Genomic DNA, 56,514 nt, shown 5'->3' on the forward strand with positions numbered 1-56,514 from the left:
GCGTCTGCGTCAGACCACCCGCAAGGTGGGCGATCTGGCGTTCCTCGACGTCACCGGCCGGGTCGCGCGCACGCTGCTGGACCTGTGCAAGGAACCGGATGCCATGACCCATCCGGACGGCATGCAGATCAAGATCACCCGCCAGGAAATCGGCCGCATCGTCGGCTGCTCGCGGGAAATGGTCGGCCGGGTCCTCAAGACCCTGGAAGACCAGGGCCTGGTGCAGGTCAAAGGCAAGACCATGGTGGTGTACGGCACGCGGTAACGCCGCGCCGGCCCATGGTTTCGGAAAAACGGGCTGCGGCCCGTTTTTTTATGGGCGATTGCCGGGGATCTGCGCTTTCTGGTGTCGTCCCGTAGGTTGGGCTGACGCCGGAAGCCCAACATCGGAGGTTAAAGGGACCGCCAATACCGTCGCCTGTCCCGGGACAGGCATGGATCAGCGATATTGGTCGGAAACGTGGGGCCAGTCAGGCATTGTTGGGCTTCCTGCGTCAGCCTAACCTACGTTACTGCGTCTGAACCGCCTCATCGCTGATCCGGTAATACCCGTCCAGCCACTGGATAATTTCCCGCGCGCCAGGATGGTCGCTCTGGCCAAAATGGCGCCTGAGTCGCGCCTCCCGCTCGCCCAGCCGGTCCAGTCCCACATCCTGCAGAGCCATGATGTCCTGCTCCAGGTAAGAGCCCAGTTCCTCGCCCATGACTTCCCGGGCGGCTTTGCGGAAGGCGGCCATGTAGCGGTAGTTCTCCCGCTGGCGGTAGCTGGCGGCCAGGGTGATGGCAGGGATGCAGCTGAGCGTCGGCTGCAAAGCCGGGTTGATGGCGTGACCGGCCAGATGCTCGCCGATGCTGGCCTGACGACCGGTAAACCCGCGCAGATGCAGGAACTGGGACATGCGCGGGCCGTCGTTGACCGGGTAGTTATCCCACAACAATGGCTTGCGGCGCAGCAGGCCGGTCACTTGGACCAGGTTGCCCGGGGAAATTTCCCGGGCGCAGACTTCCTCGCCAGTCCAGAAAATGTCCACCGACGGTGGCAGGTTCTCGCCCAGGGTTTCGAGATAACGGGCCGGGCGTTCGCCGAACACGCGATCCAACACCGGATCGTCGGAATAATAGGTGGGGCAGATGATCAGACGCTCGGCACCGGAACGGTGGTGGATCCAATCGATGATTTCCAGCTGCCGACGGGCCAGTTCCGGGGTGCTGCCGTCCATGTCGTCGAACAGGATCGCGAGATCATCGATGTCCAGGCTGTCGAGGAAAGCGAGCTTTTCGGTCAGCGCCTGACGGGCCCGGTCGTCGAACTGGCGGTACACTTCGAACGGGCTCAGGCCCACGCCAAAGCGCATGCCATGAACCTTGCAGTGGCGGGCGAACCGGCGCAGCGCATCGGCTTCCTCCACCGGATGCAGCTCGTCCCAGCGCCGCCGAAGGAAAGCATCGGCCTTGGGTGCGTAGAGATAAAAACTGTACCCGTGCGGGGCCAGTCGGGCGACCAGATCGGCGCGGGCCTTCCAACTCCAGGGCCGGCCGAAGAAACCTTCAATGATCCCCAGTGGCGTTTTCATTCGATTCCTTTGCGTGGGCGTATCCAGCTAGGTTAACAGCCTGACGGATGCAGGGCACCCGTGCGCTAGCGGGTGCCCGCGGGATAGTGGATCAGGTTGTGGAACAGGGCGGGGGTCGCGTGCGGGTTGCGATAGCCATGCGGCCGATCCGCCGCAAAGCGGCTGGCCTCACCGCTGGCCAGCGGATGCCAGCGACCCTCGATCAGCACCTCCATGGCTCCGTCGATCACGGTCACATGCTCGATCACGCCGGGCTCGTGGGATTCGGACCGGTGCTCAAGACCCGGCGGTAAAGTCAGCTCCATCAACTCGAAGCCAAAGCGGGCCTCAAAGGGAAACAGTGCCCGGACCCTGAGGTCATCGCCGGCCAGGTTCGCGTCACCCTGGTCGTTGGAGACGAACACCAGCGTATCGAGGGGCGCAGGCAGAGGGGTGATCAGCCCGGAGAATGCCGTGTTGAAGCCGGTGGCGATTTTCCAGAGGGTGGCCACCGTCGGGCTGGATTCGCCCCGTTCGATCTGGCCGAGCATGGCTTTGCTGACGCCGGTCGCCTCGGCGGCCCGATCCAGGCTCCACTGTCGCTGCCGGCGCAGCTCGCGCAGGGTGGTGGCCAAATGGGTGGCGATCTCCATGAATTCGCGTCCTTCCTTTTGAGCTTCGGATGGTTCCGGTTGTGCGTTATAGCGCACAAGTGCTACTGTCGCTGCAATCGTGCGCTATAACGCACGTGTTGTCCATCCAGCAGAGGAACAGAGCGTGTCCCGGCCGTCCCTATTTTCGGATCTCTCGCTGTCTCACCTGACCGCCGGCTTTGTCGCGGTGCTGGTAGGGTTCAGCAGCTCGGTGGTGATTATCCTGCAGGCCGCCGAAGCGGCAGGCGCGAGCCAGGCCGAGGTCAGTTCCTGGATCTGGGCGTTGGGGATCGGCATGGGCATTACCAGCGGCGGGCTCTCGCTTTATTTCCGCGAGCCGGTGCTCACCGCCTGGTCGACCCCGGGGGCAGCGCTGTTGGCAACCGGACTCACCGGCTATTCGCTGGCGGAAGCCACGGGCGCCTTTGTCTTTGCGGCCATACTGACGGTCATTGCCGGCTGGACAGGCTGGTTCGAGCGGATTCTCAAACACCTGCCCCAATCCCTGGCGGCGGCCATGCTGGCGGGCATCCTGTTCCAGTTCGGGCTGGATGCCTTCGCGGCCCTGCAAGGGGATTTCCTGCTGGTAGCCCTGATGCTGGCGACCTATGTGATCAGCCGTCAACGGTTGCCTCGATATGCCATCCTGCTGGTCTTGGCTGTCGGTATGTTGGTCGCCGGTTGGCAGGGACAACTCCACTGGGACGGCTTGTCCCTGGCTCTCGCCACGCCGCAATGGACCACGCCGGACTTTTCGTTGTCCGTGCTGATCAGCGTCGGGATTCCGTTATTTATCGTCACCATGACGTCCCAGAATGTGCCGGGGCTGGCGGTGCTGCGGGCCAACGGCTACCAGACGCCGTTGTCACCGGTACTGACGGCCACCGGTCTGGTGACGCTGGTGCTGGCGCCGTTCGGTGGCTTTGCCTACAACCTCGCCGCCATCACTGCGGCGATCTGCATGGGTGAAGAGGCGGGCGAAAAGCGGTCGGCACGCTATCTGGCGGCGGTCTCCGCCGGCGTCGTCTACGCCATCGTGGGGCTGTTCGGCGCGACGGTCGTGGCCCTGTTTGCCGCGTTTCCCCAGGCTTTCGTCGTGGCGCTGGCGGGGCTGGCCCTGCTGGGGACGATTGGTAACAGCCTCCATGCCGCTCTGGACGATCCCGGCGATCGCGAGGCCGCCTTGATCACGTTCCTGGTGACCGCGTCCGGGTTGACGTTGTGGGGCATTGGCGCCGCTTTCTGGGGACTGGTCGTCGGCGTGCTGGTGCGCCTGTCACTGCAACTGAGCAAAAAATAGAATGCGGGCGGCTCAGCGTGTAAAATCGGCGCTCTTTTGAACGGCAATTCCGACAACAGGCCCCACGCACTGCGCCGTTAGCATCGAACATCACGGGGCCGCCAGACACATCGGGGCAGGGTATGGGCAGAGCCTACCAAAACCGCAAAGATTCCATGGCCAAAACGGCCAATGCCAAAACCAAGGTCTACAGCAAGTACGGCCGCGAGATTTACGTTTGCGCCAAGCAGGGCGGTCCGGACCCGGACGGCAACCTGTCGCTGCGCAGCCTGATCGATCGGGCCAAAAAGGACCAGGTGCCGACCCACGTGATTGATCGGGCCCTCGACAAGGCCAAGGGCGGCGGTGGCGAGGACTACTCGGCAGCCCGTTACGAAGGGTTCGGCCCGGGCCAGGCGATGGTGATCGTCGATTGCCTGACCGACAACCCCAACCGCACCTTCGGCGACGTACGTGCGTGCTTCACCAAGACCAAGTGCAAGATCGGCACCCAGGGCAGCGTCAGCCACATGTTCGATCACTGCGCCATCTTTGCCTTTGCCGGTGAGGATGAAGAAGCCGTGCTGGAAGCGTTGATGGAAGCGGATGTCGACGTCACCGATATCGAATCCGAAGACGGCAAAATCACCGTGTTTGCGCCCAACACCGAATACGCCAAGGCCCGCCAGGCCCTGATCGAGGCCTTCGGTGAGATCGACTTCGACGCGGACGAAATCCAGTTCCTGCCACAGACCACCACACCGGTGACCGGCGAGGACGCCGAGATGTTCGAGAAATTCCTCGACATGCTCAACGACCTGGACGACGTTCAGAACGTGTACCACAACGCCGAACTGTAAGGCGCTTCGGCCGGATGGTGTCCCCATCCGGCCGGCCACTCCGTGCCCCATATTTGTAACGCCATTTCTTTGCACCGATAACGCGCTCGACTAAGCTCCTTTCGTAACCTGATGGAGTGTGAGCATGGGCGTACTGATGGTCGGGCTCGTCGTTTTCCTCGGCGTGCATTCCGTATCGATTTTTGCCGAACCCTGGCGCAACCGAACGCTGAAAAAACTCGGCGAAGGCCCGTACAAGGGGCTCTATTCGCTGGTGTCGCTGCTGGGGCTGATTCTGGTGATCTGGGGCTACGGTCTGGCGCGCCAGGAACCGGTCGTGCTCTACACGCCGCCGACCTGGACGCGTCACCTGGCGATGGTGCTCCTGCTGCCGGTCTTTCCGCTGCTTTTTGCCACGTACCTGCCGGGCCGTATCCAGCACACCGTCAAGCACCCGATGCTGGTGGCCATCAAGCTCTGGGCCGTCGCCCACCTGCTGGCCAACGGTATGCTGGCCGACGTCCTTCTTTTCGGCGCCTTCCTGGCCTGGGCGGTGGTCGACCGTATCTCCCTGAAACGCCGGGTGCCGCGGCCCACGCCCGAATTGCCCTACCGTCCCAGGAACGACTGGATCGCCGTTGGCGGCGGGCTGGTGGTCTATCTGCTGTTTGTGCTGTGGTTACACCGGGCGTTAATCGGGGTCTCTCCCATGGGAGGATAGCCCCGGACGATGCCCCGAGGACCGCGCTTCGATTTTGAGCCCGGGCGTGACCGGCTTCAGACCCGGAACTGACTGACCAGTGTGCGCAGGTGCTCGCTGAGCTGGGCCAACTCGTGGCTGGCTTCGTTCGTCTGTGTGACACCCTCATCACTCTGCTGTGCGGCTTCGACAATGCGGACCACATTCTGGTTGATCTCTTCGGCTACCTGGCTCTGCTGTTCGGCCGCCGTGGCAATCTGTGTCACCTGATTGTGGATATCGTCCACCGAACGCTCAATGGTGTTCAGGGTGCTGGTGGCGTGATCGATGCGCTCGACGGTGCTGTTGGAAAGCTCCCTGGACGAACGCATGATCTCGACGGCGGCCCGGGACTCTGTAATAAACCCATCGATCATCGTTCGGATCTGTGCGGCCGATTCGCCGCTGCGTCTGGCGAGTTGGCGAACCTCGTCGGCGACGACGGCAAACCCACGCCCATGCTCGCCAGCTCTGGCGGCCTCGATGGCGGCATTCAGGGCGAGCAGGTTGGTCTGGTCGGTCACCTCGTGGATGACGTCGAGCACGGACTGGATCTCGTCGCTACGGGCGGCGAGTGCATCGATGGATTCAGCGCTCCTGAGGATATTCTCGGAAAGCTCACGCACTGAGCGTTGAGAGGACTCGATGGTCCTTCCACCTTCTTTCGCCAACTGGTCCGCGTCCGCTCCGGCAGACTGCACATCATTGGCGCTACGCGAAACCTGATGGATCGTGGCCGCCATCTCATTGATGGCCGAGGCAATCTGGTCGGTTTCCGCCCCCTGGGTCTGAACGGAGCGACGGGTTTCTTCGGCAACCCGGCTCAGTTCCTCTGCGGCTGAAGCGACCTGGTGGGTGGTGTCGCCAACGTCACGGATGGTCTTCTGGATTTTGGTGACGAACGCGTTGAAGCGATGGCCGAGTTCAGCCAACTCATCCTGTCCCTGGTCAGGCAGGCGCTGGGTCAGATCCCCTTCGCCCTCTGCAATTTCCTGCATGGTGCGGCTGACGTTGGCGAGCGGTTGGGTGACCGTCCGACCCACCAGCATGCCGAAGGCAATGGCGATCAGAACAACGACGCCCGTGACCGCTAGTATCGATACCTGTGCCGCCCGAATGTTCTTCGAAATCTGGGCCCGGGCCGCCGCGATGGTCTTGTCGACGCTGGTCACGTAAACACCGGTGCCAATGACCCAGTTCCACTTGTCGAGTACCACTGAATAGGAAATCTTTGGCTCCACATCACCCGTCGCCGGGTTCTTGCGCTTGTAGGCGTAGAAGCCGCCGCCGTTGCGGCCCGCATCGAACAGGGCTTTGAGCAGCGCCTTCGTTTGTGCCGTGCTGTTCTTCACATACCCTTCGGCACTGGGGTTGGGGCGGAATGCCAGGTTAAAGGAGTCATCCGTGTAAGCAAAAATGTAGTTCTTGTCGCCGAAACCCATGGACCGAATGGTATCGCGAACACGGGACTTGGCCTCGTCTTCGCTGAGTGTCGTGCTGCTGTAATCCGCATCGATCGCGGTTCGAACGGCTTCAACGATGTGTTTCAGACCGGTCTTATGCGCCTCGATAAGGTTGTCCCGCAGGCGCTGTATCTCGGCCTCACCGTTGGATTGCAGTTGGGCCGTGGTTATCCACGCAACAACAGCAGCCGTGATCAGTACGGGAACCAGGATCGCAATAAGCAGGCGCGAACGAATGCGCAGTCGCTGGAAGAACGCCATGGTCGGGACTCCGGCAGAAATTGGACTTTATTGAGATTCGCCAGTATCCGGATCTGAGTGCACATTTCTACTGAAAAATGTAACGATGGTTTGCTGGAGGGAACTGCATTTCACTATGCAAAACTTAATCGGTTGGAGAAGCCAGGCTGGAAAAGGTCGATCCAGCGCTAGTGCCGGATTCGGATATCGTATCGATACGGATTGTGGACTTGGTGAACGGGCCCTATGATGACTCTGCCCATTAAAAAGGAGAGTATTCATGGCTAAAAAGAAACGCACACCCACCCAGCACAGCCAGGTCCAGCGCGACCTGCGTTCACCGCTGTATCGCATGCAGGTGGTCAAGGACAAAAGCCGCTACAACCGCAAGCGCGACAAAGCCGTCCGGTCCGAGGATTTTCGAAAGGCAGCGTGAATCGCTGTTTTCCGCAAATCCTCGGCCCTGTGCCGTTTGCCTGAGCTCCGCTCCCGTCTCAGTGGGCGGGATGACCCACGCAGACCAGCGCCGTCGGCGCAAAGCCTTCCTCCAAACCCAGTGCCTGACCAACGCCCCAATCGTTGAATGCGCCGACAATCACCGACCCCAACTCCAGGGCGGTTGCCTGTAATTGCAGGTTTTCGGCGACCGCGCCCGTCTCGATGTACGCGTAGCGGATGCCCCGCTCGCCCTGTGGCGGCTGCTCGCCAAACAGGTGGGCCATCATTGACAGGTTGGCGCTGATTGCCAGCAGTAGCGGCGCCTGGGCGAGCCAGGGCTGATCCTCGATCGCGAGGCTTTGCAGGGTGGCTCGGACATCGCCGATCCCCGTGGCGTGCAATTGATGGTGAAGCGAGTCATAGCGATAGACGTCCGGCACCAGTTCACCCACCTCGCCGGTAATGACCTGCAGTTGCAGCGGATAGGCCTGTTTGGCGGAAGGCGCGGTACGCCGATGGGTTTCCGGGTCGTACCCCTGCCCGGCCCAGAGCAGTTGCGACAGGCTGTCGATGGACAAAAAGCGCCGCGCATATTGGCGACAACTGCTGCGGGAGGCCAGCGCGGTTTCCAGGGGTACTTGGCTGTTATGGAGTGGATGGGGCAGGTCGATGGCGGATTGGGCAAGGTTGGCTGTTTCCATCGGTCGTCAGTTCCTTTTGCGAGTCGAGGGAAGTCTTAATGGGTTTCAGGTCAGGGGCTTGAGGTAAACGTGCTGGGTCTTGGTCCGGTTGAAACCTTGATTCTCGTAGAAGGGGTGTGATGCCAGACGCGCTTCGTTGGAGCGCACCACGATCTTGCCGAGACCCCGCGCCCGGGCCCAGTCCTCGGCGGCGGTTACCAGGGCCGAACCCACGCCTTTGCGGTGGCTGTCAGTGCCCACGATCAGGCCGACGATTTCCGCCTTCTCGCCGGACTCCAGTAGCAGGCGCCGTTCGGCCGCAATCCAACCCAGAAGCCCTTCACCCTTACCATCAGCGACCGCAACAAACCGATCCGGTTGTCCCAGCAGGCCGTCGAGCCGGCTGACGATGTCTTCCGTGGACGACGCATACCCCAGGGCCGTGGCGAGACGGGCAATGTCCGGGGCATCCTGGATCGTAGCCGGGCGAATCAGCATGGTGGTCTACCTGTCGGTGGATCGGTACGATTCATCCTGCCCCATTGCCAGGATGACGGCAAGATGACAGCTCAGCGACGAGGCCCGGTTGGCGCTAGCTGATACGGGTCAGCTGGCCGCCTTCGGCGATGTAGAATTGATTACGCCCGTTGTCCTTGGCCTGGTAGAGGGCGTCGTCTGCGCGCTGCAGAAGATTCTCGATCGTGTCATTGGGAACCGCCAGGGCGCCGCCGATACTGACGGTGATGGCCGGTGTGTCCGCAGCGCTTTCTACCGTGCGCCGGATGCGTTCGCCGATGCCCTGCAGATGGTCGCCATCACAGGGGGCGAGCAGCACCAGGAATTCATCACCGCCCCAGCGAGCGGCGTGATCGTAAGGCCGAATACACGTGCGCAGGCTGGAGGCAATCTGCCGCAGGACGCCATCACCGACGGCATGCCCCAGAGTGTCGTTGATGTTCTTGAAGTTGTCGATGTCCAGCCAGACGATGCCGAATGTCCGCTGCTCGCGTCGAAAACGCTGGAACTCCTCGGCGAGCAATTCGTTCATGCCGCGCCGGTTGAGCAGCTCCGTCAGGTGATCTTTGCGGGCCAGGCGGTGCAGGGCGTCGGTGCGCTCGCGGACGGTCTCCTCGAGCTGGCGGGTGTGCTCGCGAATGCTGGAGGCCAGGACGTCGAAATGCTGCTTCAGCCGACCCATTTCATCCGAGCGAGGCGATGGCTTGCGAGGTGACAGGTCACCCTGGCGAACCCGTTCCATGGCGGCTTCAAGCGAGATGATCGGATTGATGATCTGACGGCGAATGGCCAGGTTGAAGGCCACCAGCGTCAACAGGAGAGCCACCACAAAGACGCCAATCAGGGGCGCAAAGGTGGTCAGCGGCAGCAGCAGGTTCAAGTCCAGCAGGGTGATTTCATACCAACCGATGGACGGCAGGTAGGTGATGCCTGCCAGGTGCCGCTTGCCATCAACGTTCACAAAACCGGTGGCCACCCGGTAGCCCTGATCCGACTCTTCCCGCAGCGCCGTCATGGTGCGGTGGAACCAGTCCCGATCAACAGGGCGGTCCAGCAGGAGGTCGACGGTCTTCTTCTGGCCTTCGGGTTTGACGAAACTGGCGTAGTCGATGTACTCGCGGTCGCGATAAAGCTGAATGGCGCCATTGGCGTCCACGAACAGCGTGTTGATGCCGGGCTGCTCCAGATCCACAATCTGCTGCAGGAAAGGTTCCAGGTCCATGCCGGTCCCGGCCACGCCGACAATTCGGCCATCAACTTTCAACAGGACATCGATCCAGAGCTTGGTGACGCCAAGCGCCTCGTCCGGGTTGACGTTGAGGTGGAAATCCCGGCGCTGCTCGATCAATTGGTAAAACCAGATGTCCGCGGGCTTATTCGGGTCCAGGTGATAGCGCAGTTGCTTACCGGCGAATTCATTGGCGGCGTTGTTGTAGTAATACGCGCCGTTATCCTTCAACGCCAGAAAGTAGTTGCGACCGGCGAAGTTATGGCGGAAACGTTCCATTTCGGCAATGGCGGCGGCCTTGAGTCCGTCGTCCTGGGGGTGCCTGGCCCATTTCTGGATGATGTCGGAATCCGTCATCTGGTGCGCCAGGCCGACTTCGCGCTCGATGTTCTGCAGCAGGCGGGCGCTGTCGTAGCGCACCTGGATGTCGGCGATGTTGGCGCCCCAGCGCTCGATAATGCCTTCCGCAATACGCTGGAAGACGACCCAGGAGGCCAGCGAAGAGGCGACGACCAGCAAGGAGGCCAGCAGTAGAAAACGGGTTTTAAGCTTCAAAGTCCTTCGGTTCCCGGTGAGAGCGGTCAGTTGGCGTGTGCCGTTGCCCGGAAGGCGTCCTGGTCAATCCCTGAACGGTCATGATAGGCGAAGTTAGTAAACGATGACTACAGTTGCGAGTCGCTTTTGGGGCGTTGTCATCGGCCTGTAGCATTTCCGGTCGATAATCGGGCCGTCGTTTACTGACCGGGAGTCCGCCATGACGGAGCTGCGGGACCTCACGCCCCACGTCGCCATTCCCCTGGAACAATCCACCCGCGATCGTCGCCAGCGTCGGCTGCTTCGGGATTACCTGCCCGAGCTGGTCGGGCTAGAGCGTATGCTGGCGGAAGCGCCGGTGGAGGTGGAAGCGAGCGTTGTCGAACGGATTACGCTCAAGTCCCTCACGTTGCCGATCTACCGTATTGATATCGGCGCCAAATCGACAGAGGCCCCGGCGTTGTTGCTGGTGGGTGGTGTTCATGGTCTGGAGCGGATCGGCGCTCAGGTCACCATTGCCTGGCTGCAGAGCCTGCTCAACCGGCTGCGCTGGGATCAGGAACTGCAGGATCTGCTATCCCGCATCCGCATTACCCTCTTGCCCATCCTCAACCCCGGCGGCATGTTCCTGAACCAGCGCAGCAACCCCAACGGCGTGGACCTGATGCGCAACGCGCCGATCGAAGCGCAGGGCGCCAGCACGTTTCTGCTCGGCGGTCAGCGACTCTCGCGCCGACTGCCCTGGTACACCGGCACGCCGGAAAAGGGCATGGAAGCGGAGAACCTGGCGCTCGAGCGTGTTATTCAGGATCTGCTGCCCGGTCGGCCGTTCAGCCTGGCGCTGGACTGCCACTCCGGCTTTGGCTGGCAGGACCAGATCTGGTTCCCCTATGCCTATCGGCGTCGCCCCATGCGCAAGATCGCGTCGGTGATGGCGTTGAAACTGCTGTGGGAGCAGGCTTATCCCAATCACACCTACGTCTTCGAGCCGCAGTCGAGGCACTACCTGACCCATGGCGATCTCTGGGACTACTTCTATAAGCAGATGAACCGGAAGGAGTCCGGCGGGTTTATCCCCCTGACGCTGGAAATGGGCTCCTGGCGCTGGATTCGCAAGCGCCCGCGTCAACTGTTGCGCCTGGAGGGGCTGTTCAACCCCATGGTGCCGCACCGCCATCAACGGGTGTTGCGCTCTCACCTCAACTTCCTCGATTTCCTGATGCGGGCGACCGCGAACCACAAAAACTGGTTGCCAGGGTCCGAGCAGGAGCCCATGCTCAGGGAAGCGGCCATCATGCATTGGTACCGTGAATCGGGCTGAGGCGTTTGTATGCATTGGATTCTGTTGCGTGGCCTGACACGAGAGCAGGCGCACTGGGGTGTCTTGCCCCAGCGTCTGCGCGATACCTTCCCCGGGCACGATTTCCATCCTGTCGATTTGCCGGGAACCGGCACCCATTTCCGAGAGCCGAGCCCTGCGGATATTCCCGCCATCCGAGAGGTCGTCCAGAGGCAGTGTCAGCACATCCCGTACCCGTTGGGGCTGATTGCCCTGTCCATGGGCGGGATGGTGGCGCTCGACTGGGCACAGCATGCCCATCCCGGAGACATCCAGCACCTCGTGCTGATCAACACCAGCAGCGGCTTCAACCGACCCTGGCACCGGTTGCGACCCAAGACCTGGCCGACGCTGTTGCGACTGCTGACCGTGCGGGATCTGCGTGAGCGCGAAGCCCAGATCCTGGCCCTGAGCTCCAATCGTCAGCTCAATCCCGCCACGGTCCAGCGCTGGTACAGTATCCAGACCCAGCGTCCCGTCAGTCCCCGCAACGCCGTTCGCCAGCTCTGGGCTGCGGCCCGCTTCCGGCCAGCTGACGCGAGGCCGCTGCCGGATGCCCTGGTGCTGGCCAGCAAAGGGGACCGGATCGTGGACTGGTGTTGCAGCGAACGGCTGGCCGAGCGCTGGCAGTGGACCCTGCGCCTGCACCCGGATGCCGGCCACGACCTGCCTCTGGACGATCCGGACTGGGTGATCCAGGCGATACGCGACTATCTGGACACACGGGGCGTTCCGCTTGACGCCCCTGTGCCACCGAGGCAATCTCTGGGTTGATGAGCTATCCCGCAGAAACCTGTTTTGCAAGGCAAAACAGAATCATCTGATACCAACAACAAAAAGACGTTCAGTCGACAGACAGGAGTCTCCATGAAGATCTTCGAAACCAAGACGGCGCCCAACCCGCGCCGGGTCCGCATGTTCCTGGCCGAAAAAGGCCTGCTTGATGAGGTTGAGTTCGTCCAGGTCGATATCCAGAAAGGCGAGAACCTGACGCCGGAATACGCGGCCATGAATCCGATGAAAAAAGTGCCAGTGCTGCAGTTGGACGACGGTACCAGCGTGGCCGAAACCATGGCCATCTGCCGCTACTTTGAGGAACTGCACCCGGAAACCACGCCATTAATGGGTGAGGGAGCGTTGGGGAAAGCGCATGTGGAGCAGTGGCTGCGCTGGATTGAGTTTTTCTTCTTCCTACCCACCGGCATGTGCTTCCAGCACACCACCGGTTACTTCAAAGACCGCATGAACCCGATCAAGGAATGGGGCGAAGAGTGCGGCAAGAACGTCGAGAAATTCTTCCACTTCCTCAACAAGCACCTGGAAGGCCGCGAATACATCTGCGGCGACACCTTCACCGCCGCCGACATCAACGCCTTCACCACCATCGATTTCAATAAAGTGAACGATATCCGGATCAAGCCGGAGCAGACGAATCTGCAGGCGTGGTACGACCGGATCAAGGCGCGGCCTTCGGCGAAGGCCTGAAGTAATCTATCTCTCCTGACCGCGGGGGCCGCGGTCGGGGGCATTTTTATCTGACTTCTCGGTTTGGTTGCTCCAGCGCCGTTTGGTTGGGCACCCAGCAGGCGTGTCGATCGACCGATCCGCTGGAATGATCGCTCCTAGATCGGTACAGCCGTCTCTGGACGCTGCTTGCGATAGACCTCCATTTCAACCTGCCCCAACTTTGGCGTTAATTTGCAGCGCCGCTGGTTCCAGGGGAACTGCGCCTGGGCTTTGGCCAATTCGGCGCCTTCATCCGCTTTCCAGGCTTCCAAATCCAGGTCGCGCCAGTAGCGGGGTGGACGGTTGGTTTTATCGTCGTGTTTGGCGGTAACGGGATCCAGGTGGCGGAACGGCTCGAAGCGGGGCATATCCGGGATTGGCTGTGAGACATCCATAAACCGTTGCAGCATGTCCCAGAGCGCAAGGACTTCATCCTTGCTGGCTTCAACGCCACTGAGCCAGGTTTTGTTGAAGATCTTGCCGGTGTAGCGATGGACGAACATCAGCCGGTAGAAAATACCACCCCGCTGGACCACCCGTTCGACGTAAGCGTCGAACTCGATAAACGGTGCTTCGAAATAGCGGCCTTTGCCCAAGGCGAATTTGGCTTGGCCAGTAACGCGGTTGAATTCACTCATGCCGTCGGCGAGGGAGTTGTCGACTTTTTTCTGGAGGGAGTTCTCAAACGGTTTAAGGAGTAGGCCTATGCCGTTGCTCATAATCCAGTTTGTGGTATTAGCGATTAAGTATATCGAAAGAAATATCCAAGAGGCGGAGAAAAACAGTAGCAAAACGACGAATAGCAAAGCAGGAAGCTCCCAAGATTGAGATGCTTCAATAATCCCCCATATACCTAGGGCTGCTCCTCCGAAGAAAATCGTCGATGCCCAAGCAACAGGAATCAATAGTAAAAAGACTTTTAGCCCCTGTTTATTGTTGAGGAAGCGTAACTTTTGATGATTCCATCCCCACCACTCGTCTTTATAGAACTCCGGGTTACCCTTTTCGTTGGTCTGGACATCCTTTACATCATGGGTGATTTTTTCAAACGGATTGATGCTGGCGTAATCCCCCCATGGTTGCAGCTCTTCGCCAGCCCTTTCTCGTTTATTGCTCTCAGGCAATGGAGGCGTGGATTCTGTATTAAATGCAGTAGGGGCGTACTTTTCGGTTTTTTCGAGGGTCATACCTCAACCTCGGTAACGAACCAGTATGGGACTGTCGCGTTGGAGTGTGGATCCCAAAAACTACGTTCTTTCGGTGGCGCATGGCCATGGGTGATTGGATCGTAGGGTGCGAACGATTCAAGTGTGGGAGTAGGATACACGATTGTATCTGCTTCCGATGCAATGGCCGCTTGCACGGCAATGCGTACTGTTGTTTGGCTAGATAGCCTGTAGTAAGAGCTCTCGAACGAGTTTTCATCGAGATCGCGTTTGACTAGAAATCGAACTGCATTTTGTGCGGGCAGTGGTTGGCGGGCAGTTATTCGGGTCAGTTTCGTCACACGCGACTGGTTTTCCTGGCGAATGGTGCTAACGCCATCTGGACCTGTCACCTCACTTTCGGTGTAAGCAACTTCCTGCACCATAATGCTGAAAGTGCGCACGGGCTCTCCCGGGCGGCATTCTCCAATGTGCCGTAGTTGGCTTATCAGCGGTGTAGTCAAAGTGATGACATAGTCATTGGCTTGAGGTGCATAGTCTGGGTTGCTGTGTGTGAGGGCTGGATCCGGTTCAACATCTGCATAGCGCCGTGCAGTAGCTTGAACAGGGTTCAGCATGCTCAGCAGTTGACCATAGTAGTCCACATCTGATGGCATGGGATCATAGTCAATCGGGTAGGTGCCGAGGGGGCCATTCTTAAGTAGTCTTTCGAAATCATCGTCTTTGGCGCTGTCTGCGAATAGTGAGCCGCCGACGGCCATACTGATACCTAAGATCGCCCAACCCCAACCAGGAATAGCTAGTAATCCTGCCATTACTGGTGCTGCGAGGAAAATGCTACCTCCCACCATTGCGATGGCGTGGCCTTGTGCAGCATCAGTATCACCACGGGAAAGACTAAGGCGCATATCCCAAGCGCTTATTCCTACCGCGATAACTCCGCCTGCAAATGAAACGGCGCTAACAGTTCGTACCAATGTGGGTGCACCAACTTTTAACAGTCGAGGTCCAACGATGGGCGCACTTTTCATATTGAACAAAGGAAAGTTTGAAAACCTATAAAATTTTGATGTAGCCGAGAGATCGTGCCCTGACAGGTTCGCTGTAATGATTCTAAGCTTCATTGAAGCAGCAGTCAGATCTACGAAGCCGCCAAATATTTTGGTCGCCGTAAATCCTTGAATTTGTCCTTTCTCATATTGGTGATATGCGACCTCTGATTCGATAAAAATATTAAACATTGCCAACGCTACCAAGCTTGCTGAAACCGATGGCCCGTCCACTACGTTTCCAATACGTTTGGCGAGATCCACTTTAAACAAACTGAGTTTCTGCGCCTCAGGGTGGCCCGCAGGAACAGTAAACACCCAGGCGTCCATCGACACCTTCTTGATCCCGTCTTCAATCGTGTCGGCGGCTTGCCGGGTACTGGTGGAGCCGGTGACCTCGCCGCTCTCGTTAAGCAGGTTTGCGTAGAGATATTCCTTCCCACGTTTTAACAGGTTGGCGCGATCAAGGTCGGTCAGGCCGTATTTGATGCCTTCGCCGTGGACACCAATGATGGTCTGGCGACTGAGATCCACGTCGCCCCGGCGCATCACGTCGATCCCTTCCAAGTTGGGATCGCCGATCGCTGATATGGAGGCGACGCCCTGCATGATGCGCGGTATATGCACGGCGTTGATGTTGTCTTCCTGGATAAACCGGCGGACAACGGCCAACAGGGCGCTGCTCCATTCCCCCATGACATCGCTGACCAGTTTTGCAACCTGGCCTGCATGCTTCGCGTCTTGCTCCTCAGACTGGTTATCAGCCTTTGCCTGCTGGACCTGCTTTTCGAGTAAGGCCAGTGATTGCAAGTGAAGCTGGTCGAGGTGATCGTCATTAATGTCCGTCTGATCCGCTGCCAGTTGTTGGAGCCGGCTGAAGGGAGAGTTCTCACTTTCGTCTGTTTGCCGGGTTGGTGACCAGACGTCGAGCCAGTTGCTGCTGGCTATCCAGTGGTTAAGTGAGCTCAGAATTCGATGCTCTTCTTCAATACCATGTCCAGCCAGGATGTCTGGAATCTTCTGTAAAACGTTAAGGTGATCAGCGCATAGGCAGTAGGCCTCGCAGACTCCAATACCGTCCTGGGTGAGGTAGTCTGCAAGCACGGCGTCGAGCTCTCCATTCTCCATCAGCGCTTTCAGCTTGCCGACATGTTGGTTGATGATGTCGGCTGCATACTGGCGCTCGCCGGTCAGCAGCACCTCGTCGAGCTTGTTCCGGTCGACGGCATCGCCATACTCCGCCAACGGGCTGGGACCGTTCTTTCGCGGATCGAAAACCGCCTGGCGTATCAATGTCGCCGAGTGGGCCAATGGTTGGCCCTTGAGGCTGATTTCGATGACATCCAGGTACTGTAGGGCCTGATGAATCTGGGCCAGCGAATGCCTGAACTTGAACAGGACATCGGAGACAGCGGCGCAGGCGATGCCTTTCCTGTTCCTGAGATTGGCCAGGGCATCCTTGGCGGGCTTGCAACCAATGTCCAGGTTCGGTGCTTCTTCTCCGTCTTCTGTGATGGACTGGAGGCGGGTGGCCAGACGTTGGCAGAGTTCCTCGGGTTCCGGCTGCTCGAAAGCCGGCGTGAAGTGGACGGGCTGCTCAAGCATGAGCTCAACGCCGAGATCACGCGTTCTGAGCGGTGGCATGGATTGGATCGCCTGGGCCGGGAAGCCCCTTTCAAATGAGACGAATTCCTGGGAAGTACCCAGTTGGACCGCCACATAGGCGGGTGCAATGGACGTTGTCCGTTTGTTCAGCGCGGCGGAGTCGGTTTCCAGGGTGTGTATGCGTGACCAGCTCCACTGCACCTCACTGAACGCAACTCGATAGTCGTGCATCACCGCGCGGCCCTGCAGGAAAGCCGGTATCAGGACGTCGCTTGACCACTCGCCCTCACTGTCTCGCCTGGTCGAAGTGCTTTGTTCCAGGTTGTCGGGGCGATAACGGGCAAGGTCAATATCGCTCATGCGCCCATCTGGCCCCACTTCCAGCTCTCGCCAGAGGGTCTGGCCCTTGAAAACGTACAGGTAGCCGGGGCGTAGCAGGGCGACACCGAGCCCCGTGTTGACGGTGACGCCGCCACTGTTGACGGGCGCATGGTCCAGGATTTCCGCCAGAGGCATGACGCGCATCAGGGTGTTTTCCTGAACGTCCTCGCGCTCTTCGTTGGATCGGGCTTGCTGAAGCAGCGGCAGGGTAATGGTTCCGCCTTCGCGCTTGGGAATGTCCATCACGAGGTCGGCCGGGGAGGCGTCGTCGTAGTCGGCCTGTCTGAATACCGATTGTTCCCGGCTCTCCTCCTGAAACTCCACCTCTGACATCAGGTCGTCTCCCCGTTGTTTTTAATCGCCCGTACTGTCTCGATTTCGTCGCCTCCGCCGATAATGTCGACGATTAGCCTTCTCTTCCCGCCTTGTGCCGGGGCTGGCGCGCGCTGCTCTGCATCGGGCAATTGGGCTGGTTCTACCCGCTGCCCCTTAGTCGCTTCCAGCGAGCCCGGCAATCCAGGCGCCTGCGCCGACTGCCCCGAACCGCTACCCGGCGCCCCACCGGAATTGATCTTGAGCGTGGGGCCGGACAGGGTGACGCCGCTGGCGTCGACTTTTAGGAAGCTGCCGCCGGCGGCGATGGTGAGTTCGGCGCCGGCGTCGAGGACGACTTTGGCGCCGGCTTTGTAGTGCGCTTCGTTGCCAGCCTCGGTGAGGGTGGCGGTGCCGGATTTCTGGTGGAACGTGCCGCCGACGGTCAGGCTCATGTCCTTCCCGACCTTCTCCCGCTTCTCCCCATCAATGGTGCTGTGGTCATTGGCCTTGATGTGGGCGTAGCGGTCGTTGTCGACGGTGAGGTGGCTGTCGTGGTGGACCACCTCGGTGCGGTCGTTCTCGGTCAGCAGGTCCAGGTCCTTCTGGGCATGGACGTAGATTTGTTCCTTGTCGGCCTCGTCCTCGAAGCGCAGTTCGTTGGAGCCCTCGCCCTTGTGGGTCTGGGTCTTCAGGGTGGTCCGTGTCTTGTGCTCCGGCAGCGCGTAGGGCGGCGTGTTGGTGGCGTGGTAGGTCCGGCCGGTAATGATCGGCTGGTCCGGATCGCCGTCCAGGAAGGAGACGATAACCTCGTGGCCGATGCGAGGTAACGCCATAAAGCCGTAGCTGCCCCCGGCCCAGCCCTGGCTGACCCGCAGCCAGGCGCTGCTGTGCTCGTCGTTCTGACTGTAACGGTCCCACGGGAACCTTACCTTGACCCGGCCGTGTTCATCGCAGTGGATTTCTTCACCTTGGGGTCCGGTGACGATGGCGATCTGCGGGCCGTCCATGATCGGTCTGGCGGGCGGCTCGGGCCGCCAGGCGGTATCCCCGGGCACACTCTTGAAGGTGTTGCTGTAGGTGGTGGGCTCGGAGCCGCCTTCCTCTTCCAGCGCCTGGGGCTGCTTGCCGGTGTGTTTGACCGTCGTGATTAGCCAGTCCCGGTTGAGGCTGTCGGTGCTGTGGCCGGACAGGGTGACCTTAGCCCCGGCGCTGAAGTCCGGGCGGTTGCTCTCGCCACTTCCGAGGCTGGCGTCCTTGCGCAGGCTGTCCAGTCGGGCTTCGGTGTAGGGCTGGCCGGAGGCATCGCCCTTGAACCGGCCCGGGTAGTCGTAGTGTTCGTAGTCGCTGCGCTGGCTGTCCAGGTCCGCGGCGTTGGCCTCGTGCATCAGGGCGTAGGCGGGGTTCTTGAAGGTGTAGTCCTTCATCGCCACGCTGGCCACGGAGACGGTTTCGGTGTAGCTGAACTTGAAGACGCAGGGGGCCTTGTGGGAACCGCCGGACGTGGCGTTGTAACCCACTTCCGGCAGTTGCGGCGCATCCCGGTGGTGATCGGCGATCACGATCGGCTGACCGGCGGTCGCCTGATCGAAGCGGTAGTGCCAGCCTTCCTCGGCGGCGATCCGGGACAGGAACGCCAGATCCGTTTCCCGGTGCTGGACGCAGTACTCCCGTTCCTGGAGTGTGCGCTTGAGGTCAAAGGTCTTGTCCACCAGCCCCCGCTCGTCCAGCAGGGTGCCGAGAATCACATCCGGGGTCTGCTGCTGGAAGATGCGGCTGTTGTGCATCAGCCCCAGGCGCCACAGGGCGGGTCTCACCTCGACTTCGTAGCGGGTGCGGCGGTGGCCGCTGTCGCCCCGGCTGAAGGCGGTGACGATCCCCTGCATGTTGCGCAGGGCCTGGCCGTCCTGCCAGACCACCAGTTCCACACCTTTGTCCAGCACATCGCTGGCGGCAATATCCGCGAAGGCGCTGGCCAGCTTCAGGGTCAGGGTAAAGGGCCGGGACAGATGCTCTTCGAGTTCAAACTCGACCACCGCAAAGGTGTCGTCCGGCAGGGTGCCGAGGCGGGCCGTGAACTGCAGGCCGGTAGGTAGGGACATGCGCTTCATCCTTGAACTGAAAACCGCGATCTCGCTTCTGAGGACACGGAGGGCGGCGTTGCGCGGTACTCGCTCCCTCAGCGACCCCAAACGGTCAGCTTCAGTCGCTGCGTGCCGTGCGCCTTGCCCCTCGCGCCCTCAGAAACGAGCTCAACTTCCCGTCACAGTGTCCGCTGGACGGCCACTTGCCTCCTGCAAGTGAGAGGCCCGAGTCTAACCGATCCGGCCAAGCGGGTGTGTAAGCGATCGTTGCCGGGATCCGTCAGTGACATCGGACACTCCGGACCGCGATAGCGGCCCGGGTGTCGACGATCGGGGCTTACGCCTCGACCGGGGAGCGCCAGTCGTCAGAGCCGGAGGTGCCGGCAATGCCGTGTTCCCAGGTGACCTTGCGGTAGGCCAGGGAGACTTCGACCAGCTGGGTGAACTCGGTCTTGGCCGCGTCCTGGCAGTGGGGCATGGTGCAGTCGATGTTGATGATGGTGGCGTCTTCCAGGATGGTGGAGAAGAAATGCTCCTGTTTCCCTTCCACGGAGGTGCGGTACCACTTCAGCTCGACCTTGGGCAGCATCTCGCCGGAGGCCAGGGCGTTGTACATCAGCGGGGTGGCCTTGTTCAGGGCGGCGGTGAACTTGAACGGCTTGTGCACGCGCTGGCCGGAGGGCTGGCCGGACTGCGGGTCGGTCGGGACGGTGACGGTGTGGTCGAACTGCTGGACCAGCACTTCGTCTTCGTGGCCTTCGACGTAGATGTTACCGACGGAATCGGCGGTGAAGGCGCCAGCGGTGATGTTGCCCTGGGTCTGGCCTTCGATGCTGATATAACATGGGGTTGGCATGGTCTGCTCCTTGACGGAAAAACAATTGAAAACGGTGAGTCCATTCAGAAAAGGACAGTCCCGTACAACAAGTCCCGTGCCAGAACCGTAAACGTCAACGAAAACAGGCGACTAACGAAAAATCCGCACAACCCAGCCCCTAACACCAAGCAAACAATGGCTCCCATCGGGCCACATCTTGCTGGCTGGGCAATATCTTGCTCGGATTGAGAAGCAGGAAAGCGACGACCCGCCAAAGCTCGATCGAAGCGGGGCACCGGCAGGGCTGAAGCAGGAGACAGGGATGTCTCCGATCCAATTAGGCGGTCAGGGATGACCCTCTGAGCACCTCGGCAGAGTCCATTCTGTGGCGAATCGCGGCGTTGCGCGGTGCTCATCCGCTCACCTACCTATTGGTATGCCTCGCTTCTTGCGCGCCGCGCGCCTTGCGCTTCATCCCCAGCCTGGACTCTGCCGAGGCGCTCCCAGACGACGTAAGCCCTGCCGGTGCCTCGCTTCTGCCCCCGAGAATCCAGTCTTATGAACAACCCAGTTCAGAACGAGGTACCAAGGGAATCGGACTCCAGCCAGAAGCCCTGGACACCCTCCGCTTCCGCCGCCTCCGAGGGTCATCCCTGACCGCCGGATGCGGCGCGGGACGTCCTGTCCCGCTGCGGAAGCGGAGGGTGCCCAGGGCTTCGGTTCAGCCTCGCGATAGCGCGGACGAAAGTAATGAAGGGTAGAGAGGTTAGAAGAACAGTTCCTGCAGTTTTGCACCCGGATCCGGTGCGCGCATGAAGGATTCGCCGACCAGGAAGCCGTAGATGCCGTTGTCGGTCATCGCTGTGACGTCGTCCCGGGTCAGGATGCCGCTTTCGGTGATGGTCAGGCGCTCGTCCGGGATGCGCTTATGGAGTTCGAAAGTGGTGTCCAGTGACACCTCAAACGTGTGCAGGTCGCGGTTGTTGATGCCCACCAGCGGCGTGTCCAGCGTCAGCGCGTCATCCAGTTCTTCGCCGTTATGGACTTCCACCAGCACATCCAGGCCGATTTCGCCGGCGGTGCCCGCCAGCTCCTGCATCTGGTCCTTGGTCAGGCAGGCTGCGATCAGCAGGATGCAGTCGGCTTCGATCATCCGGCTTTCATAGATCTGGTAGGGTGCGACCATGAAATCCTTGCGGATGACGGGCAGGCTGCAGGCCTGACGTGCCTGGGCCAGGTAATCTTCGTGACCCTGGAAGAAATCGTGATCGGTCAGTACCGACAAGCAGGCCGCGCCGCCCGCCTCGTAGCTTTCGGCAATGGCGGCCGGCTCGAACGGGTCGCGAATCACGCCTTTGCTGGGTGATGCTTTTTTCACTTCCGCGATGACGGCTGGGGACGACTTCTCGATCCGTGCGCGAAGAGCGTTGGCAAAGCCCCGGGCTGCGGGCTTGTCAGCGGCCCGGGCACGCACGTCGGCCAGCGGCTGGCGGCGCTGACGGTGGTCGATTTCTTCCCACTTGCGATCGACGATGCGGCGCAGGATGGTCGGGGTGCGGTCGGTCTCAGTCATCGGTCAATCCTGTGCAAATTGGTCTCAGAAACAGTGGGAGAAGTCGGCCAGTTCGGTCATCTTGCCCTTGGCCAGGCCACTACCAATCGCATCCAGGGCCAGTTCGACGCCTTCCTGCATGGTTTTGGCGATGCCCGAGACGTAAATCGCCGCGCCGGCGTTCAGGGCAATCAGATCCCGCGCCTTGTCGGCATTTTCACTGTGACCGGTGCCAAACGCCGCATTGATCAGGTTCAGCGACTCTTCCGAGCTTTCCACGGACAGGCCCAAAAGGCTCTGGCTCTTGAGGCCGAAGTCTTCCGGCGAGATGTCGTACTCGGTGATCTGGCCGTCTTTCAGTTCGGCCACGTGGGTCTTGTTGGCGAGGCTGATCTCGTCCAGCCCATCTTTGGAGTGAACCACCATGATGTGCTCGCTGCCGAGGCGATTCAGTACCTCCGCCATCGGGCGGCACAGGCGTTCGGTAAAGACGCCGATCACCTGGCGTTTGACGCCCGCCGGGTTGGTCATGGGGCCGAGGATGTTGAACATTGTCCGCATGCCCAGCTCTTTACGCGGTCCAACGGCGTGCCGCATGGCGCTGTGGTGGGCCGGTGCGAACATGAAGCCGACGCCGATCTGTTCAATGCATCGACCAACCTGTTCCGGCGTCATTTCCAGGTTGATGCCCGCCTTTTCCAGCAGGTCGGCGCTCCCGCTGCGGGAGGAAACCGCCCGGCCGCCGTGCTTGGCGACGGTGCCGCCGGCCGCTGCGACAACAAACGCGGAGGCAGAGGATACGTTGAACAGGTTGGCGCCATCACCGCCGGTGCCGACGATATCCACCAGGTAGTCGGCGTTGATGGTGACTTTGGTGGCCAGCTCGCGCATGACTTCGGTGGCACCGGTGATTTCATCGATGGTCTCGCTCTTCATGCGCAGGCCCATCATCAGGGCGCCGATCTGGGCATCCGTCGCCTCGCCGTTCATCACGATGCGCATCACCGATTTCATTTCCTCGGTGGTCAGGTCCAGGTTCTCAACGATGCGGTTCAGTGCAGCTTTGATATCCATTGCAGTCTCTCTCTGGTCCTTATGCGCTCAGGCCGCTTTGGTCGGGGCCGTGGACGGGATTCGCAGGAAATTGCGCAGCAACTCGTGCCCCTGTTCGGTCATGATGGATTCCGGGTGGAACTGGACGCCTTCGATTGGCAGTGTCTTGTGGCGCACGCCCATGATCTCCTCCACCGAGCCGTCGCTGTTGCGGGTCCAGGCGGTGACCTCCAGGCAGTCCGGCAGGCTGTCCTTGTCGATCACCAGGCTGTGATAACGCGTGGCTTCCAGCGGGTTATTCAGGCCGCGGAACACGCCGGTATCCGCATGGAAAACCGGGGACGTCTTGCCGTGCATCACCTGACCGGCGCGAATCACGTTGCCGCCGTAGACCTGGCCGATGGACTGGTGGCCCAGGCAAATGCCCAGGATCGGCAGCTTGCCGGCAAAGTGACGAATGGCTTCCATCGAAATGCCCGCCTCGTTCGGCGTGCAGGGGCCCGGGGAAATGACGAGCCGCTCGGGATTCAGCGCTTCGATCTGTTCGACGGTGATGTCGTCGTTGCGGTACACGTGGACATCGGCACCCAGCTCGGCGAGGTACTGCACCACGTTGTAGGTAAAGGAATCGTAGTTGTCGATCATCAGTAACATGGTGCAGTCCTCAGCGGTCGAATTCGTTCAGTGCCATGCCCACCGCGCGGAAAATGGCGCGGCCCTTGTTCATCGTCTCCTTCCATTCGAGACGGGGCACTGAATCGGCGACGATGCCCGCGCCGGCCTGGATGTGCAGGGTGTCGTCCTTGATGACCGCGGTGCGGATGGCGATCGCTGTGTCCATATTACCGTTCCACGACAGGTAGCCGACAGCACCGCCGTAGACGCCACGCTTCACCGGCTCCAGTTCGTCGATGATTTCCATGGCGCGGATCTTAGGGGCGCCGCTGAGGGTGCCCGCCGGCAGGGTGGCGCGCAGGACGTCAATGCAGGAGGTGTCTGGCTTCAGACGACCGGTGACGTTGGACACGATGTGCATCACGTGGGAATAGCGTTCCACCGCCATCTTCTCGGTCAGACGCACGGTGCCGGTTTCTGAAACGCGACCGGCGTCGTTGCGGCCCAGGTCGATCAGCATCAGGTGTTCTGCGATCTCCTTGGGATCAGCCACCAGTTCCGCTTCCAGTGCGCGATCTTCTGCTTCGGTGGCGCCGCGCTTGCGGGTGCCGGCAATCGGGCGAACCGTCACCTGCTCGTCTTCGACCCGCGCCAGTATTTCCGGCGAGGATCCGACGATGTGGAAGTCGTCCAGATCGAGGAAATACATGTACGGCGACGGGTTCAGCACCCGCAGTGAGCGATAGAGGTTCAGCGGCGGCGCGGCGAACGGGATCGACATGCGCTGGGAGATGACGGTCTGCATCACGTCGCCGTCCAGCACGTAGTTCTTGATGGTGTCGACCGCGTCCTTGAAGCGGTCTTCGGTGAAACCGGAGACAAAGTCGGTCTCGTCCACCTGGGTACCGCGCAGCGCTTCCGGCGTGACCGGAGCATCCACGGTGCTGTGATGAAGCTGGTCTTCCAGCGCGTCCAGCCGGGCCTCGGCGTCGGCCAGGGCGTTGGCGTCGTTCGGGTTCACGTGGACGATCAGGTGCAGCTTGCCGCGCAGGTTATCGAAGACCACCACTTCGTCGGACACCATCAGCAGGATGTCCGGCGTGCCCAGCTGATCCGGCGGGCAGGTGGCCGCCAGACGCTTTTCGATGTAACGCACGGTGTCGTAGCCGAAATAGCCCACCAGGCCGCCGTTGAACAGCGGCAGTTCCGGCAGGTCCGGCGAATTGAAGCGCGCCTGGTACTGCTCGACGAAATCGAGCGGATCGTCGCTGGTGGTTTCCTCGATGAGCTCGCCGTCGCGGGTAATGGTGATCGTGTTGCCCTCAACCCGTAGGATCTCGCGGCAGGGCAGGCCGATGATGGAGTAACGGCCCCATTTTTCTCCGCCGGTGACGGATTCAAACAGGTAGGTATACGGGCCGGTGGCCAGTTTGATGTAGGTGCTGAGAGGCGTGTCCAGATCGGCGAGGACTTCGCGTTGGACAGGGATACGGTTATAGCCGGCCTGGGCCAGGTCGGCGAATTGTTCGGGCGTCATGCTCTGGTTTCCTGAAATCTGATCTGCTCAATTCCCCACCGGATGCCAACACACAAGGCCCCGTGGAGTCGTTCAGGCAAGCGCGGGTGCACGTGCGCTCACCGGGCTGACAATCAGCCGGTGCGCCATCGCCACCATCGAGTTGCGCGTGTGCTGAGCACGTTGCGCGCTTTTGCAGTCAGTTTCAGTCCCCGCACGGCAGGAAGCTCCATCAAAAACGTTCAATCTGCGATGAGGTTACAAAAGCTCCACCAGCGAATCAACCACAATATCGGCGCCCATCTCGTCGATGCGGCCTCCGTAGTTGTATCCATAGCGCACGGCGACCACCGGAACGCCGGCGCGCTGGGCGGCTTCGATGTCGTTGATGGAGTCGCCCACCATCAGGGTGCGGCCGGCATCGCCGTCCAATTGTTCGATGGCGTGATGAAGCTGGGCCGGATCGGGTTTCTTTACCGGCAGTGTGTCGCCACTGATGGACACGTCGAACCAGTGCGCCAGGTTCATCTTCTCCAGCAGCGGACCGGTGAAGGCCGTCGGCTTGTTGGTCACCACCGCCAGTCGGGCGCCGGCCGCCTTTGCGGCTTTCAGGAAGGGCTCGACGCCGTCATAGACGCGCGACAGTCCGCCGTTGAGATCGGCGTAGGCCTTGAAAAAGAGCGTCTGGGCATCGTGAAAGTCGGTGTCGCTCAGGGCCGGGCCGTTTTCGTGATCAAACCGGTCGGCCAGGGCGCGGCGAACCAGAATCCCCGCGCCATTACCCACCCACTGGCGGACCTTGTCCGCACCTGCGGGCGGGCGACCCAGGCCTTCCAGCATGGCATCGATCGCCGCCGCCAGATCCGGCGCGCTGTCGACCAGCGTGCCGTCCAGGTCGAACAGGATGGTCTCCGGCCACTGACCGTTGAAAAGCGGCTTCATACCGAGCGCGCCAGGTTGATCTGCTCGCGCATGGCGTCGATGGTGGTCTTGTAGTCTTCGGTGTTGAAGATCGCGGAGCCGGCCACGAACGTGTCGGCACCGGCTGCGGCGATTTCGCGGATGTTGTCCACCTTCACGCCACCATCGATCTCCAGGCGAACGGCCTTGCCGCTGGCATCGATCCGTTTGCGGGCCTCGCGCAGCTTGTCGAGGGTGCGCGGGATGAACTTCTGGCCGCCAAAGCCGGGGTTGACCGACATCAGCAGGATCATGTCGATGCGATCCATCACGTGATCGAGGTAGTGCAGGGGCGTGGCCGGATTGAACACCAGGCCCGCCTGGCAGCCGCCGTCCTTGATCAGTTGCAGGGAGCGATCGATGTGCTCGGACGCTTCCGGGTGGAACGTGATGTAGGTGGCGCCGGCGTCGATGAACATGCGGATCAGGTCGTCCACCGGCTTGACCATCAGATGGGCGTCGATCGGTGCGGTAACGCCGTGCTTGCGCAACGCCTCGCAGACCATGGGACCGATGGTCAGGTTGGGAACATAATGGTTGTCCATGACGTCGAAGTGGACAATGTCGGCGCCGGCGGCCAGGACGTTATCGACTTCCTCGCCCAGTCGGGCAAAATCGGCTGACAGGATCGAAGGGGCGATCAGATCGGGCAACATGAGTTGATCTCTCTCGGGATTCTTTAATGCGAGCGAAAAGGGACTGGTAGTCTATCAGCTTGAACCGAACTATTAGAGGGGTGATTGTGCTTAGGAGTATCAGCAGAGCGCGCTGGATCAGTCTGGTTCTGTTATGGGCGGCAGCCGGCCTGGCCCTGGCTCAGGACTCGGGCGGTTCCACCAAGGCAACAGACACGCCGGCGGATGGCACGGCCGCAAAAGCAGCCGAGCCCCAACCCTCCAAGGAGCGTCCCTTCATCTCCACCGGGCAGGACTATCAGGCCCTCGCCGATATGCGCCCTGAGAAAACCGTCTGGCTGGATGCCGGAGCCAATGGCCGGGTGGTCGGGCTTCTGGAGCAGGAACAGCAAACACCGGCGATGGGCGCCATCCTGATCCTGGCGGATGAAGGGCAGAGTGCCGATGCCGCTCTCGCCGGCGCCCTGCGGGATCCCCTGGCCCAGGACGGTTGGGCCACCATGACCCTGGGGCTGGTGGCGCCGCCTTACCCACTGGTGCAGGCACGCCATGAGAATGGCCTCGCGAGTCAGGCTGTGCCGTCTCCGGATAAGCCTGCAGACAGCGGCGCAGCCGATGCCCAGGACAAGGCCGAAGACAAGGCAAAACCCGGCGCCGGCGGCTCGGGCTCGATCATCGATGTGCTGTCGAGCACGGATCTCGATCAGATGCGCAAGGACTACCAGGAGAAAGTCAGCGCCCAGATCAATGCGGCGGTCAGCCACCTGCGGAGTATGGGGTATGAGCGGGTGGTGCTGTTGGGTGTGGGCCGAGGCGCACGGGAAATGGTCGGTCAGGCCCTTCGCGGCGCTGGCGCCGGTAGCGGCGAGCCGCAGATGCTGGCCTGGGTGACACCCATGCTGCAGTCGTCGGATCTGGACTCGGTGGCTAAGGCGGATGCGGGCCAGCTGCGTGTGCTGGACCTACGCTCGAGTCTCGTGAACACCGAGCCCATGCACGACCAGAAAGCGGTGATCCATCGGGGCGGCTTTCAGGGTTATCAGCAGCAACGGGTCTCGATCGATCGTCATCCGGGCCGGGACGATGCCGGTCTGGTGGCCGGACGTGTCAGCAGTTGGCTGAAACAGACGCTTGAGCCGGATGCGGAATAACGCGGTCAACCGCGAGCCCGCTCCCGCTTCTTGATGATTTCCCAAGCCTGCTGGTAGCGCAGCAGGCGCTCCTTGGCCTGGGCGTACTCGGCGTCGCTCAGGCCGGTGCCCAGTTTGTCGGGGTGGCATTCCGAAACCAGCCGGCGGTAGGCGCGCTTCATGTCTTTCAGGCTGGTTCGAGCCTGGACGCCCAACAGCTTGCAGGCCTCATCGTAGGAAGACGGCGCCGGCCGGAGTTCGGGGCGCGCCCGACGGTTATGGCGGGCGTAACTGTCCAGCACGATGTCCATGGCATCCACCGCCAGGCCGGTACGATCGACGGCGTCCTCGCAGCGATAGCGCCGCTGCTTGCTGGGCGCGCCCTGAAGCTGGGTCGCATGGCACAGGCAGAACAGGACCACCAGCGCCGGTTCCGGGTTGAGGCTGTTCTGCAGGCGCATGCGCAACCCTCGCGAGCGGGGCAGTTCGCTCACGTCCTTGCCCCGCTGGAATTCCCGGATCGCACGTCGACGCTGCCCGGGGGATAGCTTCAAGGCACGCATCAGGCTTTCGGCAAAGCGGATGTCCTGTTCGCTCACCCGGCCGTCGGCTTTGGCCACGTATCCCAGGAAGAAAAACAGGTGCTTCCGTGCCCAGCCGGGCAGGGAGGTGCGTTCCAACAGCGTGGTCGCCTCATGATTGCTTGCGCTGAGGACGCTGAACAGCGTGTTGAAGCTTCGTTCCAGGCGACCGGACAGGCCCGATGGGGCGGATGAGGCGCTCACGACGTGGAATCTCCGCTCTCTCGCAGTTGCCGGTCCAGGCTCGCCAGCCGTTCCGGTGTCCCGATGTCCTGCCAGTCGCCGCGGTGATGGACGCCCGCGACCCGGTCTTGCGCCATGGCCTCCCGTAACAGCGGGGCCAGCTTGCGATAGCCCGGTTCCAGCGTCTCGAACAAGCTGCGGTGGAGCAGGCTGATGCCGCTGAAGGTGAGGCGTGGATCATGATTGTCGGTGACCCGCCCGGATGCTGACAGGTGAAAGTCGCCATCGGGATGCTGGGGCGGGTTGTCGGTCAATACGAGCACGGCCTGGTCGCCGGTCGTCGGTTGCAGGGTGGTGAGATCGAAGTCGCACCAGATGTCGCCGTTGACCACTAAAAACCAGTCGCTGTCGCCGGTGAGGTGGGGCAAGGCCTGGCGGATGCCGCCGGCGGTTTCCAGGGGCTCCGGTTCCGGCGAGTAGTGAATGTGTACACCGTATTGCTGGCCGTCGCCGAGCGCCGCCTGCAGTTTGTCGCCCCGCCAGGACGGATTGATGACCACGTCGTGATAGCCCGCCTTCGCCAGTTTCTCGATCTGGTGCTCGATCAGGGCCTTGCCGCCGGCCTGTAGCAGGGGCTTGGGCGTCTCCAGCGTCAGCGGTCGCATCCGCTCGCCCTTGCCGGCGGCGAGTATCATGGCTTTCACAGTCAGGCCGCCTGCTTCTCGAGGAGCGGGATCACCCGGTTCGCCAACCACTCGTGGAAATGGCGCAGGGCCGGCTGCCGGTCGCTGGCTTCCAGCAGGTAATTGACGGTTCGCGGAATATCCTCAAGATAGCGTCGCTTGCCGTCGCGGATGGCCAGTCGGGCAAAAATGCCGGACGCCTTCAGATGACGCTGCATCCCCATCAGCTCCACCCACTGGCGGAAGGTCTCCCGATCGGCCTGGTGCAGTCCGGCATCGCGGGTCATCAACCGGAAATCCTCAATCCAGCGGGCGATGTTCTCTTCCGGCCAGTGGATGTAGCAGTCCTTGACCAGCGACACTAGGTCATAGGTCACCGGGCCGCGAACCGCGTCCTGAAAATCGATGATGCCCAGGTCCGCGTTGTCACCCAGCACCAGCAGGTTGCGGGAATGGTAGTCGCGGTGCACCGGCACTTCCGGCTGCGCCAGGGCGGCTTCTTTCAGGAGCGCGAAGGTGGTCTCCAGCAGACAGTGTTCCTGGTCGGTCAGCTCCAATCCCAGGTGTTGAACCAGTAGCCAGTCGCGGAAAAGCGCCATTTCCCGGTCGAGCAGGGCGGCGTCGTAGGGTGGCAGCGTGTAGTCCACCGGGTCGGCGGTGGCCTGGATGTGACTCAGGGCATTCAGGGCCAGTCCGTAGAGGTGATCCACATTGTCGTCGTTCAGGTGGTCCAGCAGCAGCTCGTCGCCGAAGTCCTCCAGCAGCAGGAAGCCCTGCTCCCGGTCCTCGGCATGAATGGCCGGCACATGGATGCCTTCGGCATGCCACTGGCGGGCGATGGCCACGAAGGGGGCCACGTCTTCCTTGCCCGGTGGCGCATCCATGACAATAAACGGTCGCGCTGCGTCGGCGTCGGGCTGGCCGGTCACCCGGAAATAACGACGGAAACTGGCGTCGCCGGAAACGGTCTCAGGGTGGGCCTGGCTGAAGCCGGGCTGTTGGCGCACCCAGTCGGTCAAAGCGGTGAGTCTGCTGTCCATGAAAGTCGTCTTGTCGATTGGGAAAGGCCCGTCACAGGGCGATGGACTCAATTCCCGGAAAATATCAGAAGGCCGGGTTGGCGGCAAAAGGGCCGTACCCCCGATTGCCGGCCCGTTGCCGCTTGCGTCGTTAACAAGGGTGGCCCGGGCGTGTAAACTACCGGCGGCCTTCAAGACAGTACGGGATCCGATTATCGTGCCATTGCACCGTTCTTCCAAATCGCACCTACGCAATAGCAGTGGCCCGCTGTGGATTGGCATCGCCGCCTTGCTGACATCCGCCCAGGCATCCGCCCAGAGCGCCGCCGAAATTGACTGGCGCCCCCGCAGCGAACTGCCCGAGTCCCGACAGGCCACCCTGCCGCCGTCCTGCAGCGGCGCCTACGTGCAGCCGGACTTTGGCGACGGCAGCTCGCCGTTATTCGGTGCCGGTACCAGCAACACCGACCTGCCCATCGAAGCCAGCGGCCTCAACGCCCGCTACGAAATGGACTCCCAGATGACCCTGGAGGGCGACGTCAAGCTGCGCCAGGGCACCTTCTCGGCCAGCGGCAGCCGCGCGCAATACAACCAGACCACCGGCGAGATGAGGCTGAACGGCCCGATGGTAAGCCGCGGGCAGGGCTTCCTGCTGACCGGTGATAATGCCCGCTACGATGCCAACAGCGGTGAACTGCAGGTCAACTCCGCGACCTTCCTGATTCACCAGGCGGAAATGCGCGGCAGCGCAGGCTTCCTGTCGCGGCCTTCGGAAAACATCGTCGACATCCAGGACGGCCGGCTGACCACCTGTTCGCCGGAGAGCAACGCCTGGGCGATCGTGGCCTCGGACATCGAGCTGGACCGAGCCGAAGGCTTCGGCACCGCGACCCACGTGCGACTGGAAGTGGAGGACATTCCCGTCTTCTACTGGCCCTACATCACCTTCCCGATCGACGATCGCCGCAAGACCGGTTTCCTGTACCCGACCTTCGGCACGTCCAACACCGGCAGCGGCATGTTCCTGTCGGTGCCGTATTACCTGAACCTGGCGCCCAACTACGACGCCACGCTGACGCCGCAATACATCAACGGCCGCGGGCTGTTTACCGAAGCCGAAGGACGTTATCTCAGCCAGTATGGCGAATCGGTCCTGCAGCTCGGCTATATCAACAACGACCAGTACTTCAAGGATGAAAACCCGGGAGAAAGCGGCGAGCGCTGGGGCCTGGATTTCACCAGCCGAGCCAACTTCGGCTCCGGCTGGAGAGGCTACGCGGACTACTCGGTGGTGTCCGACAACGACTACCTGAGCGACCTGAACCGCTCGCTGGACATCAACGAAGCCACGCACCTGACCCGGCGGGCCGGCGTTCGCTACAACAGCCCGCACCAGTATTTCGAAAGCTATGTCTACGGCTACCAGACCATCAAGGACAGCATCAGCGACGCCCAGAAGCCCTATGCCCAGTTGCCCGAAGTCATATACGGCGCGGACTACGAATGGGGCGTGGCCCAGGCCGCGGTGGAATCCCAGTACACCTATTTCTACCGGGACAACGACAACCTGACCGGCATCGACAAGACCAACGGGCATCGCCTGCGGGTAGCGCCGGAACTGGCTCTGGATTTCCGCGAAGTCTGGGGTTACTCGCGACCGTCCGTGACGCTGGATTTCACCGAGTATCAGTTGGAAGACTACGACCTGCGTGACGACAACCAGATCAGCCGATCCATCCCCATCTACGAGTGGGACAACGGACTTTATTTCGATCGCCGCGACACGTTGTTCGACATTCCCTACAACCAGACTCTCGAGCCGCGGCTGTACTACGTTTACTCCAAGTACGAAGACCAGAGCGACATTCCGGACTTCGATTCCGGCCTGAAGGATTTCAGTTTCGACTCGCTGTTCTCGCCCAACCGTTTCAGCGGCGGCGACCGGATCGCCGACAACAACCGCCTGACCGCGGCAGTGACAACCCGGTTCAATGACCTGAACACCGGTCTGGAGCGTGCCCGCTTCAGCATCGGCCAGGTCTATTACTACGACGACCGGCGGGTGAGCCTGGACGGGCAGGGCGCCGATACCCGCAGCGATTCGCCCCTGGCGGGTGAAGCCGTGGTGCGGCCGACCGAAAACCTCGACCTGCGCGTGTCCGGCCTGTGGGATCCCCGCGAGCGGCGCACCGAGGAGGGCCGCAGCCAACTGGTTTACCATTCGGCGGACTACCGTTATCTGGCGACCCTGGGGCATACCTATGATCGCGATGATTTCGAACAGATGGATATCGGCGCGGTTTTTCCTGTCACAGACAACATCAGTCTGATCGGCCGCTGGCTTTATGACGCCGAATCGGACCGCACTGCCGGCTCCCTGGCCGGCTTCGAGTACACCGCCTGTTGCTGGAGCTTCCAACTGGTCAGCCAGAGCTACCTGACGAGTGACCGCGAACTCGACCACCGCATCCTGTTCCAGATCCAGTTGAAAGGGCTGGGCGGCAGTGGCGGGTCCAGCGACCGTATCTCCGACGCGATCTACGGATTCAGCGAGCGCGAGAAGCGGATCTTCGGTCAGAACGGTTCAACCTATTGAGATCAGTCTGAGCCGGTCCGAATGGACCGGTTCGCCATTTGAAAACTGAGGTGAATATGAAGGCATCCCTGCGCCTGTGCGCACGTGTCATGGTCCTGCTGATGCTGGCGGTGACCGCCCAGAATGCACTGGCGGAACGCAAACCGCTGGACAGCGTTATTGCCATCGTCGATGACAGCGTGATCCTGCAGTCCGAGCTGGACAGCCGGGTGCGCACGGTCAAGGCCCGGCTCAACGCCCAGGGCACCAGCCTGCCGCCGCAGAGCGTGCTGGAGAAGCGAGTGCTGGATCAGCTGATCCAGGATTCCATCCAGCTGCAGATGGCGGACAAGATGGGGATGCGGATCAGCGACAACGAGCTGAACGACACCATGCAGAGCATCGCCAAACGCAACGGCTACACGCTCGAACAGTTCGAGGACGCCCTGGCCAGCGAAGGGCTCACCTACCGTGAGGCCCGCGAGCAGATCCGCCGCGAAATGCTGATCAGCCGGGTGCAGCAGCGCCGGGTCGACAGCCGGGTGCGGGTCACCAAGCGGGAAGTGGATAACTTTCTCCAGGCCCAGGCCGGCCGCGAAAAGAGCGGTGAGGAATACCTGCTGGGCAACATCCTGGTGGCCGTCGACGACTTCAACGATACCGAAGAAGTAGACGCCGCCCAGGCCAAGGCCGAGAAACTGCGTCAGGAAATCGCCAACGGTACCGACTTCAAACAGGTGGCCGTGGCCGAGTCCGATGGCTCCAACGCGCTGGACGGCGGTGTGCTGGGCTGGCGTACCGAAAACCAGTTGCCGTCCCTGGTGGTCGATGTGGTCCCCGACCTTGAGGTAGGCCAGCCGTCCCAGGTGCTGCGCAGCGGCAGCGGCTTTCACATCGTGACGGTGCTGGACAAGCGGGGCGGCGACAACGGCAAGCTGGTGGAGCAGTCCAAGGTCCGTCATATCCTGATCCGTCCGAGCGACGCGCGCACTGATGCCCAGGCCCAGAGCCTGATCAACGAGATCTACGACAAGCTCAAGAACGGCGCCGACTTTGCCGCCCTGGCCAAGGAATACTCCGACGACAGCGTCTCCGGCTCCGACGGCGGCAACCTGGGCTGGGTCAGCCCGGGCGAGATGGTGCCGGCGTTCGAGCAGGCCATGAAAGAGGCGAAAGTCGGTGAACTGAAAGGGCCTTTCCGGTCCCGCTTCGGCTGGCATATCCTGCAGGTTCAGGATCGTCGCCAGAAGGACATCGGCGACAAGCTGAAAGAAAACGAAGCCCGCCAGGTGCTTTACCGCCGCAAGTACGAAGTCGAATTGCAGAACTGGCTGCGTGAGATCCGCGAAGAAGCGTATGTGGATATCAAAGGCCAGGACGACGACAACGCACAGGCCAAGGGAAAAGGCGGTGACAAGCCCGGCAACCCGCAGGAGAGCGCCGACGCATCATGACCCAGCCGCTGACCCTGGCCCTGACCGCCGGTGAACCGGCGGGCATCGGTCCCGACCTCTGTCTGCAACTGGCGCAGGAAACGCGGGAGGCGGGGATCGTCGTGGTGGCCGATCGCGAGCTGCTCGAGTCCCGGGCAGCCACACTGGGTCTGGATGTGGTACTTCGGGACTGGCAGCCGGGCGATGTGGCGGAAACGGCCGCGGGCCGGTTGTCCGTCCTCACCGTCCCGGGCTTGCAGACCCGCGAAGCCGGCCAACTGGAAGCGGCCAACAGCCGCTACGTCCTGGCGACCCTGGAAACCGCGGCCCGCGGTTGTCTTGATGGTACTTTCGACGGCATGGTCACCGCGCCCGTCCACAAGGGCGTGATTAATGACGCCGGCATTGCGTTCAGCGGCCATACGGAATTCTTGCAGGACCTCTGCGGCGTTGAGCGAGTGGTGATGATGCTCGCGACCGACGGTCTGCGGGTCGCACTGGTAACCACCCACTTACCCCTGAAAGACGTCTCCGCGGCAATCACGCCGGAACGCCTGACCCAGGTGACGCGCATTCTCCATAACGACCTGAAAACCTTCTTTGGGGTGGTCGAGCCCCGCATCCTGGTGTCCGGATTGAATCCCCACGCGGGTGAGGGCGGCCATCTGGGCCGGGAGGAAATCGAGGTCATCGAGCCGACGCTGGATCAGTTGCGCGGTGAAGGCCTTCACCTGATCGGCCCGCTGCCGGCCGACACCCTGTTCACGCCGCACTGGCTGGATGACGCCGATGCCGTGCTGGCCATGTACCACGATCAGGGCCTGCCGGTGCTCAAGTTCAAGGGCTTCGGCAATGCCGTGAACGTGACCCTGGGGCTGCCTATCGTGCGCACGTCCGTCGATCACGGCACCGCCCTGGATCTCGCCGGCAAAGGTACGGCGGATGCCGGCAGTCTGCACACCGCTATAACCACTGCAATCAAGATGGCGCGTTGTCGCCGGGATGCCGCTCATGTCTAAATCCGCCGGCCATCAGGCCCGTAAACGCTTTGGCCAGAACTTCCTGCACGACCCGGGCGTGATCGAACGCATCGTGCGGGCAATCCACCCGCAACCGGACGACGTGCTGGTGGAAATCGGCCCGGGCCTGGGCGCTCTGACCGAAGAGTTGCTGGCCGTGAATCCGGCGCTGCAGGTGGTGGAACTGGATCGCGACCTGATCCCGGTGCTGCGGACCAAGTTCTTCAACTACCCCGACTTCCGCATCCACGAAGCGGACGCGCTGCGCTTCGATTTTGCCGAACTGGCGCAGGACAAGCCCCTGCGGATTGTCGGTAACCTGCCCTACAATATTTCCACGCCGCTGATCTTCCACTTGCTGGAGCAGGCCGGTGTGGTGCAGGACATGCACTTCATGCTGCAGAAGGAAGTGGTGCAGCGTCTGGCGGCCACGGCCGGCGACAAGCACTATGGCCGGCTGGGCATCATGGCCCAGTATTTCTGTCAGGTGCAGCCGCTTTTCGAAGTCGGTCCGGGCGCCTTCCGACCGGCGCCGAAGGTGGATTCGGCCATCGTTCGTCTGGTACCTCATAAGACGCTGCCGTTTCCGGCAAAGGACCTGAACCTGCTACAGTCTGTGGTGCGAACCGCTTTCAATGCGCGGCGCAAAACCCTGCGTAAGGCGCTGGGCAGCCTCGTCAGCGCGGATGACTTGCGCGCATTGGATATCGACGATGGTCTGCGTCCGGAGAACCTGACCCTGCAGGAATACGTCCGTATCGCCGATTTTCTCGCGGGTTAAAGGCGCCGCCGTTCCGCTCAGGCAACGCACCGTAATGAATGGATTTCGAGTCCCATGACCGATTACGCCGTAGGTGACATCCAGGGTTGTTACGACCGCCTGCAGGATGTCCTCGACATTGTCGATTTCTCGCCCTCACAGGATAGCCTGTGGGTGGCGGGAGACCTGATTAACCGCGGGCCGTCATCGCTGGCGACCCTGCGTTTCATCGAAAGCCTGGGCAGCTCGGCCCGGGTGGTGCTGGGCAATCACGATCTGCACCTTCTGGCGGTAGCCCTGGGCGGCCACGCCATCAAGCGCAAGGACACGCTGCAGGAAATCCTCGATGCCGAGGACGTCAATTACCTGATTGGCTGGCTACGCCGCCAGAACCTGGCGATTTATGATGCGGCCAGGGACCTGTTCATGAGCCATGCCGGCCTGCCGCACATCTGGTCGGTGAATGATGCCCTGGATTACAGCCGGGAGCTGGAAGCCGTATTGCAGAGCGGCGACGCCGAAGGCTATTTTCGCGAGATGTATGGCAACGAGCCGGCAGGTTGGCAACTGGGGCTGACCGGCATGGACCGCTGGCGGGTGATCACCAACTATTTCACCCGCATGCGTTTTATTGCCGAAGATGGCCAGCTGGACCTGATTACCAAGGATTCCGCCACCAATGCTCCCGAAGGTTTTGCGCCCTGGTTCCAGTTTCCCCGTCAGGATCAGACCCGGGTCATCTTTGGCCATTGGGCGTCGCTGGAAGGCCGCACCGGGATCGATCGTTACATCGCGCTGGACACCGGCTGCGTCTGGGGCGGCAAGCTGACCCTGATGGATCTGGACAGCGGGGAGCGCGTGCACTGTGACTGCTGAGCGCGGCGTGACCCGCTGGATCCTGCTGGTCGGGGCCCTGTTTGCGCTGACCGGCGTCATGGCCGGGGCCTTCGGGGCTCATGGTCTGCGCCAGATGGTTTCCCCGCGAGGCCTGGAAGTCTTCCAGACCGGCGTGACCTATCAGATGTATCATGCCCTGGCGCTTCTGGCGATTGCCGTCCTGAGTGGGCTGGGGCTGGCGCGCCGTTGGCTGAAGGCAGCCGCCGGCTTCTTCATCGCCGGCATCCTGCTGTTCAGCGGCAGTCTGTACGGCCTGGTGCTGCTGGAACTGAAGGCACTGGGGCCTGTCACGCCCATGGGAGGGCTGTGTTTCATGATCGGCTGGATCTGTCTTGTGATCGCAGCCGTCAAACGTCATCCGGAGAATGAAGATCGTGTTGATTCAACTGAACGGTGAATCCCGCGAACTGACGGACACCGCAACCGTCGCCACCCTGATCGAACAACTGGGGCTGGGTGGACGGCGCCTGGCGGTGGAAGTCAACGAAGACATCGTGCCGCGCAGTCGCCACAGCGAACATCGGCTGCAGGCCGGTGACCGGGTCGAGGTGGTTCACGCCATCGGCGGCGGCTGATTTCGTGACCGCCGTTCCGGACGGGGCCGCGGCGTATCGCGCACCGGGTTTCACGCGCTGTTTATCCAATCCTTTTATTGTTTGACCCATTCCAGCGGGGCGTCGTCCCGCTGCCGTCAGGACTACGTTATGACCGAGCCAAAACAGGACAAACCATTGATTGTCGCCGGGCGCACCTATCAGTCCCGCTTGCTGGTGGGGACCGGCAAATACCAGGATCTGGAAGAAACCGGCCGGGCCATCGAGGCCAGCGGTGCGGAGATCGTCACCGTGGCCGTACGCCGGACCAACATCGGCCAGAACCCGGACGAGCCCAACCTGTTGGATGTGATCTCGCCGGATCGCTACACCATCCTGCCCAATACCGCCGGCTGCTTCACCGCCAAGGATGCGGTGCGCACCTGCCGTCTGGCCCGTGAACTGCTGGACGGTCACAATCTGGTAAAACTGGAAGTGCTCGGGGAAGAGAAAACCCTGTACCCCAACATGCCGGCGACGCTGGAGGCGGCCGAAACCCTGATCAACGACGGGTTTGAGGTCATGGTGTACACCAGCGACGATCCGTTGCTGGCCAAACGCCTGGAAGAGATGGGCTGCGTTGCGGTCATGCCGCTGGGCGCGCCGATCGGCTCCGGGCTGGGCATCCAGAACCGATACAACATCCGCATGATCGTCGAGAACGCCGACGTGCCGATCCTGGTGGATGCCGGCGTGGGCACCGCGTCCGACGCGACCATTGCGATGGAGCTGGGCTGTGACGGCGTGTTGATGAACACCGCCATCGCCCAGGCCGGTGACCCGATTCGCATGGCCCGGGCCATGAAACTGGCGATCGAGTCCGGTCGCGAAGCCTGGCTGGCGGGTCGCATGCCTCGGCGTGCCTATGCCAGTGCCTCGTCGCCCATCGACGGAACGTTTTTCTAGGACACACCGACCGGAAAAGAGGAGCGATAAAGGCTCCCGGTCAAAGAAAACAGAACCGCGATAAGGCGGTCACGTGGGGGCAGCGCTGGTCCCCGGAAAGACCCGGGCAGGCTGGCATACGGTGAGCCGGTCCGGAGAAACCATCTTTCGGAGCTGGAATTACCGAATGACTGACAAAACACCGAGCCGCCGCGAGCGGATCCTGCAGACTCTGGCAGAAATGCTGGAGACTGACCCCGATGCACGGATAACCACGGCGGCGCTGGCGCGTTCCGTGGGCGTGACCGAAGCCGCCCTGTACCGGCACTTTCCCAGCAAGCGGAAAATGTTCGAAGGCCTGATCGAGTTTGTGGAGGAAACGGTGTTTACCCGCTGCCAGCTCATCCTGCGGGAGGAAGAGGACGCCCGCAGCCGGCTGCGCAAGCTGGCCCAACTGGTACTGGTGTTCGCCCAGCGCAACCCCGGGCTGTGCCGGGTGCTGACCGGCGATGCCCTGGTGGGCGAGGATCCCGGCCTGCGGCATCGGGTGTCCCAGTTCTTCGAACGCCTGGAAACCCAGGCCCGGCAGGTCATCAAGGAAGGGGAAATCCGCCAGGGCCTGCGCCCGGCCACCAGCTCCGCGCGCACGGCGGAATGGTACACGACGTTGATCGAGGGCCGTATCCAGCGTTTTACCCGATCCTCCTTCCAGCATCGTCCGGATGCGCATTTCGACGAATTCTGGGAAGCGCTTGCGTTAGGGATCTGGCGCACAGCAGAATAGGGTCTTCAACCGCTACGCTTTGCCCGTGTTTTGCGCTGCCTCTCAGGCATTGGCCAAGAATCGCATTACACTCCGTAAGATAGCGGTTTCATAATAACAAGATTGGGGCGGGAAACGCCCCGACTTCCAGGCGTGGTGGAGGGACGGTTGCCGTGAGAACGAGGCAGCCAGCCCTGAGGACCCGGAAGCAGTTACCGGCGGGACCGGTACCGGTGAAATCGCGTGATGGTCTGAACCAGGCGATGAATCAGGATGTCTCATTACAGATTGGTGTGTTCCGGCGGGCTGGCGTTTCTGGCCGCCGTGCTCTTCCCCCTATCCCAAAGCTTCGCGGACACTGATCCTGCGGAGCATCCCGTTGTCGAGATCGCGACCGGTGACTGGCAACCCTACGTCGACACGTCGCTGCCGGATTTTGGTCCCATGGGCCACATCATCAAGCTGGCCTTCGCCCGGGCCGGCTATGACGTCGAATTCAACGTCTATCCCTGGACCCGCAACGCCCAGTTCGTCGCCACCGGCGAACAGGACGCGATGATGCCCTATTACTGTTCCGACGCGCGGGCCCGCAAGTACCTCTGCAGTCTGCCCATCGTCGATGGCGAACAAGTGTTTTTCTACCGGCGCGGGGACCATTTCGACTGGGACAGCGTGGCGGACCTGCAGGGCTACACCATTGGCGCCACCCTGGGATACTTCTATGGCCAGCCGTTCGAGCGGGCCGAGAAGGCGGGTGAGATTACCGTCAAACGGATTGCCGAGGACGCCGGTAATGTGCGGCTGCTCGCCCATGGCCGGATTGATCTCTATCCGCAGGACCGGGCGGTCGGTTACGGCATGATCCGTGCCGTCCTGCCCAAGGACCAATGGGGATCGATCACGCACGACCCGCACCCGTTGCATCGCAAGTCGTTGCACCTGCTGTTCAGCCGCAAGACCGGCCGGGGCGACGAGCTGATGGCGCAGTTCAACACCCAGCTCCAGGCGATGCGCGAGAGTGGCGAGCTCGATAAGCTGCTGGAACCCATCTATGAGGACCAGCGGGCCGTGCACCGGGCTCACTCGGCCGCCGTTCATGACGACGAGGCGTCAGGCGTTGCCGAGTAAATCCTGCAGCCGGTCGAACAGGGCTGGCGCGCAGATCAACAGATCCTTTGGCCAGAGATCCTCGGGGTAACCCGCCGGCACCGGCGAGAAATGCCCGCAACGGGCTCCGGCCTCCAGCGCAATCACCCGCGCCGCCGCAAAATCCCAAGGGCTGACGGTCTCGTAATAGGCGTCCAGGCGCCCTGCAGCCACCCAGCAGATATCCAGCGCCGCCGAGCCAATGCGTCGCAGGTCGCGGCAGTGATGGAGCATCACGTCCAGCCGCCGGATCAGCGGCGCCAGTTCGTCCTTGCCATAAGGGAAGCCGGTGGCGAACAGGGCCTCGCGCGGGGTGTCGGCCTCGCTGTTGTGGATGGCCTCGCCGTTCAGTGTGGCCCCCTGACCCAGTACAGCCCGGAAGGTCTCGCCGGCAAACGGCGCGTGGACCAGACCCACCTGCACCGCCCCCCGATCGGCAAAGGCAATGGACACGGCCACCTGGGGATGGCCATAGGCGTAGTTCACCGTGCCGTCGATGGGATCGACAATCCACAGCGGCGTGTCCAGGTTCTCCGCCTGGCTCTTATCCGGGGACGCTTCCTCGGACAGGATGCGATGGTCGGGGAAACGCGTGCGGATGGCCTTTGCAATCAGCTCATCCGCCATCACGTCGGCGTGGGTGACCAGTTCGGTTTGTGCCTTGTAATCGGTCCGAAGGCGGTTTTCCTCACGTTCACGGACGATCAATTCGCCCGCTTCACGGGCAATCTGTTCGGCAAAATCGGCAATTTCAGTCAGGGACACGGGCTGTCCTTTTGCATAGCGGCGGATGGGAAGCCTCAGGATGCCTGTTTGTCGGGAAGGAGACAATGCGGAACCGGACCCGAGTTTCCCCGGGCCCGGCGCTGAGTCAGAGGGCCTCCAGCCATTTCTCCAGCTTGTCCATGGCCAGCTTCAGGCGCGGGCAGGCCTGATCGACGAAGGCGTCGTCCAGGGGCGTGTCGGCGTAGTCGCTGGCGGCCAGGGCCAGAGCTTCGCCGCCGTCGAAGTCGACAAAGGCCAGGCGCGCACTGAGCTTGTCCGGTACGAAGCCGAAGTCGCTGGCGGGCAGGATGGCGATGCCGGTGTCTTCCAGAATGGCTGTACACAGGGCCGGGCTGGTCTTGATGTCGTGGCGGGCCAGCGCCTCCTGGTAGTCCACGAAGTCCGGGAACAGGTAAAACCCGCCCTGGGGCCGCTGGCACCAGATGCTCATGGCCTCCAGCCGGCGGTGCAGGTACTCGCCAATCACCTTGAGTACGCGCCGGGAATTGTGCAGGTAGAGGTCGATGTCCTCGCCGCCATCGAAGGCGGTGACTGCCGCGTGCTGGATGGGCGCGCTGGTGGCCGTGTAAGTCTCGCTGGCGATGATCGCCATGGCGTCCTGCAGCGGGCGCAGTTCTTCCGGGAAGATAAAGCACCCCACACGCCAGCCGCCCGCGCCCGCCCACTTGCTCAGGCCGGTGCTGATGATGGTGCCTTCCGGGTAGTAGCGGGCGATGGACTTGTGTTGTCCTTCGAAGTGCACCTCGCCGTAGATCTCATCCGACAGCAGGATCAGGTTGTACTTGCGGGCCACGTTGGCAATGGCCAGCAGCTGATCGTCGGTGTAGGTACAGCCGGTCGGGTTGGACGGGTAGTTGAGGATCAGGATCCGCGGCCGGGTCGGGTCGTCGCGGCAGATGATGTCCAGTTCCTCGGCGGTCAGCTGCCAGTTGTTCTCCGCATGGGTCGGCAGCCAGTGGACCGAGCGACCGATGATGCGGGCCTGCGGTGCATAGGACACCCAGCTGGGGCGCGGGATTAGCAGGTCACCGTAGTAGGCCAGTTGCAGGATGAACAGCAGTTCCTTGGAGCCCGGGCCGATCAGGACGTCTTCCCAGGTCGATCGCATGTTCTGGCTGCGGTTGATGTAGCCGGAGATGGACTGACGCAGGGCCTTGAGCCCTTTCACCGGCAGGTAGTCCTTCTCGAAGGCGTGCTCGCGCAGGGCTTCGGTGACCCGCTCGGGAACGGGGAAGGGGGACTGACCCAGGCCGAGTTTGATGATGTCGCGCCCTTCCTGGCGGAGCTGGTTGCTCAGCTCGTTGATGCGCAGGGTGGCGGACGGCTGGATGCCGCGTACGTTCAGGTTGATGGCATAACGGTGGTCGGTTTGTATGTCCATGGCTCCGGTCTATGTTGGGGAGTGATTCCGGTGGAATCTCCGAACAGGCACCTCGTGTCGTGCCTGTTCGGCGGTTCCCAACCCCAGTATAGGAAATCGCCCTCCGGGATTAAGTCGCTCCCGAGTAGGTGATTGCCGAAGTCTGGACTGCAATCCGTCTCAGTTGCCGTTGTGGCAGGTCAACTGCTTCAGCTCCTCGTCGAAAACCCGGGTGTTTTCCCGGTAATCCACCGGCACGTCCACCAGGTGAATGCCGCCGGCTTCAAGGGCTTTGGTCAGGGTGGGCGCCAGTTCAGCCGCGCTCTGGACACGATGGCCGGTGGCGCCGTAGGACTCGGCGTAGCGCACGAAATCCGGGTTGCCGTAATCCAGTCCGAAGTTCGCGAAGCCGTCCTGTCCCTGCTTCCACTTGATCATCCCGTAGGCGCTGTCGTTGACGATTAGGATCACCAGGTTGAGCTTGAGCCGCACCGCGGTTTCCAGCTCCTGGCTGTTCATCATGAAGCCGCCGTCGCCGCAGATCGCCATGATCTTCTGGTCGGGATAGAGCATGGCCGCCGCCATGGCGCTGGGCAGGCCGGCGCCCATGGAGGCGAGCGCGTTGTCCAGCAACACCGTGTTGTTGTCGTAGGCCTTGTAGTTACGGGCGAACCAGATCTTGTACATGCCGTTGTCCAGAGCAATGATGCCGTCCTCAGGCATCACGCTGCGCACATCCGCGACAATCCGCTGGGGCAGGACCGGGAAGCTGTCGCTGTCGGTTCGCTCCCGCAGGTGCTTCTCCACCGATTCCTTCACCCGCATGAATTCCTCGAAATCGTGGTGTTCGCAGCGACCGCAATTCTCAGCCAGCCAGTCGACGCTGTTGGCGATATCGCCCACCACTTCGTGCTGCGGGAAATAGACCGGGTCCACGTCCGCCGGGCTGAAGTTCACATGGATCACCTTCTTGCCGCCTGGGTGCATGAAGAACGGGGGCTTCTCCACCACATCGTGGCCGACGTTCACCACCAGGTCCGCGTGATCGATGGCGCAATGCACGAAGTCGCCGTCCGACAACGCGGCATTGCCCAGGTAACGGGGGTGGCGTTCATCCACCACACCCTTGCCCATCTGGGTGGTGAAAAAGGGGATGCCCGTGGATTCCACGAGGTTGATCAGTGCCTTGGAGATCCGTTTCCGGTTGGCGCCGGCGCCGATCATGATCAGCGGGTGTTTCGCCTCGCGGATCAGGTCGCAGGCCTGCTGCAGGCTCTTCTCGCTGGCGGTGGGCCGGCGTGCGTCACTGGGGGTGAAGATGTGGGTGTCGGCATCGGCCATTTCCGAGGCGATGTCTTCCGGCAGCTCCAGATGCACGGCCCCCGGGCGTTCTTCGGTGGCCAGCCGCACGGCTTCGCGCAGCTTGGCCGGAATGGTGTTGGCGTTGCTGATCTGGCGGGTGTACTTGGTCAGCGGGCGCATCAGGTCAACGATGTCGAGGATCTGGAACAGGCCCTGCTTGGACGACTTGATCGGCTTCTGACCGGAAATCATCAGCATCGGCATGGCGCCCAGTTGGGCATAGGCCGCCGCGGTGACCAGGTTGGTGGCCCCCGGACCCAACGTCGACAGGCTGACCCCGACCTTACCCGTGAGCCGGCCATAGGTGGCGGCCATGAAGCCGGCAGCCTGCTCGTGTCGTGTGAGGATCAACTGGATGCTGGAGGTGCGGATCGATTCCAGCAGGTCGAGGTTTTCCTCGCCGGGAACGCCGAAGATGTATTCGACGCCTTCTTTTTCCAGGGCGCGGACGAAAAGATCGGAACCCTTGATGGGGGCATGCTCAGTCATGCTGTCTTCCTGTGTCGCTGGGTCTTGGAGGCTGTCCAACTATGAGCCATGGCGCGCCGCCAGGGCAAGGGATGGTCGGTTAAGAGCCTGTTAACCGGTCCCTGACGCGGTTCACATTTTCGACCGGGCGCACATCGCGAATGGGCGTCGCCGCGTATAGTAGCTTGGCCGGAGAGTGAAGGATCATCTCAGTGATCCACAATGATGTGGCTCCCTAACAATAACAATGGCCTGCTCGAGCATCATGACACAGATCAGCGACGACACTGGCATTCGTCAGTCCATCGAACCCACGGTCGGTCATATCCTGATCGTGGACGACCATCCCCTGTTCTCCAATGGCCTGGGCGACCTGCTGCTGCGCGAAGGACTGGCCGGTCGCATCGATCACGCCCGCAACCTGAGCGAAGCCCAGCAACAATTGTCGGCCGCACCGGGCATCGACCTGATCCTGCTGGATCTGCGTCTGCCGCGGGAGGGCGGGCTGGCGCTGATGCCGTTCCTGGCGTCCGCGGGTCTGCCGACGCCGGTCATTGTGATTTCCAGTGCCGAGGACGAGGGCACGGTGCGTGCGGTACAGGCGGCCGGTGTGCAGGGCTTCCTGCCCAAGTCCGCCGGCCGGCGACAACTGGTGCGGGTGATCCGGGCGGTCGCGCGCGGCGAGACGGCGTTTCCTGCGGGCCTGCCCCCAGCGGCGTCTCCGTCGGGGCTGACGCCGCGCCAGCAGCAGGTCCTGACGCTGCTGGCCGAGGGCCTGCCCAACAAGCGGATCTGCCAGGTGCTGGATCTCACCGAACACACGGTCAAGACCCACGTGAAAGCCGTCTTCCAGCAGCTCGATGTCCACAACCGGACCGAGTGTGTGGCGCTGGCCCGCTCCCTGGGGCTGATATCAGACCGCCTCGGTGTGCTGGATGCGGATCAGCGCAGCCCGTAGACGGGCCGGTACGATGGGTTTGTGCATCAGCCACAGTCGCTGTTCCGGATCGTAGGCCTGCTTGCGGCCCGTGTCGGCTGTAATCAGGATGCCGCCACCAACCGCGTTGGCAGCCAACAGTTCCCGGAAGAGCTCGTCGCCGGCTATGTCCGGCAGGTGCAGGTCGATGATGGCCAGGCCGAAGGCCTGTTGCCGCGCCAGGTGTCGGGCGAGGGCGCCGGTGGCGACGCTGAGCACGGCAAATCCCCAGCGTTCCAGGATCTGCTGCAGCGCCTCGCGGGCGGTGTCATCGTCTTCCACCAGCAGGATGCGATCGCCCGCCGGCAGCTCGATGGGCATCGCCGCGGCGGGCTGGGTGGTAATGGCCTGCGCCGCCGGCAGGGTGACCCAGAACGTGCTGCCCAGTCCTTCGCAGGACACCACGCCGTGTTCGCCGCGCATCATGGCGGTCAGTTCCCGGGTGATCGCCAGCCCCAGGCCCAGCCCCGGTTGCGCCTGGTTGTCGGTGTCACGGCGGTAGAAGGTTTCGAATATCCGTGTCTGCTCGCGCTCGGGCATGCCGCGGCCATCGTCGCGGACCCAGAGGCGGTGCTGACGGTCGCCGGCATCGACGCCGAGGGTGATGGTTTCTGCGCCGCTGTGCTGCAGGGCGTTGCCGATCAGGTTCTGCAGCACCCGATGCAGCAGGTGAGGATCGGCCTCGACCGCCAGGGCCGGGTTGCAGTGCTCGACCACCAGGCTGACGCCCTGTTCCACCGCTTCGGCGTCCAACGCGTCCCGAGCCTGCTGCATCACCGTGGCCACCGGGACGGGCGCCATCACCGGCCGGATCATGTTCTCCTGGATGCGGGAGATGTCCAGCAACGAACCCAGCAGGCCATTGAAGTGCGTGACCGACTGGCTGAGCTGTCGCGCCAGTGGCCGTTGGTCTGCCGATAAGTCGGTCGCACTGAGGTTATCCAGCAAGAGGTTGATGACATTCAGGGGCTGGCGCAGGTCGTGGCTGGCCACGCTGATCAGGTGCGTCTTGGCCGCACTGTCCGCTTCCGCCTGTTCCCGGGACAGTTCCAGCAGGTGGCGATCCAGGAAGTGGGCGCGCTGGCGGTGCTCGCTCAGCCAGGCACCGACCATGCCGATCAGGTTGGCTGTGAGCAGGAAAAAGCCGTTCATCAGGATGTCCGGCATGGGCGTGTCAAACGCCGCTTCCACGCCGATGTAGCTGCCGATGATCAGCGCCGATCCCACGGACGCGGTACGAAACGGCAGCCCCATGACGAAATAGCCGAACATCAGCATCAGCAGGATGCCGTCGTAGGGCATGGGGAACGCCTGGCGGCGGGCCAGGGCAATGATCAGCACCACGTTCAGCCCGCCCCAGACGTAGGCGCCGGCGTACCAACGGGCGAAGCGCTTGGCGCTGACCGGCGCGTAACTCAGACCCCAGATCAGCAGGATGACCGGACACGACAGCAGCAGGCGCACGGCAACGGTCTGGTGCGCCAGCTCGCTCGGCAGCAGGAAGGGATCCAGGGCGGCGTAGATCAGGAACAGGGCAACGGCGCTGATGGCCACCGGCCGCGCCCGTTCCGGCAGGGCATGCTGGCGTTGGTCGCGGTAGAGTTTTTCCAGGTTGGGCGTGAACCGCAGGCGCCGGTGACCGGCCCGGCGCTGGGCTTCAAATTCGCTGGCCTGCACGGCGTTCTGTCCTGACTGCATGGGTGAGCCAGTCTATGCCGATTCAGCCCGGGCTGCCGGGCCTGGTGCACACTTCCGCCAAACCGTGCGTCAGGGTGAGGCCGTATCGAGCTGGCGCAGCCGCGCCCAGGTGCGCGTGCGCTCGTCATCGAAATAATCGGCCAGCAGGGCGTCTTCCCGTTTGGTCTTATCGGCCGGAGCCAGACCGGCGTCTTCCAACTGCGCCCGCTCTTTCTGGTAGGCCGCGTACTGGCTATCAAACCGGTCCCGCTCCTGCAGATAGGTTTCCACCTGCTGCGCCTGTTCCGAGGCCATGCCCAGGCTCCGCAACTGTTCGGCGGCCTCGGCTGGCGAGTTGGCTTTGTTAAGCGCTTCCTGGCGATTCAGGCTCTGTTGGGTATCGGCCACCAGCTGGTTTTCCGTGTGCCGGAGTTGCGCCGGGAGTTGCTGGCGCTGCCATTCAATCAGGGTTTGCTGGGCCTGGGGGCTCAGGTCGTCCCGCTGCTGGATTTCCAGGCTGGCCAGGGTGTACTCGCCGTAGGCTTCTTCCAGACCGTAGAACGCGTCGGCGGTCTCGGGGGAGAGCACGTTACGCCGCAGAGCCTTGAGATCGGCCAGGGCCTTGCGCAGCTGGTCCAGCTGGTAGGCCGGGTCGCTGGCGCGGGCCGGATCCAGCGGCGTTTGCGACAGGGCGAGGGCCTGGCGCTTATAGTCGATGTAGCGGCCCAGCAGGTTAATCGCCTCCTGCGCCGCCTCCGGAGGCAGGTTGCTGCGTGCCATATCGGTAATGGCGTCCAGGGCCTCTTCCGGCGACACCTGACCCACGGCGCTGAGCATGTAATCGAAGAAATCCTTGGTTTGCAGGTCGACAATCAGGTGCCCGGACGCATCCGCGCGCAGGCTGCCGTCGATCTCGGTGCCCGCCAGGGATGGCGCCAGGGGCGCGTCGTCCCACGTCCGTGGTGTGCTGGCGATCACCTCGGTGTCCGCTGTGTCGGCGTCGGTTGTGGTGTTGGCCGCCCCGGGCTCTTTGACCGGCTGAGGCGGCTTGGCCGGCGTCGCCGTTGCCGGACGGTCTGTGTTCGCGATTGGCGTCGGGGAAGACTCGGGTGTGGGCGCCAGCCAGAACACCGAGGCGGCTACGGCGCCGGCCAGACCCAGTGACAGCCAGATTCGGGTGGACGGACTCAAGGAACGCATGGGGCTCTCCGGTATGGCAGGGGAGGCGGGGCGCCGCTCGGACGCCCCGGTCGGGATTACAGGCCGCGGTTCTTGAGACGGTTGGCCTGACTGCGGTAGAGGGCGACCGGATCGGTCCAGACAGAGCGGGCGCCGAACAGGTGGTTGATGGCGTCCACGTGGTTCATGTCGTAGCTAGTGCCGATCACATTGCCCATCATGGTGGCGCAGACGCCGACCAGCCCGTCGTTGGGCTCACTGCCGAAGGCGGCGGAGGTGATGCCCAGGAACGGATCAGACACATCCGACCAGTTGGTGAAGACGGCATCGCCGGTCCAGGAGAAGAACTTGATCTTGTGGCCGCTGATGTAGACGTCCTCGTTGGTGCCGGTGCAGCCGTTCGGGTTCACGCCTTTCCAGCCCAGTGCATTGTTCAACGCGGTGGTGCCCGGCGTGGTCAGGGTTTCCAGAGCGGCCAGGCCATCCTGCGGATTATCGGAATCCGACAGGGCATTGACCAGATCGCCCAGGGCGTTGGCAATGGCGTTCACGCCGCCTTCAACCGCGCTGCCCGGCGGCAGGATGCCGCGAATCACGTCCGCCACCTTGGAGCCCTTGTTGACCCCGTCGATCGAGGTGATGGAGGCAATCCGGTTGGGGATCAGCGAAGCCGTCACCCGCGAGGTCGGTGCGCCCTGGGAGTGGGCCATCAGGTTGAACTTGGCCTCGCCCAGCGTGTTGATGTAATTGGCCAACTGCTGACCCCGCTGTTCGCTGGAGTTCACGAAGGACACGCTGGCGGTATAGACCTTGGCGCCGTCCCGCTCCAGGTTCCAGGGAATATCGTGGAAGTAGTTGACCAGGCCGCCGATGGTGCTGAAACCGGTCACGCCGTGGACGAGCACGATGGGGTACTTGGTCTTGGTGTAGCCCCACCAGGCAAAGGTGGGAGTGGATACGGCGGCACAGCAAAGCGCCACCAACGGAATGATGAGTTTACGCATGGTTGACTCCGATTGTTTTTGTTGCGAAGCGCGGGAATGCCTTCTCCGAACGCTCCTGGGAGTGGTGGTTGCGGCAAAAAGGCGCCGCGTCCTGTCATCGATGCGCGACCATTATTGGGAATCGGGGACGGGGTCTGTATCGCCCATTTGGGGGAGGTTTAAAGGCGACAGGTCAATGCAGGTCGCCGGGTGGCATGCGGTGAGGGTCCAGCTGCATGTGCTCGATCCGGCTGCCCAGCAGGATCGCCCGGCCGGTGTAGCGTTCCTCGCCGGTGGCGGTGAATTCGAACAGGAAGCGCCGCCAGACGCGAATGCGGCCTTCCGGATCCCGCTTGAACCAGAGACCGCGCAGGTAGACCGCATCGTCCAGCAGCGCCACGTCCATGGTCTTGCAGTACTGGCGGGCGGCCAGCAGCACCTGGTCCTTGATGGCCTTGGCACGCCACCAGTACCAGGCGACAAAGCCGAACAGGAACAGCCAGAACAGTTCGCCCAGTTCCATCGTCAGTCCCGGAACTGGCGGCTGGCGCGGAACGGGTGGGCCTCATAGGTACCCAGGATACGTAAGTCCTCGGCGAAAAAGCCCAGCTCCTCAATGGCCAGCTGCAACGGGCGTTGGTCCACATGGCCTTCAATGTCCATATGGAACTGGCTGGCGCTGAGGCTGGTGCCGATGATATAGCTCTCCAGCTTCACCATGTTCACGCCGTTGGTGGCAAAGCCCCCCAGGGCCTTGTAAAGCGCGGCGGGAATGTTGCGTACCCGGAAAATGAGGGAGGTGATGTAGGCCCTCTTCGGATCGAAGGTGGGGCGGACTTCTTCGCCGGACAGGATAATGAACCGCGTCGTATTGCCGAGGACGTCCTGGAACTGGTTGTCGAGAATGTCCAGGCCGTAGAGTTCGGCCGCCAGGCTCGAGGCGATCGCCGCCCGGCTGCTATCCCCGCCATTGCTGACCGACAGGGCCGCACCGGCGGTGTCCAGCATGGCCTCGGCCTGCAGTCCCAGGTTTTCAATGTGATGGGTGCATTGGGCCAACGCCTGCGGGTGCGACGAGACCGTTTTCAGATCCTCGATACCGGTACCGGGCAGCGCCATCAGACAGTGATTGACCGGCTCGAAGTGCTCGCCCACCAGATGCAGTTTCATCTCCGGAATCAGGCGATAGATTTCCTCCACCCGGCCGGCGGTGGAATTCTCCAGCGGAATCATGGCCCTTGCCGCCATGCCGGTCTCCACCGCCCGCATCGCGTCCACAAAACTCGTGCAGGGCTGCACGGGCTGGTCCGGGAATACCTTCTGGCAAGCCAGGTGGGAATAGGCGCCCCGATGGCCCTGGAAAGCGATCGCGGCATTGGCGGGTAATTCGGCGGTCATCGACAATATCCTTTTTGAAACGCGTCCCGAACAACCTCTCGACACCGCGGAGGCTGTTTAAGAAAACTGTTATGCTCCACCATCATACTGGATTGCCATCGTTGTTGGAGAACGCGATCCATGCACTGGATCCTGGGAATCATCCTGGCTGTTGCCCTGTTCTATATTCTGCGCGGCTGGTCCGAGTTGCCGGAAGAGAAGCGCAAAGCCTACCTGTTTCGCGGCGTGGCCGGCGGCTTTGCCCTGCTGATGCTGTTCATGGTGCTGACCGGTCGGGTCCAGGTGCTGGTGGCCGGCGTGGCGGCCCTGATTCCGTTCCTGCGGAAACTGCCGGCCCTGTTCAAATACCTGCCGCTGGTGAACCGGCTGTACAGCCAGTACAAGGGCCAGAAAACCAGTGGGCAACAGCAGGCGGGTGGACAACAACGGGCACCGGAGCAGGCGGGAATGTCGGTCGCCCAGGCGCGGGAGATCCTGGGTGTGGACGCGAACGCCAGCCGGGATGAGATCGTCGCCGCCCATCGCCGCCTGATCCAGAAAGTGCACCCGGACCGGGGCGGTAACGACTACCTCGCCGCCCAGATCAACGAAGCCAAGAGCGTGCTGCTCGGCGGCAAGCGCTGAGCCACGTTTACTGCAGCACGTCCACCTTCACATCGAACTGCTGCGACTGATGGCTCTTGCCGCGCACTTCATGGGTAATGCCGGACTGGTTGCCCGCCTGCCTGCTCTCGGTGCCGCCCAACTGGAACCACTGGCCCGGATTCACCCGACGGATGGTAACCACCGCTTCGGTCTCATACCCCTGGGGCAGATCCCCCTGCGGCGTGTTGTCGAAGGCGGTGATCTGCACCTGCACCTGCTGGTCGGAAATCACCTGCGGGGTGATCAGGAACCCGCTGCTGATGTCCACCTGCTTGAGGATGGCCGCCGGGTCCCGGCCGCCCTGGATCGCCACCGGCAGGGCGCGGACCTGGCCGGACTTGATGTGGGCGGACTGGCCGTCCTGCACCACGAGCGTCTGCTCCTGATTACGGCGGGTGGTGATCGTCTTGCTCTGCCCCTGCACCGTGACGTTGCCGTTGTTGATGGTCACCCCTCCGCCCTGGGACTGGCTGCTGCCGCCATGACCGCTGCGCACGGTAATGCGCAACTGGGCCGGCGCGACGTCCATGGTGCCGATCAGTTGTTGCACCTCATCGAGAATCTGCGGCTCGGCCCGCACCACCATCTGCTGGCCTTGAGCGGTGATGTTGATCTGGTCGCCGGGATAGAGCTGGCGGAGTTGCGCCGCGACATCCTGGGCCGGACGGTTATTCAGTGAAAAGGTGCGCACCTGGGGTGCGGCCAGCGCCGCCTGGGCCATCAGCAGGAACAGCAGCGTGATGACGCCGCGGGTGAATAAGCCGTCTCTGGTCATTAAGTGATCTCCGGTAGTTGCAATACAGGCGAACTGCGCTATGATGCTGAGCATGAATATTTCACGCGACGTCTGTCAATTTAACTCTGTAGCGACTGCGGGTACTCCTGCAGGCGTCTCTGCGTCCGTGTATTTTTGGTGGTTTGCCTATGGCTTTTACTTTAGCCAGAGGTCGGGCCACGCGTAAAAACCTTCACAGAATTCAGGAAGGCGGCCCGGCGAAAACCCAGGCTGCCACCGGACTAAAAAGCCCCGATCGGCAGCCAGCCATCGGGGCTTTTTGATTTCGGAACTGAAAACGAGTGAAAGGACACAACCATGAGTAGCGAAGCTCAACCCGAAAACCAGCTTCCTTGCAGCCGACGGCTCTCCGGCCGGACCGGTTGGCGATTTATCGGCGGCTGGCGTTATTGAACGTCAGCCCACCGGGTCTCAAGCGCCTTGACCGATTGCCAACTGATTCGATTTAACCGGAGTACTCATGATGAATATGCAGCTTTCAACCCACGAAACCACAGAACGATCGACCGTCCTCCCGGACAGCGCCACCAACACCGTCGTCAAACTGCCCACCCCGACGCAGCTGCGTCAGGAACTGCCGCTGGATGCAGATCTCGCCCGCCAAATTGCCGAACACCGTGATACCGTCCGCCGTGTGCTCGAGGGCACCGATCCGCGCCTGCTACTGGTCATCGGCCCCTGTTCCGTACACGACGAAGTGGCCGCCCTGGAATACGGCGAACGGCTGGCCAAACTGGCGGACGAGGTGGCCGACCAGTTCGTCCTGGTGATGCGGGCCTACGTGGAAAAGCCCCGCACCACTGTCGGCTGGAAAGGCCTGATGTACGATCCCGAACGCAACGGCGAAGGGAATCTGGCCCAGGGGCTGGTACGGTCCCGCCGGTTGATGCTCAACCTGGCTCGGCTGGGTCTGCCGCTGGCCACCGAAGCCCTGAATCCGGTCGGTTTCAGCTACCTGGAAGACCTGGTGAGCTGGACCGCCATCGGCGCCCGGACCACCGAATCCCAACTGCACCGGGAAATGGCCAGCGGCCTGCCGATGCCGGTGGGCTTCAAGAACGGCACCGACGGCAGCGTCGGCATGGCCGTCAACGCCATGAAATCCGCCGCCCACGCCCATCATCGGCTGGGCAGTGACGCCGACGGGCATCCCGCCATGATTGCCACCGCCGGCAACCCGGACGTGCACCTGGTCCTGCGCGGCGGCCGGGGCATCACCAACTACGATCCCGAGAGCATCGCCGAGGCGACCGCGACCCTGCGGGCCGCCGGCGTCAGCCCGGCGGTGATGGTTGACTGCAGTCACGACAACGCCTGCAAGCAGGCTGAACGTCAGTTGGATATTGCCCACCACGTGATGGCCCAACGTTGTGCCGGCAATACCGACATCCGCGCGCTGATGCTGGAGAGTTTCCTGGAAGAAGGGCGCCAGAACGACGGTGAGGAACTGGTCTATGGGCAGTCGATCACGGATCCGTGCATTGGCTGGGCGCAGACGGAGACGCTGCTGAAGGCGCTGGCGGCGACCGGGCGGAATCCTTGATGGCAGTTAGAGTCTTCCCCCTCTCCCCCGGCCCCTCTCCCGCCAGGGGCGAGGGGAGCTTATGAAGCGAACTGGAGGAAAACTCCCTCTCCCCTGGCGGGAGAGGGTTGGGGAGAGGGGGAAAGGCACGCGAAACTCACCGCCTTTCCTTATACCCTAAACCGCCCAACCGTCTCAGCCAACCGCTGCATCGACGCATCCAGCTCGCGCGCCACGTTCGACGCCTGCGACACCGACTCACTCGCGTGCTCGGCCGCCTCGCTGATGTTCACTGCATTGCGGTTCACCTCGTCCGATACGGAACTCTGCTGCTCGGCCATGGACGCCACTTCGCTGCTCATGTCGAACAGTTGCGCAGTGGCGGTGTCGATGTTGCCCATCAGGGCATCGGATTCGGTAAAGCTCTGTTGGCCTTCCTGGGCCAGCTTCGACGCGCTCTCGATGGCGGTGACCGCATTGCGACTGCCATCCTGCAGGGATTCGATGCTGTGTCGGATTTCCTCGGTGGACGACTGGGTGCGACGGGCCAGACTGCGAACCTCATCCGCCACCACCGCAAAGCCGCGACCGCTTTCACCCGCCCGGGCCGCTTCGATGGCGGCGTTCAGGGCCAGCAGGTTGGTCTGCTCGGCGATGCCGGCAATCACGTCCAGCACCGAGCCGATTTCCTGGCTGCGGCTGTCCAGGTTGTTGATGACTTCCGCCGTATCCGCCACTTTTTCCAGCAAGCCGTTGAGTTGGGCGTTGACCTGCTGGGTAATCTGCCGGTTGCGGGTCATGTCGCCCTTGATGGTGTCCACATGGCTGTTGGCCAACTGCATGCTCTCGGCCACCTGCTGGATCGAGGCGCCCATTTCCTGCATGGCGGACGTGAGCTGTTCGAGCTCCGCCCGCTGATTCTGGGAAGCGCTGTCCGCATCTCCGGCGGCCCCGGTCAACTGGCTGACCTGGTCGCGGGTGTCGGCCACCGCGTCGTTCACCTCGCGGATGGTGTCCTGGGTGCGGCCGATAAACCGGTTCAGGGCGCGGGCCATGTCGGTCATTTCGTCGTTGCCGGTCTCCGGCACGCGACGGGTCAGGTCGCCTTCGCCGTCGGCAATGTTGGCGGCGGCATCCTTCAGCAGGTTGAGGCGGCGAATGACCCGCGCGCCAATCAGCAGGCCGATGATCAGGATCAGTACCAGCGCGCTGATCACCAGCACCAGGACCACCGTGCCGATCAGAGTGGACGCCTGCTCATGGGTCGTGTCCTGCAGTTTGCGAGCGGTCTCGTCGAAGGAACTGCTGACCGCCGCCAGGGCGTTCTCCAACGGTTCACTCATGCCGGAGGACGCCGAGCGAATGGCGGATTCAGTGGCCCCGGTGGCGGATCTCGTCAGTGCGTTGAAACGATCCGTCAGGGCCTGGGTCTCTTCATTGATGGCGGCGTTGGACACCCCGAGCACCAGCTTGCCGATCTCCTGATCCTGGGACGTGACCGGCGTGGTAATCACGCGGGTGCCTTCGTCCTTGGGAGCAGAGTCCAGCACACTGCGCACGGAGCTGCGGATCGGGCTGGCGTCGATCAGTCGCTTCACGTCCGGGTTGGTGCGGTCGACGTAGCGGGTCAGCGGGTTGCCGTCCCGGTCGAGGTAGATGGCGAAGATGACGTTGGGGTTTTCGTGGGCCATCTCCACAAACCGGGTGAGCGTTGGAATGTCCTTGTCCCAGATGTACGGGGCCGCGATTTGCGCGAGGATCTGGGCGACCGTCTTGCTGGAATCCACCAGCGTATCCTGGAAACGCTGGACCACCCGGTCCTGTTCCGATTTCAGGTCCTGGGTCAGGGTCTGCTCCAGTTGGCCCTGAACATTAGTGGCCATGTTGGCCACAACCGTATCAATGCGCTTGCGGTTCTCATCCAGCCGCTCGCCCACGGTGGCCTGCGCCCGTTGCAACTCGCCGGACATGGCCCGGTCCAACCCATTCAGCTTGAAGCTGGTGACGCCCGCTACGATGACGGCCTGGGCAACCGCGATGACGATGAGTGTGACAAAAATGGGCAGCGCAAGCCGGCTGCGCAACGCGTTCTTGAAAAAGCCGAGCATAAAGGGCCTCTACTGCTGGTGGTTCATCCCTGGCTTTCAGAGCGACTCGGGAGCGCATCAACGGCCCCCTGATCTTAAAGCGTAGCTCAAAGCGGCCGGATGTTTCCGGTTTCCGACCGGTGGAGGCTACTCAGCAGCTTCCGTGCCAGTGGCCGCAGAAAAGGCGAGACGACCGGCCAGGGCCAGAAGCGCACCGCCCATCAGCCGGTCTACCCAGTGGCCAAAGCGGGCAAAGCCCCGGCGGATGCCCGGCAGAGTGAAGAACAGGGCCACGATGCAGAACCAGGCGCCGGTAGCGACGGCCATGTAGATGCCGTAGAAGGCTTGCACCGGTACCGGCGTGGCATGGTCGATCACCACCGAAAACAGGGCCACGAAGAACAGGGTGGCCTTGGGGTTGAGGGCGTTGGTCAGGAAGCCAAGACGGAATGCTTTTGCACCAGATTGGTGCGGTCCCTGGATGGTCTCCACATTGAGGTTGCCGGGTTTTGAGCGCAGGCATTGCAGGGCGATCCAGGTGAGGTAGAGCGCGCCGACGACCTTGAGGATATTGAACAGCAGGATCGACTGCTGGATCAGCAGGCCGATGCCCAACAGCGAGTAGGTCACATGCACCAGGATGCCCAGGCCAACGCCGACGGACGTGAGCAGCGCGTTGCGCCGGTTCTGGGTCAGGGCCTGGCGCAGCACGACGGCGAAATCCGGTCCCGGGCTGGCGACAGCCAGCAGGTGGATCAGGGCAACGGTGAGAAATTCGGGCCAGTAGGCAAGCATGACGGGACTCGCTGATCAGATTAAAAAAGAAAGCATCGGTAAAAGCCGGGGTGGGGTCAAG

The 56,514-nt window shown here is 62.2% G+C and carries 52 protein-coding genes (1 of these 52 running past the window's edge); 22 read left to right on the top strand and 30 right to left on the bottom strand.

What is annotated here, in order from left to right; all coding sequences use genetic code 11:
- On the top strand, window positions 1-265 hold the end of the coding sequence (gene crp / locus J3364_RS11765) for a cAMP-activated global transcriptional regulator CRP (RefSeq protein WP_004579976.1). Its footprint begins 377 nt before the window's first position; only the last 265 of its 642 coding nucleotides appear in the window; its start codon lies beyond the left edge, outside the window; its stop codon occupies window positions 263-265.
- A gap of 244 nt (window positions 266-509) precedes the next feature.
- Here crp and J3364_RS11770 read toward each other — a convergent pair whose 3' ends face one another.
- A complete protein-coding gene (locus J3364_RS11770; RefSeq protein ID WP_349558529.1) occupies window positions 510-1,574 on the bottom strand; it encodes a beta-N-acetylglucosaminidase domain-containing protein in 1,065 nt (354 codons plus the stop codon).
- A 65-nt stretch (window positions 1,575-1,639) separates the two neighbouring features.
- Window positions 1,640-2,206, bottom strand: coding sequence for a helix-turn-helix domain-containing protein (locus J3364_RS11775; RefSeq protein ID WP_349558530.1), 567 nt, complete (start codon window positions 2,204-2,206; stop codon window positions 1,640-1,642).
- A gap of 124 nt (window positions 2,207-2,330) precedes the next feature.
- Between J3364_RS11775 and J3364_RS11780 the strand changes: the two genes are divergently transcribed.
- From J3364_RS11780 to J3364_RS11790, 3 genes are all read left to right on the top strand, one after another.
- Complete coding sequence (locus J3364_RS11780) at window positions 2,331-3,506, top strand: benzoate/H(+) symporter BenE family transporter (RefSeq protein ID WP_349558531.1); 1,176 nt, start codon at window positions 2,331-2,333, stop codon at window positions 3,504-3,506.
- Window positions 3,507-3,628: 122 nt separating this feature from the next.
- Window positions 3,629-4,345, top strand: a complete 717-nt coding sequence (locus tag J3364_RS11785; protein WP_349558532.1) for a YebC/PmpR family DNA-binding transcriptional regulator — start codon at window positions 3,629-3,631, stop codon at window positions 4,343-4,345.
- Between the two features lie 124 nt (window positions 4,346-4,469).
- Window positions 4,470-5,045 carry an NnrU family protein gene (locus J3364_RS11790; protein ID WP_349558533.1) on the top strand — a complete coding sequence of 192 codons (576 nt, stop codon included), beginning with the start codon at window positions 4,470-4,472 and terminating at the stop codon, window positions 5,043-5,045.
- Between the two features lie 56 nt (window positions 5,046-5,101).
- Here the strand turns inward: J3364_RS11790 and J3364_RS11795 are convergent, their stop codons facing one another.
- Window positions 5,102-6,787, bottom strand: a complete 1,686-nt coding sequence (locus J3364_RS11795) for a methyl-accepting chemotaxis protein (RefSeq protein WP_349558534.1) — start codon at window positions 6,785-6,787, stop codon at window positions 5,102-5,104.
- A 259-nt stretch (window positions 6,788-7,046) separates the two neighbouring features.
- Here J3364_RS11795 and J3364_RS11800 point away from each other — a divergent pair, with 259 nt between their 5' ends.
- Entirely contained in the window at window positions 7,047-7,202 is a 156-nt protein-coding gene (locus J3364_RS11800; protein WP_349558535.1) for a hypothetical protein, read from the top strand.
- A gap of 58 nt (window positions 7,203-7,260) precedes the next feature.
- Here J3364_RS11800 and J3364_RS11805 read toward each other — a convergent pair whose 3' ends face one another.
- The 3 genes from J3364_RS11805 to J3364_RS11815 all read right to left on the bottom strand — a co-directional run bounded on the left by J3364_RS11805 (window position 7,261) and on the right by J3364_RS11815 (window position 10,183).
- Complete coding sequence (locus J3364_RS11805; protein ID WP_349558536.1) at window positions 7,261-7,905, bottom strand: SagB/ThcOx family dehydrogenase; 645 nt, start codon at window positions 7,903-7,905, stop codon at window positions 7,261-7,263.
- A gap of 45 nt (window positions 7,906-7,950) precedes the next feature.
- Complete coding sequence (locus J3364_RS11810; RefSeq protein WP_349558537.1) at window positions 7,951-8,382, bottom strand: GNAT family N-acetyltransferase; 432 nt, start codon at window positions 8,380-8,382, stop codon at window positions 7,951-7,953.
- A 94-nt stretch (window positions 8,383-8,476) separates the two neighbouring features.
- A complete protein-coding gene (locus tag J3364_RS11815) occupies window positions 8,477-10,183 on the bottom strand; it encodes a GGDEF domain-containing protein (RefSeq protein WP_349558538.1) in 1,707 nt (568 codons plus the stop codon).
- Between the two features lie 199 nt (window positions 10,184-10,382).
- Between J3364_RS11815 and J3364_RS11820 the strand changes: the two genes are divergently transcribed.
- The 3 genes from J3364_RS11820 to J3364_RS11830 all read left to right on the top strand — a co-directional run bounded on the left by J3364_RS11820 (window position 10,383) and on the right by J3364_RS11830 (window position 12,986).
- Window positions 10,383-11,483 carry a M14 family zinc carboxypeptidase gene (locus tag J3364_RS11820; protein WP_349558539.1) on the top strand — a complete coding sequence of 367 codons (1,101 nt, stop codon included), beginning with the start codon at window positions 10,383-10,385 and terminating at the stop codon, window positions 11,481-11,483.
- A 9-nt stretch (window positions 11,484-11,492) separates the two neighbouring features.
- Window positions 11,493-12,275, top strand: coding sequence for an alpha/beta fold hydrolase (locus J3364_RS11825; protein ID WP_349558540.1), 783 nt, complete (start codon window positions 11,493-11,495; stop codon window positions 12,273-12,275).
- Window positions 12,276-12,368: 93 nt separating this feature from the next.
- Window positions 12,369-12,986: a glutathione S-transferase family protein gene (locus J3364_RS11830; protein WP_349558541.1), complete on the top strand. Its 618-nt coding sequence runs from the start codon at window positions 12,369-12,371 to the stop codon at window positions 12,984-12,986.
- A gap of 137 nt (window positions 12,987-13,123) precedes the next feature.
- Here the strand turns inward: J3364_RS11830 and J3364_RS11835 are convergent, their stop codons facing one another.
- From J3364_RS11835 to rpe, 10 genes are all read right to left on the bottom strand, one after another.
- Complete coding sequence (locus J3364_RS11835; protein ID WP_349558542.1) at window positions 13,124-14,194, bottom strand: hypothetical protein; 1,071 nt, start codon at window positions 14,192-14,194, stop codon at window positions 13,124-13,126.
- The gene (locus tag J3364_RS11840) at window positions 14,191-17,541 is read right to left on the bottom strand and encodes a toxin VasX (RefSeq protein ID WP_349558543.1); all 3,351 of its coding nucleotides are present in this window, start codon (window positions 17,539-17,541) and stop codon (window positions 14,191-14,193) included. Before J3364_RS11840 ends, J3364_RS11835 begins: the two co-directional genes overlap by 4 nt.
- Window positions 17,541-19,622: a type VI secretion system Vgr family protein gene (locus tag J3364_RS11845; protein ID WP_349558544.1), complete on the bottom strand. Its 2,082-nt coding sequence runs from the start codon at window positions 19,620-19,622 to the stop codon at window positions 17,541-17,543. The genes J3364_RS11840 and J3364_RS11845 overlap by 1 nt, the downstream gene beginning before the upstream one ends.
- Window positions 19,623-19,941: 319 nt before the next feature.
- Window positions 19,942-20,460, bottom strand: coding sequence for an Hcp family type VI secretion system effector (locus J3364_RS11850; protein WP_111498578.1), 519 nt, complete (start codon window positions 20,458-20,460; stop codon window positions 19,942-19,944).
- 727 nt (window positions 20,461-21,187) lie between these two features.
- Window positions 21,188-21,994 (bottom strand): indole-3-glycerol phosphate synthase TrpC, encoded by an 807-nt coding sequence (trpC, locus tag J3364_RS11855; RefSeq protein WP_349558545.1) that lies wholly within the window; start codon window positions 21,992-21,994, stop codon window positions 21,188-21,190.
- A 24-nt stretch (window positions 21,995-22,018) separates the two neighbouring features.
- Entirely contained in the window at window positions 22,019-23,047 is a 1,029-nt protein-coding gene (trpD, locus tag J3364_RS11860) for an anthranilate phosphoribosyltransferase (RefSeq protein WP_123636335.1), read from the bottom strand.
- 27 nt (window positions 23,048-23,074) lie between these two features.
- Window positions 23,075-23,680, bottom strand: coding sequence for an aminodeoxychorismate/anthranilate synthase component II (locus J3364_RS11865; protein WP_349558546.1), 606 nt, complete (start codon window positions 23,678-23,680; stop codon window positions 23,075-23,077).
- 10 nt (window positions 23,681-23,690) lie between these two features.
- Window positions 23,691-25,178: an anthranilate synthase component I gene (trpE, locus tag J3364_RS11870; protein WP_349558547.1), complete on the bottom strand. Its 1,488-nt coding sequence runs from the start codon at window positions 25,176-25,178 to the stop codon at window positions 23,691-23,693.
- Between the two features lie 237 nt (window positions 25,179-25,415).
- On the bottom strand, window positions 25,416-26,099 hold the full coding sequence (locus J3364_RS11875; RefSeq protein ID WP_349558548.1) for a phosphoglycolate phosphatase: 684 nt from the start codon (window positions 26,097-26,099) through the stop codon (window positions 25,416-25,418).
- Window positions 26,096-26,773, bottom strand: a complete 678-nt coding sequence (gene rpe / locus J3364_RS11880) for a ribulose-phosphate 3-epimerase (RefSeq protein ID WP_349558549.1) — start codon at window positions 26,771-26,773, stop codon at window positions 26,096-26,098. Before rpe ends, J3364_RS11875 begins: the two co-directional genes overlap by 4 nt.
- 86 nt (window positions 26,774-26,859) lie before the next feature.
- Here rpe and J3364_RS11885 point away from each other — a divergent pair, with 86 nt between their 5' ends.
- Entirely contained in the window at window positions 26,860-27,903 is a 1,044-nt protein-coding gene (locus J3364_RS11885; RefSeq protein ID WP_349558550.1) for a DUF3530 family protein, read from the top strand.
- A 5-nt stretch (window positions 27,904-27,908) separates the two neighbouring features.
- Here J3364_RS11885 and J3364_RS11890 read toward each other — a convergent pair whose 3' ends face one another.
- From J3364_RS11890 to J3364_RS11900, 3 genes are read right to left on the bottom strand one after another with little or no spacing between them, the layout of a single operon-like run.
- Complete coding sequence (locus J3364_RS11890) at window positions 27,909-28,667, bottom strand: DnaJ domain-containing protein (protein WP_349558551.1); 759 nt, start codon at window positions 28,665-28,667, stop codon at window positions 27,909-27,911.
- Entirely contained in the window at window positions 28,664-29,350 is a 687-nt protein-coding gene (gene murU / locus J3364_RS11895; protein WP_349558552.1) for an N-acetylmuramate alpha-1-phosphate uridylyltransferase MurU, read from the bottom strand. Before murU ends, J3364_RS11890 begins: the two co-directional genes overlap by 4 nt.
- Window positions 29,351-29,352: 2 nt before the next feature.
- Window positions 29,353-30,369 carry an aminoglycoside phosphotransferase family protein gene (locus J3364_RS11900; RefSeq protein ID WP_349558553.1) on the bottom strand — a complete coding sequence of 339 codons (1,017 nt, stop codon included), beginning with the start codon at window positions 30,367-30,369 and terminating at the stop codon, window positions 29,353-29,355.
- A gap of 196 nt (window positions 30,370-30,565) precedes the next feature.
- On the opposite strand from J3364_RS11900, the gene J3364_RS11905 reads away from it, so the two are divergent.
- From J3364_RS11905 to J3364_RS11950, 10 genes are all read left to right on the top strand, one after another.
- Window positions 30,566-32,944, top strand: a complete 2,379-nt coding sequence (locus tag J3364_RS11905) for an LPS-assembly protein LptD (RefSeq protein ID WP_502882506.1) — start codon at window positions 30,566-30,568, stop codon at window positions 32,942-32,944.
- Window positions 32,945-33,000: 56 nt separating this feature from the next.
- Window positions 33,001-34,377: a peptidylprolyl isomerase gene (locus J3364_RS11910; RefSeq protein ID WP_349558554.1), complete on the top strand. Its 1,377-nt coding sequence runs from the start codon at window positions 33,001-33,003 to the stop codon at window positions 34,375-34,377.
- On the top strand, window positions 34,374-35,375 hold the full coding sequence (gene pdxA, locus J3364_RS11915) for a 4-hydroxythreonine-4-phosphate dehydrogenase PdxA (RefSeq protein ID WP_349558555.1): 1,002 nt from the start codon (window positions 34,374-34,376) through the stop codon (window positions 35,373-35,375). The genes J3364_RS11910 and pdxA overlap by 4 nt, the downstream gene beginning before the upstream one ends.
- A complete protein-coding gene (gene rsmA, locus J3364_RS11920) occupies window positions 35,368-36,156 on the top strand; it encodes a 16S rRNA (adenine(1518)-N(6)/adenine(1519)-N(6))-dimethyltransferase RsmA (protein ID WP_123636347.1) in 789 nt (262 codons plus the stop codon). The genes pdxA and rsmA overlap by 8 nt, the downstream gene beginning before the upstream one ends.
- Before the next feature lie 54 nt (window positions 36,157-36,210).
- Complete coding sequence (locus J3364_RS11925; protein ID WP_349558556.1) at window positions 36,211-37,011, top strand: symmetrical bis(5'-nucleosyl)-tetraphosphatase; 801 nt, start codon at window positions 36,211-36,213, stop codon at window positions 37,009-37,011.
- A gap of 7 nt (window positions 37,012-37,018) precedes the next feature.
- Complete coding sequence (locus J3364_RS11930) at window positions 37,019-37,429, top strand: DUF423 domain-containing protein (protein WP_349558594.1); 411 nt, start codon at window positions 37,019-37,021, stop codon at window positions 37,427-37,429.
- Window positions 37,398-37,607, top strand: a complete 210-nt coding sequence (thiS, locus tag J3364_RS11935; RefSeq protein WP_502882507.1) for a sulfur carrier protein ThiS — start codon at window positions 37,398-37,400, stop codon at window positions 37,605-37,607. The genes J3364_RS11930 and thiS overlap by 32 nt, the downstream gene beginning before the upstream one ends.
- Window positions 37,608-37,736: 129 nt before the next feature.
- Window positions 37,737-38,531 (top strand): thiazole synthase, encoded by a 795-nt coding sequence (locus tag J3364_RS11940; RefSeq protein ID WP_349558558.1) that lies wholly within the window; start codon window positions 37,737-37,739, stop codon window positions 38,529-38,531.
- Between the two features lie 166 nt (window positions 38,532-38,697).
- Complete coding sequence (slmA, locus tag J3364_RS11945) at window positions 38,698-39,294, top strand: nucleoid occlusion factor SlmA (protein ID WP_123636351.1); 597 nt, start codon at window positions 38,698-38,700, stop codon at window positions 39,292-39,294.
- Window positions 39,295-39,546: 252 nt separating this feature from the next.
- Window positions 39,547-40,401, top strand: a complete 855-nt coding sequence (locus J3364_RS11950) for a substrate-binding periplasmic protein (RefSeq protein ID WP_349558559.1) — start codon at window positions 39,547-39,549, stop codon at window positions 40,399-40,401.
- On the opposite strand, the gene J3364_RS11955 is transcribed toward J3364_RS11950, so the two are convergent.
- From J3364_RS11955 to J3364_RS11965, 3 genes are all read right to left on the bottom strand, one after another.
- Window positions 40,384-41,184, bottom strand: a complete 801-nt coding sequence (locus tag J3364_RS11955; protein WP_349558560.1) for an inositol monophosphatase family protein — start codon at window positions 41,182-41,184, stop codon at window positions 40,384-40,386. The genes J3364_RS11950 and J3364_RS11955 overlap by 18 nt on opposite strands.
- 106 nt (window positions 41,185-41,290) lie before the next feature.
- Window positions 41,291-42,586: a pyridoxal phosphate-dependent aminotransferase gene (locus J3364_RS11960; RefSeq protein ID WP_123636354.1), complete on the bottom strand. Its 1,296-nt coding sequence runs from the start codon at window positions 42,584-42,586 to the stop codon at window positions 41,291-41,293.
- Window positions 42,587-42,745: 159 nt separating this feature from the next.
- Entirely contained in the window at window positions 42,746-44,416 is a 1,671-nt protein-coding gene (locus J3364_RS11965; RefSeq protein ID WP_349558561.1) for an acetolactate synthase large subunit, read from the bottom strand.
- Between the two features lie 244 nt (window positions 44,417-44,660).
- Between J3364_RS11965 and J3364_RS11970 the strand changes: the two genes are divergently transcribed.
- A complete protein-coding gene (locus J3364_RS11970) occupies window positions 44,661-45,353 on the top strand; it encodes a response regulator (RefSeq protein WP_349558562.1) in 693 nt (230 codons plus the stop codon).
- Here the strand turns inward: J3364_RS11970 and J3364_RS11975 are convergent.
- From J3364_RS11975 to J3364_RS11995, 5 genes are all read right to left on the bottom strand, one after another.
- Window positions 45,309-47,069, bottom strand: a complete 1,761-nt coding sequence (locus J3364_RS11975; protein WP_349558563.1) for a hybrid sensor histidine kinase/response regulator — start codon at window positions 47,067-47,069, stop codon at window positions 45,309-45,311. The genes J3364_RS11970 and J3364_RS11975 overlap by 45 nt on opposite strands.
- 69 nt (window positions 47,070-47,138) lie before the next feature.
- Complete coding sequence (locus tag J3364_RS11980) at window positions 47,139-48,248, bottom strand: lipase secretion chaperone (protein ID WP_349558564.1); 1,110 nt, start codon at window positions 48,246-48,248, stop codon at window positions 47,139-47,141.
- Window positions 48,249-48,304: 56 nt separating this feature from the next.
- A complete protein-coding gene (locus J3364_RS11985) occupies window positions 48,305-49,231 on the bottom strand; it encodes an esterase/lipase family protein (RefSeq protein WP_349558565.1) in 927 nt (308 codons plus the stop codon).
- Between the two features lie 172 nt (window positions 49,232-49,403).
- On the bottom strand, window positions 49,404-49,733 hold the full coding sequence (locus tag J3364_RS11990) for a DUF3301 domain-containing protein (protein ID WP_123636360.1): 330 nt from the start codon (window positions 49,731-49,733) through the stop codon (window positions 49,404-49,406).
- A gap of 2 nt (window positions 49,734-49,735) precedes the next feature.
- Window positions 49,736-50,608: a prephenate dehydratase gene (locus J3364_RS11995; RefSeq protein WP_349558566.1), complete on the bottom strand. Its 873-nt coding sequence runs from the start codon at window positions 50,606-50,608 to the stop codon at window positions 49,736-49,738.
- A 120-nt stretch (window positions 50,609-50,728) separates the two neighbouring features.
- Between J3364_RS11995 and J3364_RS12000 the strand changes: the two genes are divergently transcribed.
- Window positions 50,729-51,232: a DnaJ domain-containing protein gene (locus J3364_RS12000; protein WP_349558567.1), complete on the top strand. Its 504-nt coding sequence runs from the start codon at window positions 50,729-50,731 to the stop codon at window positions 51,230-51,232.
- Between the two features lie 7 nt (window positions 51,233-51,239).
- On the opposite strand, the gene J3364_RS12005 is transcribed toward J3364_RS12000, so the two are convergent.
- The gene (locus tag J3364_RS12005; RefSeq protein WP_349558568.1) at window positions 51,240-52,028 is read right to left on the bottom strand and encodes a secretin N-terminal domain-containing protein; all 789 of its coding nucleotides are present in this window, start codon (window positions 52,026-52,028) and stop codon (window positions 51,240-51,242) included.
- 484 nt (window positions 52,029-52,512) lie between these two features.
- Here J3364_RS12005 and J3364_RS12010 point away from each other — a divergent pair, with 484 nt between their 5' ends.
- On the top strand, window positions 52,513-53,592 hold the full coding sequence (locus J3364_RS12010; protein WP_349558595.1) for a 3-deoxy-7-phosphoheptulonate synthase: 1,080 nt from the start codon (window positions 52,513-52,515) through the stop codon (window positions 53,590-53,592).
- A gap of 149 nt (window positions 53,593-53,741) precedes the next feature.
- Here the strand turns inward: J3364_RS12010 and J3364_RS12015 are convergent, their stop codons facing one another.
- Window positions 53,742-55,679, bottom strand: coding sequence for a methyl-accepting chemotaxis protein (locus J3364_RS12015; RefSeq protein WP_349558569.1), 1,938 nt, complete (start codon window positions 55,677-55,679; stop codon window positions 53,742-53,744).
- A gap of 126 nt (window positions 55,680-55,805) precedes the next feature.
- The gene (locus J3364_RS12020) at window positions 55,806-56,453 is read right to left on the bottom strand and encodes a LysE family translocator (RefSeq protein WP_349558570.1); all 648 of its coding nucleotides are present in this window, start codon (window positions 56,451-56,453) and stop codon (window positions 55,806-55,808) included.
- Between the last annotated feature and the right edge of the window lie 61 nt (window positions 56,454-56,514).

Origin of the sequence: Marinobacter sp. NFXS9 (genome assembly GCF_040148665.1) — a bacterium.
Classification (GTDB): Bacteria; Pseudomonadota; Gammaproteobacteria; order Pseudomonadales; family Oleiphilaceae; genus Marinobacter_A; species Marinobacter_A mangrovi.

What these genes read in the sequence shown, in the direction of transcription:
- J3364_RS11795 (WP_349558534.1), bottom strand. Translation starts at nt 6,787, where the DNA reads ATGGCGTTCTTCCAGCGACTGCGCATTCGTTCGCGCCTGCTTATTGCG.
- trpD (WP_123636335.1), bottom strand. Translation starts at nt 23,047, where the DNA reads ATGGATATCAAAGCTGCACTGAACCGCATCGTTGAGAACCTGGACCTG.
- J3364_RS11825 (WP_349558540.1), top strand. Translation starts at nt 11,493, where the DNA reads ATGCATTGGATTCTGTTGCGTGGCCTGACACGAGAGCAGGCGCACTGG.
- J3364_RS11910 (WP_349558554.1), top strand. Translation starts at nt 33,001, where the DNA reads ATGAAGGCATCCCTGCGCCTGTGCGCACGTGTCATGGTCCTGCTGATG.
- J3364_RS11845 (WP_349558544.1), bottom strand. Translation starts at nt 19,622, where the DNA reads ATGTCCCTACCTACCGGCCTGCAGTTCACGGCCCGCCTCGGCACCCTG.
- J3364_RS11830 (WP_349558541.1), top strand. Translation starts at nt 12,369, where the DNA reads ATGAAGATCTTCGAAACCAAGACGGCGCCCAACCCGCGCCGGGTCCGC.
- J3364_RS11865 (WP_349558546.1), bottom strand. Translation starts at nt 23,680, where the DNA reads ATGTTACTGATGATCGACAACTACGATTCCTTTACCTACAACGTGGTG.
- J3364_RS12015 (WP_349558569.1), bottom strand. Translation starts at nt 55,679, where the DNA reads ATGCTCGGCTTTTTCAAGAACGCGTTGCGCAGCCGGCTTGCGCTGCCC.
- trpC (WP_349558545.1), bottom strand. Translation starts at nt 21,994, where the DNA reads ATGACTGAGACCGACCGCACCCCGACCATCCTGCGCCGCATCGTCGAT.
- pdxA (WP_349558555.1), top strand. Translation starts at nt 34,374, where the DNA reads ATGACCCAGCCGCTGACCCTGGCCCTGACCGCCGGTGAACCGGCGGGC.
- J3364_RS11770 (WP_349558529.1), bottom strand. Translation starts at nt 1,574, where the DNA reads ATGAAAACGCCACTGGGGATCATTGAAGGTTTCTTCGGCCGGCCCTGG.
- J3364_RS11810 (WP_349558537.1), bottom strand. Translation starts at nt 8,382, where the DNA reads ATGCTGATTCGCCCGGCTACGATCCAGGATGCCCCGGACATTGCCCGT.
- J3364_RS11995 (WP_349558566.1), bottom strand. Translation starts at nt 50,608, where the DNA reads ATGACCGCCGAATTACCCGCCAATGCCGCGATCGCTTTCCAGGGCCAT.
- J3364_RS11960 (WP_123636354.1), bottom strand. Translation starts at nt 42,586, where the DNA reads ATGGACATACAAACCGACCACCGTTATGCCATCAACCTGAACGTACGC.
- J3364_RS11970 (WP_349558562.1), top strand. Translation starts at nt 44,661, where the DNA reads ATGACACAGATCAGCGACGACACTGGCATTCGTCAGTCCATCGAACCC.
- J3364_RS11800 (WP_349558535.1), top strand. Translation starts at nt 7,047, where the DNA reads ATGGCTAAAAAGAAACGCACACCCACCCAGCACAGCCAGGTCCAGCGC.
- trpE (WP_349558547.1), bottom strand. Translation starts at nt 25,178, where the DNA reads ATGACGCCCGAACAATTCGCCGACCTGGCCCAGGCCGGCTATAACCGT.
- J3364_RS11785 (WP_349558532.1), top strand. Translation starts at nt 3,629, where the DNA reads ATGGGCAGAGCCTACCAAAACCGCAAAGATTCCATGGCCAAAACGGCC.
- rsmA (WP_123636347.1), top strand. Translation starts at nt 35,368, where the DNA reads ATGTCTAAATCCGCCGGCCATCAGGCCCGTAAACGCTTTGGCCAGAAC.
- slmA (WP_123636351.1), top strand. Translation starts at nt 38,698, where the DNA reads ATGACTGACAAAACACCGAGCCGCCGCGAGCGGATCCTGCAGACTCTG.
- J3364_RS11965 (WP_349558561.1), bottom strand. Translation starts at nt 44,416, where the DNA reads ATGACTGAGCATGCCCCCATCAAGGGTTCCGATCTTTTCGTCCGCGCC.
- J3364_RS11980 (WP_349558564.1), bottom strand. Translation starts at nt 48,248, where the DNA reads ATGCGTTCCTTGAGTCCGTCCACCCGAATCTGGCTGTCACTGGGTCTG.
- J3364_RS11790 (WP_349558533.1), top strand. Translation starts at nt 4,470, where the DNA reads ATGGGCGTACTGATGGTCGGGCTCGTCGTTTTCCTCGGCGTGCATTCC.
- J3364_RS11775 (WP_349558530.1), bottom strand. Translation starts at nt 2,206, where the DNA reads ATGGAGATCGCCACCCATTTGGCCACCACCCTGCGCGAGCTGCGCCGG.
- J3364_RS12020 (WP_349558570.1), bottom strand. Translation starts at nt 56,453, where the DNA reads ATGCTTGCCTACTGGCCCGAATTTCTCACCGTTGCCCTGATCCACCTG.
- J3364_RS11850 (WP_111498578.1), bottom strand. Translation starts at nt 20,460, where the DNA reads ATGCCAACCCCATGTTATATCAGCATCGAAGGCCAGACCCAGGGCAAC.
- J3364_RS11925 (WP_349558556.1), top strand. Translation starts at nt 36,211, where the DNA reads ATGACCGATTACGCCGTAGGTGACATCCAGGGTTGTTACGACCGCCTG.
- J3364_RS12010 (WP_349558595.1), top strand. Translation starts at nt 52,513, where the DNA reads ATGAATATGCAGCTTTCAACCCACGAAACCACAGAACGATCGACCGTC.
- J3364_RS11975 (WP_349558563.1), bottom strand. Translation starts at nt 47,069, where the DNA reads ATGCAGTCAGGACAGAACGCCGTGCAGGCCAGCGAATTTGAAGCCCAG.
- J3364_RS11900 (WP_349558553.1), bottom strand. Translation starts at nt 30,369, where the DNA reads ATGGACAGCAGACTCACCGCTTTGACCGACTGGGTGCGCCAACAGCCC.
- J3364_RS11840 (WP_349558543.1), bottom strand. Translation starts at nt 17,541, where the DNA reads ATGTCAGAGGTGGAGTTTCAGGAGGAGAGCCGGGAACAATCGGTATTC.
- J3364_RS11985 (WP_349558565.1), bottom strand. Translation starts at nt 49,231, where the DNA reads ATGCGTAAACTCATCATTCCGTTGGTGGCGCTTTGCTGTGCCGCCGTA.
- J3364_RS11835 (WP_349558542.1), bottom strand. Translation starts at nt 14,194, where the DNA reads ATGACCCTCGAAAAAACCGAAAAGTACGCCCCTACTGCATTTAATACA.
- thiS (WP_502882507.1), top strand. Translation starts at nt 37,398, where the DNA reads ATGAAGATCGTGTTGATTCAACTGAACGGTGAATCCCGCGAACTGACG.
- J3364_RS12005 (WP_349558568.1), bottom strand. Translation starts at nt 52,028, where the DNA reads ATGACCAGAGACGGCTTATTCACCCGCGGCGTCATCACGCTGCTGTTC.
- rpe (WP_349558549.1), bottom strand. Translation starts at nt 26,773, where the DNA reads ATGTTGCCCGATCTGATCGCCCCTTCGATCCTGTCAGCCGATTTTGCC.
- J3364_RS11990 (WP_123636360.1), bottom strand. Translation starts at nt 49,733, where the DNA reads ATGGAACTGGGCGAACTGTTCTGGCTGTTCCTGTTCGGCTTTGTCGCC.
- J3364_RS11950 (WP_349558559.1), top strand. Translation starts at nt 39,547, where the DNA reads ATGTCTCATTACAGATTGGTGTGTTCCGGCGGGCTGGCGTTTCTGGCC.
- J3364_RS11940 (WP_349558558.1), top strand. Translation starts at nt 37,737, where the DNA reads ATGACCGAGCCAAAACAGGACAAACCATTGATTGTCGCCGGGCGCACC.
- J3364_RS11805 (WP_349558536.1), bottom strand. Translation starts at nt 7,905, where the DNA reads ATGGAAACAGCCAACCTTGCCCAATCCGCCATCGACCTGCCCCATCCA.
- J3364_RS12000 (WP_349558567.1), top strand. Translation starts at nt 50,729, where the DNA reads ATGCACTGGATCCTGGGAATCATCCTGGCTGTTGCCCTGTTCTATATT.
- J3364_RS11820 (WP_349558539.1), top strand. Translation starts at nt 10,383, where the DNA reads ATGACGGAGCTGCGGGACCTCACGCCCCACGTCGCCATTCCCCTGGAA.
- J3364_RS11875 (WP_349558548.1), bottom strand. Translation starts at nt 26,099, where the DNA reads ATGAAGCCGCTTTTCAACGGTCAGTGGCCGGAGACCATCCTGTTCGAC.